General features: G+C 55.5%; 42 protein-coding genes. 19 read left to right on the top strand and 23 right to left on the bottom strand.

The window, feature by feature from the left end:
- Positions 1 to 66 precede the first annotated feature (66 nt).
- Positions 67 to 1,122 (top strand): transaldolase family protein, encoded by a 1,056-nt coding sequence (locus tag FHS27_RS19375; RefSeq protein WP_184306530.1) that lies wholly within the window; start codon positions 67 to 69, stop codon positions 1,120 to 1,122.
- A gap of 90 nt (positions 1,123 to 1,212) precedes the next feature.
- Here the strand turns inward: FHS27_RS19375 and FHS27_RS19370 are convergent, their stop codons facing one another.
- Together FHS27_RS19370 and FHS27_RS19365 are read right to left on the bottom strand one after the other, a co-directional pair.
- On the bottom strand, positions 1,213 to 2,436 hold the full coding sequence (locus FHS27_RS19370; RefSeq protein ID WP_184306529.1) for a trans-sulfuration enzyme family protein: 1,224 nt from the start codon (positions 2,434 to 2,436) through the stop codon (positions 1,213 to 1,215).
- Entirely contained in the window at positions 2,433 to 3,728 is a 1,296-nt protein-coding gene (locus tag FHS27_RS19365; RefSeq protein WP_246420237.1) for a trans-sulfuration enzyme family protein, read from the bottom strand. Before FHS27_RS19365 ends, FHS27_RS19370 begins: the two co-directional genes overlap by 4 nt.
- Positions 3,729 to 4,119: 391 nt before the next feature.
- On the opposite strand from FHS27_RS19365, the gene FHS27_RS19360 reads away from it, so the two are divergent.
- The gene (locus FHS27_RS19360) at positions 4,120 to 5,559 is read left to right on the top strand and encodes a hypothetical protein (protein ID WP_246420235.1); all 1,440 of its coding nucleotides are present in this window, start codon (positions 4,120 to 4,122) and stop codon (positions 5,557 to 5,559) included.
- An 18-nt stretch (positions 5,560 to 5,577) separates the two neighbouring features.
- On the opposite strand, the gene FHS27_RS19355 is transcribed toward FHS27_RS19360, so the two are convergent.
- Together FHS27_RS19355 and FHS27_RS19350 are read right to left on the bottom strand one after the other, a co-directional pair.
- Entirely contained in the window at positions 5,578 to 6,378 is an 801-nt protein-coding gene (locus FHS27_RS19355; protein WP_184306528.1) for a thymidylate synthase, read from the bottom strand.
- Positions 6,379 to 6,449: 71 nt separating this feature from the next.
- On the bottom strand, positions 6,450 to 7,190 hold the full coding sequence (locus FHS27_RS19350; RefSeq protein ID WP_184306527.1) for a class I SAM-dependent methyltransferase: 741 nt from the start codon (positions 7,188 to 7,190) through the stop codon (positions 6,450 to 6,452).
- A gap of 720 nt (positions 7,191 to 7,910) precedes the next feature.
- Between FHS27_RS19350 and FHS27_RS19345 the strand changes: the two genes are divergently transcribed.
- The 5 genes from FHS27_RS19345 (at position 7,911) to FHS27_RS19325 (ending at position 14,512) form a co-directional block, all read left to right on the top strand.
- Entirely contained in the window at positions 7,911 to 9,695 is a 1,785-nt protein-coding gene (locus FHS27_RS19345) for an exopolysaccharide biosynthesis protein (protein WP_184306526.1), read from the top strand.
- Positions 9,696 to 9,797: 102 nt separating this feature from the next.
- Entirely contained in the window at positions 9,798 to 11,204 is a 1,407-nt protein-coding gene (locus FHS27_RS19340) for a sugar transferase (RefSeq protein WP_184306525.1), read from the top strand.
- A gap of 239 nt (positions 11,205 to 11,443) precedes the next feature.
- On the top strand, positions 11,444 to 12,715 hold the full coding sequence (locus tag FHS27_RS19335; RefSeq protein ID WP_184306524.1) for a glycosyltransferase family 4 protein: 1,272 nt from the start codon (positions 11,444 to 11,446) through the stop codon (positions 12,713 to 12,715).
- On the top strand, positions 12,712 to 13,701 hold the full coding sequence (locus tag FHS27_RS19330) for a polysaccharide deacetylase family protein (RefSeq protein ID WP_184306523.1): 990 nt from the start codon (positions 12,712 to 12,714) through the stop codon (positions 13,699 to 13,701). The genes FHS27_RS19335 and FHS27_RS19330 overlap by 4 nt, the downstream gene beginning before the upstream one ends.
- Entirely contained in the window at positions 13,694 to 14,512 is an 819-nt protein-coding gene (locus tag FHS27_RS19325; protein WP_184306522.1) for a WecB/TagA/CpsF family glycosyltransferase, read from the top strand. The genes FHS27_RS19330 and FHS27_RS19325 overlap by 8 nt, the downstream gene beginning before the upstream one ends.
- Here the strand turns inward: FHS27_RS19325 and FHS27_RS19320 are convergent.
- From FHS27_RS19320 to FHS27_RS19300, 5 genes are all read right to left on the bottom strand, one after another.
- Positions 14,509 to 15,507: a hypothetical protein gene (locus tag FHS27_RS19320; protein ID WP_184306521.1), complete on the bottom strand. Its 999-nt coding sequence runs from the start codon at positions 15,505 to 15,507 to the stop codon at positions 14,509 to 14,511. The two genes, FHS27_RS19325 and FHS27_RS19320, sit on opposite strands and share 4 nt — an antisense overlap.
- 68 nt (positions 15,508 to 15,575) lie before the next feature.
- Positions 15,576 to 16,634 carry a lysylphosphatidylglycerol synthase transmembrane domain-containing protein gene (locus FHS27_RS19315; protein WP_184306520.1) on the bottom strand — a complete coding sequence of 353 codons (1,059 nt, stop codon included), beginning with the start codon at positions 16,632 to 16,634 and terminating at the stop codon, positions 15,576 to 15,578.
- A 46-nt stretch (positions 16,635 to 16,680) separates the two neighbouring features.
- On the bottom strand, positions 16,681 to 17,340 hold the full coding sequence (locus FHS27_RS19310) for a hypothetical protein (RefSeq protein ID WP_184306519.1): 660 nt from the start codon (positions 17,338 to 17,340) through the stop codon (positions 16,681 to 16,683).
- Positions 17,333 to 19,204: a cation:proton antiporter gene (locus FHS27_RS19305; protein ID WP_184306518.1), complete on the bottom strand. Its 1,872-nt coding sequence runs from the start codon at positions 19,202 to 19,204 to the stop codon at positions 17,333 to 17,335. Before FHS27_RS19305 ends, FHS27_RS19310 begins: the two co-directional genes overlap by 8 nt.
- Before the next feature lie 170 nt (positions 19,205 to 19,374).
- Positions 19,375 to 19,599, bottom strand: coding sequence for a hypothetical protein (locus FHS27_RS19300; protein ID WP_184306517.1), 225 nt, complete (start codon positions 19,597 to 19,599; stop codon positions 19,375 to 19,377).
- A gap of 13 nt (positions 19,600 to 19,612) precedes the next feature.
- Between FHS27_RS19300 and FHS27_RS19295 the strand changes: the two genes are divergently transcribed.
- The gene (locus FHS27_RS19295) at positions 19,613 to 20,677 is read left to right on the top strand and encodes a DUF1559 domain-containing protein (protein WP_184306516.1); all 1,065 of its coding nucleotides are present in this window, start codon (positions 19,613 to 19,615) and stop codon (positions 20,675 to 20,677) included.
- 213 nt (positions 20,678 to 20,890) lie between these two features.
- Here FHS27_RS19295 and FHS27_RS19290 read toward each other — a convergent pair whose 3' ends face one another.
- From FHS27_RS19290 to FHS27_RS19245, 10 genes are all read right to left on the bottom strand, one after another.
- Positions 20,891 to 22,741 (bottom strand): DNA methyltransferase, encoded by a 1,851-nt coding sequence (locus tag FHS27_RS19290; RefSeq protein WP_246420233.1) that lies wholly within the window; start codon positions 22,739 to 22,741, stop codon positions 20,891 to 20,893.
- Between the two features lie 54 nt (positions 22,742 to 22,795).
- Entirely contained in the window at positions 22,796 to 24,865 is a 2,070-nt protein-coding gene (locus tag FHS27_RS19285; protein ID WP_184306514.1) for a hypothetical protein, read from the bottom strand.
- Positions 24,866 to 24,931: 66 nt separating this feature from the next.
- Entirely contained in the window at positions 24,932 to 25,459 is a 528-nt protein-coding gene (locus tag FHS27_RS19280; protein WP_184306513.1) for an RNA polymerase sigma factor, read from the bottom strand.
- The gene (locus tag FHS27_RS19275; RefSeq protein WP_009094206.1) at positions 25,456 to 26,724 is read right to left on the bottom strand and encodes a DUF1501 domain-containing protein; all 1,269 of its coding nucleotides are present in this window, start codon (positions 26,722 to 26,724) and stop codon (positions 25,456 to 25,458) included. The genes FHS27_RS19280 and FHS27_RS19275 overlap by 4 nt, the downstream gene beginning before the upstream one ends.
- 98 nt (positions 26,725 to 26,822) lie before the next feature.
- A complete protein-coding gene (locus FHS27_RS19270; protein WP_044250999.1) occupies positions 26,823 to 28,460 on the bottom strand; it encodes a DUF1549 domain-containing protein in 1,638 nt (545 codons plus the stop codon).
- 311 nt (positions 28,461 to 28,771) lie between these two features.
- Positions 28,772 to 29,437 (bottom strand): GTP cyclohydrolase I FolE, encoded by a 666-nt coding sequence (gene folE / locus FHS27_RS19265; protein ID WP_184306511.1) that lies wholly within the window; start codon positions 29,435 to 29,437, stop codon positions 28,772 to 28,774.
- 109 nt (positions 29,438 to 29,546) lie between these two features.
- Positions 29,547 to 30,572 (bottom strand): type II secretion system F family protein, encoded by a 1,026-nt coding sequence (locus FHS27_RS19260; protein ID WP_246420231.1) that lies wholly within the window; start codon positions 30,570 to 30,572, stop codon positions 29,547 to 29,549.
- Between the two features lie 11 nt (positions 30,573 to 30,583).
- Positions 30,584 to 31,297 (bottom strand): hypothetical protein, encoded by a 714-nt coding sequence (locus FHS27_RS19255; protein ID WP_184306509.1) that lies wholly within the window; start codon positions 31,295 to 31,297, stop codon positions 30,584 to 30,586.
- Positions 31,298 to 31,498: 201 nt separating this feature from the next.
- Entirely contained in the window at positions 31,499 to 32,971 is a 1,473-nt protein-coding gene (locus tag FHS27_RS19250; RefSeq protein WP_184306508.1) for a DUF1501 domain-containing protein, read from the bottom strand.
- Positions 32,968 to 36,159, bottom strand: coding sequence for a PSD1 and planctomycete cytochrome C domain-containing protein (locus FHS27_RS19245; protein ID WP_246420229.1), 3,192 nt, complete (start codon positions 36,157 to 36,159; stop codon positions 32,968 to 32,970). Before FHS27_RS19245 ends, FHS27_RS19250 begins: the two co-directional genes overlap by 4 nt.
- Positions 36,160 to 36,538: 379 nt before the next feature.
- On the opposite strand from FHS27_RS19245, the gene FHS27_RS19240 reads away from it, so the two are divergent.
- From FHS27_RS19240 to FHS27_RS19225, 4 genes are all read left to right on the top strand, one after another.
- A complete protein-coding gene (locus tag FHS27_RS19240) occupies positions 36,539 to 36,997 on the top strand; it encodes a gamma-glutamylcyclotransferase family protein (protein WP_184306507.1) in 459 nt (152 codons plus the stop codon).
- Positions 36,998 to 37,168: 171 nt separating this feature from the next.
- Complete coding sequence (locus tag FHS27_RS19235) at positions 37,169 to 37,948, top strand: hypothetical protein (protein WP_184306506.1); 780 nt, start codon at positions 37,169 to 37,171, stop codon at positions 37,946 to 37,948.
- A 172-nt stretch (positions 37,949 to 38,120) separates the two neighbouring features.
- Positions 38,121 to 41,654, top strand: coding sequence for a caspase family protein (locus tag FHS27_RS19230; protein ID WP_246420227.1), 3,534 nt, complete (start codon positions 38,121 to 38,123; stop codon positions 41,652 to 41,654).
- 223 nt (positions 41,655 to 41,877) lie between these two features.
- Entirely contained in the window at positions 41,878 to 42,783 is a 906-nt protein-coding gene (locus FHS27_RS19225) for a fumarylacetoacetate hydrolase family protein (RefSeq protein ID WP_184306505.1), read from the top strand.
- Between the two features lie 319 nt (positions 42,784 to 43,102).
- Here FHS27_RS19225 and FHS27_RS19220 read toward each other — a convergent pair whose 3' ends face one another.
- Both FHS27_RS19220 and FHS27_RS19215 read right to left on the bottom strand, forming a co-directional pair.
- The gene (locus FHS27_RS19220; protein WP_009094190.1) at positions 43,103 to 43,279 is read right to left on the bottom strand and encodes a hypothetical protein; all 177 of its coding nucleotides are present in this window, start codon (positions 43,277 to 43,279) and stop codon (positions 43,103 to 43,105) included.
- A 3-nt stretch (positions 43,280 to 43,282) separates the two neighbouring features.
- Complete coding sequence (locus FHS27_RS19215) at positions 43,283 to 44,416, bottom strand: DUF1559 domain-containing protein (protein ID WP_184306616.1); 1,134 nt, start codon at positions 44,414 to 44,416, stop codon at positions 43,283 to 43,285.
- Positions 44,417 to 44,684: 268 nt separating this feature from the next.
- Between FHS27_RS19215 and FHS27_RS19210 the strand changes: the two genes are divergently transcribed.
- The 4 genes from FHS27_RS19210 to FHS27_RS19195 are packed head-to-tail and all read left to right on the top strand — an operon-like array spanning position 44,685 to position 49,537.
- Positions 44,685 to 46,538, top strand: coding sequence for an FAD-dependent oxidoreductase (locus FHS27_RS19210; RefSeq protein WP_184306504.1), 1,854 nt, complete (start codon positions 44,685 to 44,687; stop codon positions 46,536 to 46,538).
- A 23-nt stretch (positions 46,539 to 46,561) separates the two neighbouring features.
- On the top strand, positions 46,562 to 47,596 hold the full coding sequence (locus FHS27_RS19205) for a hypothetical protein (RefSeq protein WP_246420224.1): 1,035 nt from the start codon (positions 46,562 to 46,564) through the stop codon (positions 47,594 to 47,596).
- On the top strand, positions 47,589 to 48,122 hold the full coding sequence (locus tag FHS27_RS19200; RefSeq protein WP_184306502.1) for a sigma-70 family RNA polymerase sigma factor: 534 nt from the start codon (positions 47,589 to 47,591) through the stop codon (positions 48,120 to 48,122). Before FHS27_RS19205 ends, FHS27_RS19200 begins: the two co-directional genes overlap by 8 nt.
- A complete protein-coding gene (locus FHS27_RS19195; RefSeq protein ID WP_184306501.1) occupies positions 48,119 to 49,537 on the top strand; it encodes a FecR domain-containing protein in 1,419 nt (472 codons plus the stop codon). Before FHS27_RS19200 ends, FHS27_RS19195 begins: the two co-directional genes overlap by 4 nt.
- Positions 49,538 to 50,010: 473 nt before the next feature.
- Here the strand turns inward: FHS27_RS19195 and FHS27_RS19190 are convergent, their stop codons facing one another.
- Entirely contained in the window at positions 50,011 to 51,912 is a 1,902-nt protein-coding gene (locus FHS27_RS19190) for a family 43 glycosylhydrolase (protein ID WP_184306500.1), read from the bottom strand.
- A gap of 667 nt (positions 51,913 to 52,579) precedes the next feature.
- Positions 52,580 to 53,911: an IS256 family transposase gene (locus FHS27_RS19185; RefSeq protein WP_184306499.1), complete on the bottom strand. Its 1,332-nt coding sequence runs from the start codon at positions 53,909 to 53,911 to the stop codon at positions 52,580 to 52,582.
- 39 nt (positions 53,912 to 53,950) lie between these two features.
- On the opposite strand from FHS27_RS19185, the gene FHS27_RS19180 reads away from it, so the two are divergent.
- The 3 genes from FHS27_RS19180 (at position 53,951) to FHS27_RS31680 (ending at position 57,626) form a co-directional block, all read left to right on the top strand.
- Positions 53,951 to 55,051 carry a glycoside hydrolase family 43 protein gene (locus tag FHS27_RS19180; RefSeq protein WP_184306498.1) on the top strand — a complete coding sequence of 367 codons (1,101 nt, stop codon included), beginning with the start codon at positions 53,951 to 53,953 and terminating at the stop codon, positions 55,049 to 55,051.
- A gap of 274 nt (positions 55,052 to 55,325) precedes the next feature.
- Positions 55,326 to 56,726 carry a transposase gene (locus FHS27_RS19175; protein WP_246420221.1) on the top strand — a complete coding sequence of 467 codons (1,401 nt, stop codon included), beginning with the start codon at positions 55,326 to 55,328 and terminating at the stop codon, positions 56,724 to 56,726.
- A 351-nt stretch (positions 56,727 to 57,077) separates the two neighbouring features.
- Positions 57,078 to 57,626 carry a glycosyl hydrolase gene (locus tag FHS27_RS31680; RefSeq protein WP_184306615.1) on the top strand — a complete coding sequence of 183 codons (549 nt, stop codon included), beginning with the start codon at positions 57,078 to 57,080 and terminating at the stop codon, positions 57,624 to 57,626.
- The last annotated feature ends 45 nt before the right edge of the window (positions 57,627 to 57,671 follow it).

The raw sequence follows: 57,671 nt of genomic DNA, 5'->3' as shown, positions 1-57,671 counted from the left end.
GTCGCGCCTTGTCTGATACACGCTGTCCGATACATATTTTTTGACTTTGAACTGTAAGGTTGATTCATGTCCACCCCGCTAAAATCTCTAATCGACACTGGCACGAAACTCTATCTCGACTCAGTCGAACCGGCGGAGGTCGACAAAAACCTGGCGTATGGCGCGGTTGGAGCGACGAGTAATCCGGCCATTATTTCCGGCATCATTGCCGCCGGTGGTCGCGATTCGCAGATCGAGTCGATGTTGGCTGAGGGCAAAACAGACGAAGAGATTGCGTGGACGCTGACCGACCAATTGGTCAGTGAAGCGGAAGCGAAATTTGCCGATATTCACCAATCGACCAACGGAAACGCGGGTTGGGTCAGTTTCGAACTCGATCCGCTGTTGGAGGATCCGTCGCTCAACCTGAAGGAAGACGATGTTGTGGCCAAGTATGTCGAACTGGGGCTGAAGTGGTCCGCCGGTCATACCAATCGGATGATCAAGGTGCCAGCTACTCCTGCTGGGTTGCGTGCCCTTGAGCCGCTCGCCGCCGCGGGCGTGACGCTCAACGTGACATTGATTTTCACGGACGACCAATATCGCACTGCTCGGGAAGCGATTTGGCGTGGCGTCAACGGAAAAGTTGACCCGGCGCGCTTTAAATCGGTTTACAGCATCTTCATTTCGCGAATCGATGTTTATACCAGCAAGAACGTTTCGCTCTCAGACAAGACGCAAGGTCTCGTTGGCATTGTCAACGCGAAACGCATTTGGAAAGAAAACCGCGAGTTCTGGGCAGAAAAAGGCTTACCGCTCGAGCAGGAATTAATCTTTGCCAGTACAGGGACGAAGGATCCTAAGGATCCGGCATGGAAGTATGTTGCCGCACTCGCCGGAAGTGACATTCAAACCAACCCGCCGGAAACCAACGCAGCTATTGCTGAAAGCGATGTGACGTTTACGCGAACTGTTGAGGACATGCCCGCCGATGACCTCCTCAGCGAAATTGACGCTGCGGTTGATACGCAGAAACTGCACGAATTTCTGATGGCGGAAGGCGTTGATAAGTTTGTGAAACCGCAGCGGGCTTTGTTGAAGCTGATCTCGGACAAACGTCGCGAGTTGTCACCAACCGCCTAGACCGTTTCAGCATGCGTTCGTGCGTCGGCATGCGTTGATATGCCGGCGTTCGTTCGTGTCACGCATCCGTGAAAGGTGAATGTCTTTCGCCTACGCGCCAAAGGCTTGTTGCAGGTCGTTCTTTAGGTCGTCGATGTTTTCGAGTCCGACCGATAGTCGGATTAATGAATCGGTGATCCCGTGTTTGGCGCGGTCTTCCGGTGCGTACGATGCATGTGACATCGTCGCGGGTTGTTCGATTAGCGATTCCACAGCGCCCAAGCTAACAGCGAGATGGAAGAGGCGAGTGTTTTGGCAGGCGTCTCGAACCGTCTCAAGGGATCCATCTAGTTCGAAGGTGATCATCGCGCCAAAACGTTTGTGATCATTTGGTGTGCCTTGGTCGAATAGACGGTGGGCCAATTCTGATTGTGGATGTGATACCAGGCCTGGGTAGATGACGGTGCGAACCCGCTCGTGTGATTCCAGCCAGGTGGCCAGTTGCATCGCGGTAGCGGATTGTTCACGGACGCGGAGGTCCAATGTTTTGAGGCCTCGTGAGACGAGGAAGCAGCTCATCGGGTCCAGCACCGCGCCGGTTGCATTTTGGATGAAGTACAGTCGATCGAGTAGATCGCGATCGGCGACCGCGAGTGTCCCGCCAAGGCAATCGCTGTGTCCGCCGAGGTACTTCGTCGCCGAGTGCATGACGATATCGATTCCCCATGACAACGGACGCATCAGCGCGGGTGTGCCGAAGGTGTTGTCAACGCCGGTCATGACTCCGTGGCGTTTCGCGATGTTCGCGATTGCGGGTAGATCGGGGACGGTCAGGCGTGGGTTGCCGACAGTTTCGCCCCAAATGAGTTTTGTCTCTGGCTGTATCGCTGCTTCCACCGCATCGAGATCGGTCATGTCGACCAACGTGACACGAATGCCGCTGGCGTCGCAGATTTGATGTAGCAACCGATACGCACCACCGTAGATATCGGTGCCCGCGACGACATGGTCGCCCGACCGCAGTAGCATGGTCACGGCATGGATTGCGGCCATGCCTGTGGAGAATGCCAGGGCTCCGGCGCAGTGCTGGGTACCTTCGCTTTCCAGCGATGCGAGGGTTGATTGCAGTGCTGTGCGCGTCGGGTTGCCGCTCCGCGAGTAATCGTATTGGCCCCACTGCCCTGCCCCAGGCTGGCGAAACGTGCTGGCGAAATGTATCGGTGGAACGACAGCACCCGTTGCCGGGTCGACTTCACCGCCGACATGGATGGCCCTTGTGCGGAATCCTGGAGCAAGCGGCTCGCGGTCGGAGTCGCCCTGCGCTTTCTTGGTCATACGTCGCACGCCGCGAGAGCTTGGTCCAGATCGGCGATCAGATCGGCGGAATCTTCGATTCCACATGAGAATCGGATCATGTTATCGGCGATCCCAAACGACTCGCGTTGTTCGGGTGAGTAGCCGAAGTAGCTCATAACCAGCGGTTGCTCGATCAGCGATTCGACACCACCGAGGCTCGGTGCGATTCGAGCGAGTTTGGCCGCATCGACGACGCGAGACGTCGCACGCCAGTCGGCGTCTTTGACCGTGAAGGTGATCAAGCCGCCAAAGCCTTTCATCTGCTCACGAGCGATCGCGTGTGTCGGATGCGATTCTAAGCCGGGGTAGTAAACGCGGTCAACGCGTGGGTGACTCTCGAGGAATTGTGCGACGGCGAGGCCGTTTTCGTTATGTCGTGCCATACGAAGCGCGAACGTTTTCAGGCCTCGTTCGAGCAGGTAGAGGCTGTGCGGCGAACTCACACTTCCCAGGCAACCACGTAGTGCGCGAACCGGATCGAGGAGTTCACGTCGACCACAAATCACGCCGGCGAGCAAGTCGTTATGCCCTCCGAGATACTTGGTTGCTGAATGCAGTACGTAATCCACACCGTAGTCAATCGGTTTTAGGTTGTACGGTGTCGCGAGCGTTGCATCGATCAACGTTTCAATCTCGTGTGCCTTGCCGATCGCCGCAAACTGTTCCAGGTCCACGCACGTCAAGTGCGGGTTGGTGGGAGATTCCGAGACGAGCATCTTCGTCTTCGGGGAAATTGCAGCTTCCATGGCGGCAAAGTCGCCCGTGGGAACTTGCCGGGTCACGACACCGAATCGAGCGAGGTGTTTCGAGCAAAATTCTCGACTGCGGTGATAGCATTGGTCGAAAAATACAATCTCGTCGCCCGCCGACAATCGGCTCATGAGAAGGCCGACGATGGCTGCCATGCCGCTGGAGTACAGGATCGCGTCCTCGGCGCCCTCGAGGGCAGCGAGTTTGGCTTCGACGACCCGTTCGTTAGGGTTGCCGTAGCGGCCGTACTCTTCGCGTTGTTCGCGTCCTTCGACAAAATCCAGCAGTTGGTCAGTCGATTCGAACGTGAAAGTCGATGCAGAGTAAATCGGGGTCGCGATTGCCCCCTCGGATTTCTGTCGAAGCTCTCCTCCGTGAACACACTGAGTCGAGGTGCCAGTGGATGGAGGACCCGAAAAAGCGGTTTCGGATGCAGAAGTGACCGGTGAAGAACACGGGTCAGTGTTGACGCACGTCAGCAAATCGGTGGTACCCACCGATTCAATCGAATTGGTTTTCATTTCAATGGCTTTTTAGCAGTGAGGCTGCAAGCGGCCGCAAATCCCTACATGTTTGCGAGCCGGGTTTCCAAAGAATCCCGACTAGAGTGTTGGTCAGGTTAGCTACTTGCCAGCGTTTGGGCAAGCGATTTTCTGAGGGAAGTTTTGGAGGGATTCGCGAGAGATTTGTGCGATGTTCACCACCTCTTACGCTTTGCCGAGACTAGCGATGGCCTACAATGACGGCGGTCCGATTGAAACCATTCGGACGTGACTGACGTGCGGGATCCGCGTGGGATTCGCCCGTCGAGATCCCGGCAAACGCCTGCAATCAGCCCCCAGGCCTTTCGCCCATCCGTCGATGCGTCGGCGAAAATAGAACGATCACCGCAAATAGCAACGGTTCGCCTTGATGAATAAACGTGAGACAGATCCGAACGAAGCGTCTCGATGGAACAGCCACCGTTTTCGCGGAATGGTGCGCCGCGTGTTGTGCCTGTTTGTGTTGACTTGGGGCGTCACGGATACGAGATCAAGTGCACAGGATGCGGAGACCGAGCCGACTGCCGAGTCGGCGGAAACCACCGAAGCGGACGCTTCCACGTCTCGCGCGAGTTACTCCCGGCCGTTTCTGACCAGTGACAAAATCGCCGAGGTCTTCCGCGTTTCTGAAAATAGTGAGACTTCGGGCGGTGACACCGAAAAGGATAGCCAAAGTGGTGCACCGGAGAATGGTGCTGCCGCGAGTGGCGGTGATCAGGACGCCGTAGCTCAGGAGGCACGTTCTCAGGTGGCCGAGGAATCCGAGGCGACGCTGGAGGAGATCGAGTTGTGGGTTGATCAACTCGGCTCGGTTGAATTCGCCGCGCGGGAGCAAGCGACTGCCAGGCTGCGCGGCGTTGGAAAACGTGCTCTACCCGTATTGGAACGAACTTCGCAGGATCACCCTGATCTCGAAGTCAGGATGCGGGCGAGCGATGTCGCAAAAGGGATCACCGGTGGTGAAACGGCCGGCCGCATTGATGCCTTTCTTGCGGGCAATGATGTTTCGCTAGATGGTTGGGAAGTCTTTCAAACCATCTTGGGAGACGGGGTCCGGATCCGAGAGCTGTTTGTGGATTTCCTCATGCGGCATGAAAAAGTGGCCGCATCGCTCGAGGGGACGTCAAAGGATCGCGAGTCCGCATTCCAACAAACGATCGTGAGTGTGCAGCGAGGCATGTTTGTCGAACAGCGAACACCAACGGAAGCAGATTTGATCGCATTGATCTTGCTCGCCAACGATCATGATATGCCGATAACACGCGTTGAGGAAAACGCTGTTTTCACGGTTTTGCGTCGCGATGCGACGGCTAAGTTATTGGCGGATGCTCAATTGGCGGGACCGTTTCGAGCGATGTTGGGCGGTTGGATATCACGTGACGACGTGGTCAATCGTCAGGAGATTCTTTGGTTCGCGTTGAGTTGGGATCTTGCCGAAACGTTGCCGCTGGCGATGAACACGCTCGAGAAAGAGACCGACCCGATCACCCTCGGGATGGCTTTGCAGGCGATCGCACGTTTTGGCGAGAAGTCTGATGTGCCCAAGGTCGCGAAGTTTCTCGACGATAGCCGCCCGGCGAGCGAACAGCAGTATGCCGGTGGGAAGTTAGTGCAGGCGTTCGTGTGTGATGCCGCTGCGGCTGCGATCATTTTGTTGAACGACCGCTCACTCGCTGAGTTTGGATTGAATGAAGCCGCAGAGCATCCAAAGTATGGCTTCATTGTTCAAGAAATCGGGTTTCCGATCGAGGATCCAAAGCCTCGCCAGGAGGCGATCGAGAAGCTTAAGAAAGAGTTGCTTCCCGAGTGATCGGGCGATCTGTTTTGCTCAAACCGCAACCGGCGCCTTGATGTGTGGGTGCGGGTCATAGTCCGCGAGTTCGAAATCGTCGAACCGGAAATCGCTCATCGAAGTGACTTCTCGTTTGATAGTCATTTTCGGCAGAGGGCGAGGCGTCCGCGTGAGTTGCTCACGAGCCTGTGCGTAGTGGTTGGAGTACAGGTGCACGTCGCCGAGGGTGTGAACGAATTCGCCCGGTTCGAGCCCGGTTACTTTTGCCATCATCGATGTCAGTAACGCGTAGCTGGCGATGTTGAACGGGACACCGAGGAAGAGGTCGGCGCTACGTTGATATAGTTGGCACGACAGACGGCCGTTGGCGACATAAAACTGAAACAGCAGATGGCAAGGAGGCAAAGCCATGTGCGGTACGTCGGCAACGTTCCACGCCGAGACGATTAGACGCCGTGATTTTGGATTGGTGCGGATTTCGTTTTCCACCCACGAGATTTGGTCGATCACCCCGCCGTCGCTTTCTCGCGCCGGCCAGCTTCGCCATTGTTGACCGTAGACCGGTCCGAGTTCGCCGTCGTCGTCGGCCCACTCGTCCCAAATCGAAACGCCATTCTCCTTTAGCCAACGGATGTTGGTTTCGCCACGAAGGAACCAAAGCAGTTCGTAGATGATCGAGCGAACGTGAAGTTTTTTCGTCGTCAGCAGCGGAAAGCCGTCGGCTAAATCAAACCGCATTTGTCTGCCGAAGAGGCTGCGGGTGCCGACTCCGGTGCGATCGTCGCGGTCGAGTCCTTGATGGAGAACTTCGTCGAGGAGTTCTAGGTATCCGTGCATGTATCGGGTTCTTTGATGGCGTTCGATGCGTTCAGTAGGACGCGTGCAATGAATGAAGTTTGAAGCCGGCGTTAGTTCTCAATCTCAGGCCGAGTGCAATCCAAGGTCCAGTGTCGATCACTGGTCATTTTGACTCGGTCGGTTTCGATGCCGAGCGATTTCAGGATCTCTTGAATTTCGCTCAGCGTCAGTGCCGCATGAAGAGACTGGCGAAGCAACTGCCGCGGGCCGACTGGTGATTCCGCGTCGGTCGAGGGGCCACCGTGAAGATCCACCAACCGCTCGACTTCCTCGTCTGATTCAGGTCGGCAAAGGTCTCGAATGAATAGCCGTCCGCCTGGTCGGAGCGTCTTTACGGCGAGACGCATTGCATTGGTTGGGTTATCGAGATGGTGGAGCACCGTGTTGCTGATCACCGTCTCAGCGAGTTCGCTTTGCAGAGCGTCGAGGTCGTTCAGATCAACTTGTTCGAGTTGAATCTGTCCCACCCGGCCTGAAAACTCCAATTCGACGCGTGCGAGTTCTAGCATTTCGATGCACTGATCCACTCCCATCACTTCCAGGTTGCTCAGATCGGATCCGTGGTCAGCGCAGTCAAGGTTTCCATTGGCAACCTGTTCGGCGAGTTCGCAAAGTGCGATCGGAATCAAAGCGGGGCCGCAACCCAGGTCGATGACGCGTGGGCCAACGGGGCCGGATTCGAGCAAATCCAGGACGAATCGTCGGTTCACCTCCTCGTGATCCATTTCACGGTAGGCGTCGGCTTCGAGTTTGGGGTCGACCGGCGGAGGTTCGCAGACACGGGGCAACATTGAGAGGCGATTCGTTCTCGAGGGAGGTTGAGATTGGTTCGGGGTTTATATCGCCAAGCGGATATGAACGCCAGCGTTTGTGGGGATCGGCGGCGTCGATGAGTAGGCAAGCATCCAGCCCCGATTACCGCCCTGCCCTGCCCCGATTTGGCATAGAGGCGGGATTTCGTCACTTTCCATTCGGTATGGCGATCTCAAAATGAATTGGCGATCAGTGCGATCGCCGAATCGGGGTGAGCGGTCATTATCGCGGGGTGAATGTCGATCGCGAGGTAGCGGTCGTTCGCTCTGGTTGACGGAAATGCTTAAAAATCGCCCCTCTTGTGGGCCGCTTGGTGCTGTCTCTGCTGGCTGAGAGGTTATAACAGTTAGGAGGTGTGGGTATGGGTTGGTTCATTTCCCGCAAAGGCGTTTGCGGGGGAGGTTCTATGCAAAGAAGCTTCCCTTTTGGGGGGGGTGAGATGGAGCGATTATGACGATTCCGTTTGGGACGGATTCTCACCAAAAGCGGAGCGATGGCGATTTTGAGGGTCTTTACCCAATTTTTTCAAAAATCCACCCCACAAAAATCTGTTCACCAACTAAAACGTAGATCTTAAGCCTGCGGACTTTGGCGGTCACAAGAGATAGGGAAGTTTCGCCGCGAAGAAGAAAGGCTTGGGTTTTACGGCCTCAGACGCTCGTTTGACGAATCTGAAACCTTCCATTTAGGCGAGATCCATGACACGACCAAAACCCGGTCCCGGTGCCAAGCGTTCACTATCGAAATCGGAGCAATCGGCGGGCTGGAATGGGGCTTCGACGGCCGAATCGTGGGCGATGGTGACACCCGGTGATGTCTTGCGATCGATCGGTCGACGTCTGCCATCCGTTTTCTTCACGACCGTTTTGGTGACTGCTGCAGTCATCGCCTTGTTGATCGTTTGGCCGAACCAGTATCGCAGCGAGGGGATGATGTACGTCCGCTTGGGGCGTGGCGCGATGGGCGGCGATCCAACGACCAAGACGACGAATTCGGTTTCGATGCAAGAGAGTCGCACTGCCGAGGTCGTCAGCATCGGTGAGATGATCAGCAGTCGCGAAATTGCTGAACGCGCCGTCGAGCGAGTCGGCGTCGACAAGATTAACCAGCCTCGCAATTGGATCGAGCGGGCCGTTGAGCAGACGACGGCGTTTCTGGAGTCGGACAGCAAATGGGTGAGCTGGCTTCCGAATCGTGGCGGCAAAACCGCAGGGGATATGACCCCAGAAGAATATGCTGCTCAGATTGAGCGTGAAAGGGCGATCAAGACGGTCACAAAGGCAATTGATGTCGAGGTGGCCAAGAACGGTTACACGGTCGCGGTTGCGGGCAAAGAAGATGATCCCGTGTTGGTGCAATCGATCGTTCAAGCGGTGATGGATGAGTTCGGCAGCTTCCACGTCGAAGCGCATCAGGTAAAAGGGTCAGAGTCGTTCTTTGATGTTCAGGCCTCTGAGAGTCGAAGGCTCGCCATCGCTGCACGCAAGAAATTGCAAGAGACTCGCAACGAGATGGGATGGATCAGCGCTGAGTCGGCCGAACGCACGCTGAGTGAACGCATCATCGATTTGGAAATGAAGCTGAGTACCGCGGACAGCGAACTGGCCGAAGCAATTAGCCAAGCCGAAGAACTCCGTCGGCAACTCGCCACGACTGACCAATGGGTTCCGGTTGAGGTCACGCTTGGGATTGCCAACGCGGCCGGCGATCAGATGCGCAGTCAGTTATACGATGTGCAGGTTCAAGACGGAGATGAACTCGCACGGCTGAGCCCCTCCCACCCGCGATACAAACGCATCAGGTCCAAAATGGACCAGAGCGAGCGATTGGCCGGTAGCGAGCGTGAAGAACGTCAAGAAACTCGCGAAGCGATCAACCCGGTCTATCAGGAACTCGAGACACAATTCCAAACCGTTCGGGCGAAAGCGGTTGGTTTAGAAAGCCGTCGAGATTCGATTGCGGAACGCTTGGTGGCAACGCAGTCGGACCTTCGACGCCTCAATAGCGATGTGACGACGATGGCCCAATTAACATGGGAAGCGGAACTCGCAGAAGAAACTTTTCGAGACCATGCGCGATCGCTCGAAGAAGCACGCGTAAACACTGAGTTAGACAAAAGTCAGATGTCAGACGTGAGCGTCATTCAAGCCGCAACGTTGAATCTGAAGAAGTCTGGTCCGATGAGAGGTTTATTATCGATCGTCGGTGCAATGCTCGGACTGTCGCTTGGTTTACTGCAAGCGATTCTTCGGGATTCTCCTGTTGACCCAAGATCATCCCGTATCGAGTCTCAAGTTCGAGATGAAATTGATTCTGATTCCGACAATGACCTCAAGGACGAAAGTTCCATTGACCCTGATGGAGATATTGATTCAGTCGACGGTCATGTTATGGAAGAAGACGTGGAGCGAGAACGCACCAGCACTCAGATCGTTTCGTTACCCGGTTCGGGAACGGGCTCGTCTATCTCGATTCCTCGCTGATGTTGCGACGGATCGTTGGCGGTGATGTTCGGGATGCAAAGTTATCCTCCCGGTTCGTCGCACGCCCCGTATTGTAAGTTAGTTATCACCTAGGACGACACCGTGTTTCCATTTCTCAAACGAAGAGCCCGCGATCGCGGCTGGTTGGCATGGCCGACTGCATCCGCTCTAGGGAGCCGCCGCGCCCTGTTGCTGTCGCCACGACAGTTTGATCGTGAGATCGCGAGAGAGCGAGTCCGATCGACCCGTCGCTCGATTCCGTTTTGCGTGCTCACCATTGAGTTGGTTTCTATCGTTGCGATGAACAAGGCGACCAAGGGCAATCCAGACGCGATTTCAGAGAAGAACAAAAAAGGGGCCACTCCGTCACTCGTTAAGAAGCAATCACGCAAGCTCGTCGATTTGATGCATCGAAATTTGCGGATGACGGATGAGAAAGGCGTGCTTTCATCGACGCGTTACGGAGTGTTGCTGGTCGATACGCCGGAAATGGGGGGCCGCGCCGTCCTCGATCGAATGACGCTCTTGTTTGTCGGCGCGGGGCTCGATGTGAAGTTGAGCCTGCAGGTTTATGATCCCGAAGGCTTCGGCGATCAAGAGGACGAAAAGGTAGTATCCGAAGGTCGGCGTCGTGACGACAGCGATCAGGGTGATTGGGTCCGACGTCCGTCGGGGATGATGGACGTGACGACGGCGGTGCTCGAGAAGCCAAGCGTCCAGGTTGACGTGGCGGGCAGCGTTCCTGTTCATGTACCTGGGGAAGCAACCGGATCGGTAAAACAAACCAATCGCCCGTTTACCTCCATGCCCCGCGACGCCGTCTCAGGTGCTGCTGTGTCGCCGGCCGACGTCAGTGCCGAAACCCGCGTGAGCATCGCCAGCGAAGATTCGACGCACCACTGGCCTTGGGCATCGCGTGTTGCCAAACGAGTCGTCGACGTGGTTGGGGCCAGTGTTGGATTGGTCTTAACCGGTCCGTTTATTGTTCTAGCGATGGCCGTGATTAAATGGAGCGACGGCGGGCCGGCCTTGTTCTGTCAAACTCGCGAAGGCCGATACGGTCGACCGTTTACGATCTTCAAACTGCGAACGATGGTCGTTGACGCTGAGAAAGCGCAGGCGGCGCTGCGGGCATCGAGTCATCGAGACGGTCCAGCCTTCAAAATCAGTAGAGACCCTCGCGTCACCAAAGTAGGGCACTTTTTGCGAGCAACTTGCCTGGATGAACTGCCGCAACTGATTAATGTACTTAAGGGTGATATGTCCCTCGTTGGCCCTCGGCCTCTGCCCTGGCATGAGAGTCGAGCGTGTGAACGATGGCATCGACGCCGTTTGGATGTCCGCCCAGGATTGACCTGCATTTGGCAGATCGACAAGTCAAAGGCTGAGAGCTTTGACGATTGGATGCGAATGGACTTGCAATACATCGATCGGTTGGGATTTTTCAGAGATCTGCAACTGATTGCTCGAACGGTGATCGTTCCCGTTACCGGACGGGGCGGTGAATAATATGTACCCCAAATGTGTTGCGAATCGTCGTGTTGAAAAAAAACGCCCTCTCAACTTCAACACCACCGTCGTCTTTTCAGGTTGACGTGCAGCGTTCTGGGTATGTCAAAGACGCAATGCCAGAGTATTGTTCTCAAAACGCTGCTTCGGCGTCCCGTGATCCCTCGTCTCGGCACGCAGACGAGGGTTGTTGCGATTCTCGCGTCGTCGGGCGATTCGCCCCCAGTTATGATAGGGTTGTGAATACGAGTGCAACCAAGATTGAACACCACCCGCCGACCAGTTGTGTCGACGCCCGTGTCGTGTTTTTGACGCACTACATTCCTCTGTATCAGGTTCGGGTGCTCCAGGAAATCACGCGGTCGTTGCGGGAGTTCAAGGTGTTGCTGAGCACGCCGATTGAGCCGAATCGGGATTTTCGTCCCGATTGGACGGGGCTCGATGTCGAGGTGCAGAAAGCGGTAACCATTCGTCGTCGGTGGCGGCATCGCGATGCCGGGTTTGAGGACCCGCTCTACGTCCACGTTCCCTACGACACCCTCGGTCGTTTAAGATCCTTGCGTCCCGATGTCGTGTTTTCTCACGAACTCGGGGCCCGGTCACTCGCCGCCGCCCGCTATTGTCATCGCAGTGGCGCGAAGTTGGTGTTGGCGACATTCATGAGTGAACACACCGAGCAGGGTCGCGGTTGGCTACGGCAACGCGTTCGCAGATATCTTATTTCGAAGGCGGATGCGATTACCTACAACGGTCCTTCCTGTCGACGATACCTGCTTTCGCTCGGTGCCCGTGAGGAGCAGTTGTTTCACCTGCCCTACGCCGCCGACGATCGGAACGTTTTTGACGAAATGCCCGTGCGTGATGAATCGCAGGTGCGTCGGCGTCTGCTCTGTATCGGGCAACTGAGCGATCGAAAAGGCGTTTTGCCGATGATCGATCAATTGAGTGAATTCTGCGCCCGGCACGATGAGAAACTGGAACTCACGCTGGTGGGAGACGGGCCGTTGCGTTCATCGATCGATGTACTCGCGTCGGGGGACTCGATCGCGGATCACCAGGCTCCCGACAGTCGTCTCAAAATTAACGTGCTCGGCAATCGCCCCGCAGCGGAACTTCCATCACTAATGATAGAGCATGGAGCGTTAGTCGCACCGACGCTAGCCGATGAATGGTTGCTAGTCGTCAATGAGGCGATGCATGCGGGATTGCCGGTCATCGGGAGTGTTTATGCGCAGGCGGTGACGTCGATGGTGGAGGATCGTCTCAACGGTTGGCAGTACGATCCTCTGCACCGGAGTTGTGACTCGCCGTCGGGGCAGTCGGTATCGCATCTTAGCGAGGTGTTGCGTAGTTATCTTTCATTGGGTAGCGAGCAGATCGAGGCGATGCGTGATCACGCCGTCCAGACTGCTTCGAAGTACACGCCTGAGCGGAGTGCTTCCGGTGCGATCCAAGCGATTCAGTCGGTCTTGAATTTGAACGATTCGTCACGCCCAGGCACTTCAGTATGAGTGATCGACCTCCCGCGAGTTTGTCGCTCGATCTCGATAACAAATGGGCCTACCTTCGTGCCGCCGGTCGTGAAGATTGGGAGTCCTCGGACAGCTATTTTCCGTTGGCGATTTCCAACATCGTTGACGTTCTCGGTCCTCTTGGGCTGCCGTTGACCGTTTTCCTGGTCGGACGCGATTTACAACGCGACGAGGATGTTGAATCGATCGCTAAGTTTGCATCGCTCCCGAACTGGGAGGCGGCCAATCATTCGCTCAATCATCTGCCGTGGATGCATACGATGAGTGACGAAGAAATCGAGACGGAGATTCGTGTCACGCATGACGCCATTTTCGCTTCGACCAAACAAACGCCAGTGGGATTTCGAGGGCCGGGGTTCAGTTGTCCCGATGAGGTTCTTCGTGTGCTCGGTAGGCTTGGGTATCAGTACGACGCATCGATCTTCCCCACGTCGATGGCGCCGATCGCGCGAGCGGTGTTTCTTGCACGGACGAAGTTGAAAGGCGAGCAGCGAGAGAAAGCCAAGAAACTCTACGGAGGTTTTGCGGCGATGCGGAGTCCGAATTGGCCTCATCGGCGTGCCCTGCCCTGCCCCGATGCCTCCGCAAGCGACGATTCTGGCTTAGGCAGTATTTGGGAGGTTCCCGTCACAGTCTTGCCCGTGTTGCGGACTCCGATTCACTTTAGCTATCTCACTTTTGTTGCGGGGTACAGTGTCACGGTCGCGAAGACCTATTTTCGGGCGGCGTTGACGGCATGTCGTCTTTTCGGCACAACGCCCTCGCTCTTGTTGCATCCGCCTGATTTTCTGGGGAGCGAGGACGACGCTGATATGTCGTATTTTCCAGGCATGAAGATGAAACGTGATGCCAAGCTCGAATTCATGACATGGGCGTTGTCGATGTATAGCCAACAATTCACCGTCAGTACGATGCTCGACCAAGTCCATCAGCTCAGTCCCTATTCTACGACCTGTCATGCTTGATTACGGCAAACACAGTATCCTCGGTATCGGTGTTAACGCGATTGATTACGAGTCCGCGGTCGATAGGATCATTGACTCGGCGAAGCAGAAGCGTTCGATGGCGGTTACCGCTCTCGCCGTGCATGGAGTGATGACGGGCGTGCTCGACCGTGAGCATCAGTATCGGCTGAACCAGTTCGATCTGGTTTGTCCCGATGGCCAACCCGTCCGCTGGGCGCTCAATTCACTACACGGTGGTCGGTTCCCCGGCGAAAAACTATCCGATCGCGTTTACGGTCCCGAGCTAACGCTGCGTCTTTGTGAAGCGGCGTCGAAACAAGACGTGCCGATCTATCTTTTTGGTGCGACCGAGGAAATGCTGTCTCAGTTCGCAGCCAAGTTGGGTGAACGTTTTGCAGGGCTACGCATTGTTGGCAAGCGGGCGTCCGCGTTCCGCCAAATCACTCCGCATGAGCGAGACGAACTGGCTGCAGAAATCATCGCGAGCGGTGCCCAGATGTGTTTTGTCGGGCTTGGTTGCCCTCGACAAGAGATCTTCGCTTACGAGATGAAGGAGCGATTGCCGATGCCGCTGATTGCGGTCGGTGCTGCGTTCGCTTTCCATGCTGGAGCCCTGGAGCAAGCACCACCGTGGATGCAACGTGCCGGGCTCGAGTGGTTGTTCCGTCTGACACGCGAACCGGGGCGTCTTTGGCGTCGCTATCTGTATTTAAATCCGACCTACGTGACTTTACTCGCACTGCAAAAAATCGGTTTGTATCGCAAGAGTACCGGTGGTGATCCGCCACAGGAAGACTTGCTGTTCGGTTAACGCAACGCCGTCGGGCTGAGATCGTGTTTGGGTACCACACGAAGTTTGTATCCGGCCCAAGTCCAAACGCTAAAAGCGACCCACTGCATGACGAGCGTCGTGGAGATGCCGACAGAGATTGATAATAGGTAGTCCGACAACTCCGGACGTGCATAAAACGTCGGCAGCAGCTCAGCAGTGATTTGCGAGATTACCCAGCGAATGATGGCTGACCCGATTATCAGAGCCATCGGGATGGCGGCGTGACGACGAGCAGCGATCGCAGCGGCTGCGTAGACCAATACGAGCGTATTGAGAAGGTCTCCCGTCTCGGAAGCGAGGTTGATCCATATCGAGTAGCCCGCGGTGGAGAACGGATCGGTATCGATGAAGTAGTTGTTGATCCACCGTTTGATCACGATCGTAATAGCGACGAGAGTGGCGGCAAGAAGCATTCCTCCGAGCGTCCATCCGCGGAACGAGCTTGATGTTGGTGGCCCACCGCCGATCGGTGTCAATTCAAACCGGCCCCATGCCGACATCGCACGAAACAGCATCAAGAACCAAGCGATCGTGAGCAGGTAGTTTGCGAACGCCCGTATCCAAAGGTTGTGGTCAATGGTGGTGAGGAGCGGTTGATATTGCATGGTCGAGCAGTAAACGCTTATCAGGATCGAACCGATCAAAAAGTGTTTTAGGGAAGGTTGTGGGGATCGCCACAGATACCACAGGACAATGTGCACCATTCCTACCAAGGTGAAGCCGCGTTGCAGCATGTATGTCAACAGCGAGATCAACATGCTGGTCCTGCCCACCATTAACGTCGAGGGGACCCATCCCGCAGAGTTGGCATAGAACCACAGATAGACGAGCGACGCGAGCAGTAGACCCGTCAGCATCCAACCGAGTATCGCGACCCATAGACGCCGGTTTCGTTGGAATCCGCTGCGTATCAAGATGCCGCGAATTTGCTCGGGGAGTGTCTGAGGTCGGAATTCGTCTTCGGGGGCTGTCATGATTTACCCGGTCGCGGTGCATCGCGGTTGAATTGCTCTCTCGAATGCGGGGATTGTACCGGAGATGCCTACGGAGTGTTTTTGGCGAGTACGTCGTGTTCGAATTCCTCGCCGTGTTCCTCCGCGTATTCCAGACTTTCCTGGACGTCTTTGCCGGCGGTCCAATAGAAAATGGTGCCGATGATTGCGAGTACCAGCTTAACCAATTCAAAGACCAGTGCGACAAGAGTTCCCGACGCGTCAGTCGGTTGCGCCGGAACGAGGTGATACAGCGTTTCAATCGTAGCCTCGAGCACGCCGATCCCGGCAGGCGTCAGTGGGAGTGCCGATGCCAACATCCCGATCGGGACGATCACAAAATGTTCCGCGAGCGTAGGGGGAGCCCCGTACATGGATGTTGCGATCAGGAACATGCTCACGACGAGCAGGCCTTGGACACCCACGCTCATGATTAACGACAATGCGAACGTCCATGGATGATCGTGGAAGGTGCGAAGAGGCGGCCCAATTTTTTCGACGATAGGGCCAATGACGGAAACCTCTGACAGTCGAGTGATGAGCCGGTCCACGATCTTGCCGCCGAAGACGAGCATTACGAGAATCGCAGTTCCGACGCCCAGTAACACACCGACCATCCACTTGATGTCGTCGAGTCCGACGCCGTTGAACTCAAACGGATCGGTCGATTTACGAATTAGCAAACCCATCGAAACGAGCAGCAATAAACCATACAGTCCTGCACCGCGGTCGACCAAAACGGAGGCGACCGCCGCGATTCGTTTTCCGGGGCTCCGTCGGGCTAGAAAGACCGCTTTGAAGACATCGCCTCCGACGCTACCCGCCGAAACGAAGCTTAAGAGGAAGCAGATCGAACTGAGTCGCATCGCCTCCATCAAACTCAGTGGAATGCCCTGACTCCGTACCAGCAACCACCATCGCACGAACGAGAGGATGATCGCCGCAAGGGCGACGCCCAAAGCGGCAAACAACACCGGGTAGGCGATCGAACGTTCCGATAGTTTCGCCCAATCTGAGGCGGGCATCCGCCAAAGAAGGTAACCAATAATGACTACCGGGACGAGAAATTTGATCAGCGTGATCGCGATCGTTTTGGGTTTGTCTGACATGGAGGAACAGAATAGTTCCTTCACGGCGACTCTGTAAGCCTTCCGCTCAGCGGATCACCCACTCTCGAAAGCCCTCGACGAGCAGCGCCGGTTCAGAGGCGACGTAACGAACCAGCATGTACGCCATCGCGAGGGCAACGCCCATCAAGGCCCACCCGCGTCGGGGGCGCGGCGGAGACGTGGCACGCAGTTCGGTGCGCAACTGCGTGCGGAACGACATCCAGAAGTTCGGAGACAAATTGGGCTCAAACGCCAGCACACTCACGCAGTCGTGTCCCGGAGAATTTTCCAGGCGTAGGTGGGCAGCAAACGCGGGGAGATGAACCTGCAATTGTTCGTTGTTTACGGTTGAGCCGGCGTCCAGTGACCGAGCCGCGCGGATCATGGCCGGGTAGACGTCTTCGGCGGTTCGCCCATAGCTGACCAATTTGGTTCGCGCTCCGAGAACCAGCAAACAGGCGAACAAGAAATACAGCAACAGCAGCGGGATCCAAACCCAAACGCCTAGAAACGAGGCGGTCGCGTTCGGGAAGAACAATTCCATCGGTCCCACCACGATCAATCCTGAGACGGCGGCCAGAACCGCGGCGAGGTCTCGCCCACCCGTGGTCACCCAAGCGAAGCCGCCAATGCGAACGATCGCCAGAAAGAACAGGTAAAGGATCAACGGTGTGAACGCGATCAATGCGGGGAAAGGATCAAACATCTGCGGTTTCTTCACCGTTGTCTTGAGAGGCATGTTCATCGGGGACCGGTGTGACGCTGACCAACGCGACGACGGTCTGCCCGGCCGTGGGGACAAGGGGATCGTCGATCGTGTTGACTTTCAACGCACCGTCTTGATCGATCAAACACATCACGACGGTGTGCTCGCCATACTTGTCCAGGAAATCCTGGTAAGAAAATTCCGCGGTCAGCTTGGTGGACTTCATCATCGCCCCGGCGGTGTGAAGTTCGCGAAGACGAGTGTACGTCATGCCTTCGCCAAATAGTTCACGGCCCATTAGGTTTTTAGTCAACCCACGCCGGCCTGCCATGTTCTTTGATTTAAACGTGAGTTGATACAAACGCGAGGAATCAAAAAGGTGTTTGCATTCACGCAGTGCCAACGAGTTGACTTCATCGTTGGGGGTCAGGGCGAGGAAGCGTCCGATTCCGGCGAGATCCAGTTCTTCTCGAACATGCTCGTTGAGAATGTTGACGCATTCGGCGCGGATCCCATCCATGCGGGCCTGGGCTATCTTGTTGTAGTTCGTGTCGACGAGTAACAGCGGGATCTTGGATTCCTTCAGTTCGTGTGCGAAGTCTCGAACCCACGGGTCCGCCCCAGCGATCAAGACACCATGGGACGATTCATCGGCGAGGCGGAGGAAGCGTGCCAGAGGGCCAGCCGAAATGCCGTAGATCGCTACGGTGCCAATGATCACGAGAAATGTGACCGTCGCGAGTTGTTCCGAACCCGGGATCACGAGGTCGCTACGGCTTTCCATGCCGAGTGCGAACACACTGCTGACCGCCGCGGCCACGATCCCGCGTGGTGCGAGGCCGGCGATGAACGTTCGTTCGCGATAGTTCAGCGGGCTGTAAAGGAGCGACAAGTAAACCGACAGAGGACGAACAATCAAGACTAGCGCCAGGACGAGCATCAGCCCAGGAATGCCGATCGCCCCAATGTCTGCAAGGTTCACTCGCGACCCGAGCACAATGAAGAGACAACCGATCAAAAGAGTTCGTAGGTTCTCTTTCAGTTCGACGATGTGTTCGACGTCAAAGTGTTTTTGATTGGTCAGCCAGATGCCCAGGACGGTCACCGTGATGAGGCCCGACTCGTGAGCCAATTTGTTGCTGATCGCAAACAGCAGCAGCGCCAGCGTCAGGGCGCTCACCCCGTGCAAATGATCAGGCACCCAAAAACGCCGTAGCGCCTGAGTCAGCAGCGCTCCGCCCGCACACCCGAGTGCTAGGCCGACGGTCAGCGTCCAAGCTAGTGAAGCGGCGACGCTCGACCATTCCGGGACCGAGTGCTGTAGCAGCACCTCCTCATAGACCAACACCGCGAGTACGGCACCGATCGGGTCGATCACGATGCCTTCCCATTTCAGCGTCGAGGCGACCCGCCGGCTCGGTCGAACCTGCCGCAGCAACGGTCCGATCACCGTCGGGCCGGTCACCACTAAAATCGCCCCCAGCAATGCGCTCAGTTGCCAGCCCCATTGCAGCAGGTAGTGGGCCGCGATCGTGTTTCCGCCAAAGGACAGCAGCGCGCCGATGGTAACCAATCTCAGCGATGCCGAACCGGATTCGCCCAGTTCAGCGAATTTGAGCGTCAGGCCGCCCTCGAACATGATCACGCCGACGGATAACGCGACCAAGGGAAAAAGCAGGTTCGGCCCCGCGGTTTGGTCGCCTTCGGTCAGGTCGGCCAAAAACGCATCCGGTTGGACGAACCAGCCCAGTAGCACCCCAAACACGAGCAGCACCAGAATGCTGGGAAAGCCCGTCCGCCACGCTAGCCACTGGGCGGTCACACCCAATGCAGGCACGAGGGCGAGGTAAAGCAGAAAGTCCATAGCGGGGCATCAGTTCATCAGAGGGAAACGGGCTTTCACTTCGGCGTCAGGATAATCTGCTGACAATGGGTTTCCCATCCCTGAGCTGGTGGGACCAATCGGCGGGCAGAGACCGGGACCGTTACAGCGTTTGTCGTGCCAATGAGTTCCCAACACGATTTCTCCCGGTCTTACTCATTTTTTCCGGACAAATCACTCAATCGTGTCTTGCTGTTGAGACTGATTCGCATTAACGTTTGGACACTACCTGAGCTAGCCAGCCATTTGCGTGGAAACGGCCCGTGCTTTTTACCGAGCACCGGGGGCATTTTCTCGCCGCCAGCCATGCTTGATCCCGTTTCTCTGCGCCCGCTCGGCAACGTCGCCGCGTCGGTCTGAGATTGCATCTTTGCCACTGGACAAGCCCTAATGCGCTGCGCCGTTTCCGCTCCCTGTTTGCCCCTCGCTCACAGCCCATCTCTTAAAAATACTCGCCGTCACGGCCGATCTGCTTTCACGCTCGTCGAACTGCTGGTCGTTATCGCGATCATCGGCATTTTGGTCGGTCTCCTGTTGCCCGCTGTTCAGGCCGCTCGCGAAGCCGCCCGGCGAATGAGTTGCAGCAATAACCTCAAACAGATCAGTTTGGCGATTCACAACTACGAGTCCGCTTACAAGAAATTGCCACCGTCGTGGACCAACACGGTTTCTGGAAAAGGCTGGTCCATGCAGGCACGCATTCTGCCTTTCATTGAGCAAGGTGGGCTCGCCGACGGGGTCGATTTTTCACAGGGGTATGGGGCGTCCATGCTGACGGTCGATGGCGAAGATATCCCCGTGTCTTCCTACCGTGTCCCGACCTATCAGTGCCCCAGCGATCCGTTGGATCAACCACGCTACGGTGATGACGGACCGGAGTACTACAAACTCAACTACGCATCCAACGGTGGCGTTTGGTTCGTTTTCGATCCTGCGAATGATGACATCGGCGAAGGCATGTTTGGCCCTAATCGTTACATGGGGTTCCGGGATTGTCTCGACGGTCTCAGCAACACTTTGGCACTCGCTGAGGTGAAAGGTTGGACACCTTACTACCGCGATTTGGCGACCGCAGGTGACATGGCGATGCCCGACCAAACGGACCTAATCTGCACACTCGGTGGCAGTTTCAAAACTGAGACTGGCCACACCGAATGGGTTGACGGTCGCGTGCACCAGGGCGGCTTCACCACCACCTTCACACCGAACACCAAGGTTTTGTGTCCGGCGTCGGGAGTCGAATATGACGTTGACTGGACGAACATGCGAGAAGGCAAAGACATCACGGACCCTGCTCGAACCTACGCCGCCGTTACCTCACGCAGCTACCACGTCGGTGGAGTGCAGGTGGGCGTTCTCGACGGTTCGGTTCGCTTCGTAACTGACTCGGTCGAACGCAAGTTGTGGCAAAGCCTTTCGACTCGCAACGGTCGTGAAGTCGTTACCTGGCCGTAGTTGATATTCGGTTGGGCGTCGGCAATGGTGATCCATTAACGGCGCCCGGCGGCATCAAGCGTGTCGCCAAGGAAAGTCAATCGTCTGCGAAATGCGACTCGGCGAATCGCGGGAGCAACATCTAAGCAGATGGCGTTGATGTCGCCAGACTTCGTGGGCTGAGCTCTGGCGAATCAAGCTCCTGTGAACGGGCACGTCAACCTTTTGAGTGCTCTATTCGGGTGATTCGCCGGGTATCCACAAATCGACGCAATTGCATGCGGAGTCTTCTCTCTGCAGCAGTTCCCCGTACCACGGTTGTAAACGCTCCTGAACGCTCTGTGAGGGGATCGGGGCGATCTCTTGGAAGCGAACTCGCGGGGTTCCGCCGGCGAGCGTCGACCAAAAGTCGCGAGACTCGGAATGTGCAAAGTGATCACGCATTCGCATGGGAAGGTTGGTCGACTCGCCGACATACAAAACCGATCCCTCGCTCGATTCGATCGTGTAAATGCCGCTGCATGATTCTTCCGGCTCGGGCCATTGGATCTCTTCGGGTGCGACGGCGGGGGTGTCGGCGAGCATGCCTTTCGTTTTTGATTTGGCTTTCTTTTTCTTACCGCCCTGCCCTGCCCCGTTGTCCTTCGCACCGTTTTGACGTTTGCCCGCTTGTGCGATCACTGCGGCAGCGAGTTGTCTCAGTTTTAACGTTCCCCAACGCAGGGTCAGTGGATCGCAATTCGGGGCGACTTGAGCGGCAGCGGTATCGAACTGGCGTAGGATTTCGGGATCGATGAGAAGATCGTCGAGCGTCCAGGTCGGGTATCGGTCCGAGGTGAGCCGCCATGCGATTTCACTCGCGAACCGATAACGTTCGATTGTCGCAGCGGGCACAATCGTCGGTTCGCTCGGTTGCAGGTCTTCGGCGGACAATGTGCCGACGAATCGCAATTGAGCGAGGTGTTTTCGCAGTTCGTGTTCGCTCACCGTGCAACCCGCGTCACGGCACGCGATGACAAAACGTTCGTTCATGACCGGGTCGAGCAAGACGCGATCGACGGAGAAGCCCGCGTGTGTTTGTCGGAAGGCATCAATGACCACCTCCTCGGTTGCCTCGTCGTGCGAGTTTCCAAAACCCAGTGACATTTGCAGACCAAGGCTTTGGGTCGCCTTTCGTTTTTCGGCTGTTTGCTGCTCTGCAGTTTTCTTTTTCTTCCGTTTGCCTTCGGCGGTCGACGGAACGCTTCGCAACGGATCGGCCGAACCGACCAAGGGGTCACCAACGGCGATCTGTTGCAATCGCTCGTTACCGAGTTCAACGTACTCTTCGCTCATGTCGAAGGTGACGTATTTTCGACCTAGTTTCTTGGCGACTGCGGCCGTCGTGCCGCTGCCGCTGAATGGATCGAGAACGATTTCGTCTTGGTGGCTGGACGAGCGGATGATCCGGCCCAGTAAATGTTCGGGCATCTGGCAACCGTGGAAACCGGCACGTTCCTTGAACGTTCCCGCGACGCGAGGGAAGTACCACACGTCTTCGTCGGCGGAGAATCCCGAAGGCAAGTCTTGCGGGCGGAGGATCCAGGTGTCGTCAGGCATGCGGCCTTTTGAGTTGGCCCGTTTGTCGTTGTAGACCAACTGCCTCGCCGACGGGACTCGCAGGTTCGGATCGTCCGCGTTGAAAGTGAAGTTGTCGGGGTCTTTGACGAAATGGAACAGATGAGCGTGAGAGCGTGTGAATTTGTATTTGCAATGCACGCCGAACGTGTAGTACCAAATCACCCAACTGCGGCAGGAGAACCCGACGCGTTGCGACAGGACCTTCAGTTCGGCCGCATATTCATCACCAATCGCCAACCAGAACGCCCCGTCGGGTTTGAGCACACGGTGGACGCCACGAATCCAATTCTCCGACCAACGCAAATAGTCATCGGACTCGAGTGAGTCGTCATAGACGTCGTACTGGTAACCGATATTGAACGGCGGATCTGCAAAAACGAGGTCGACCGTGCCCTCAGGAATTTCTGCCATTCCTGCCACGCAATCCCCCGCGTGGATTTGATTGAGTAAGTCAGTCGATATCATTCGAATCCAAGCGAAGCAGATGTGGCATCGACGCCACAGGGGACTGAGGGTGGTTTAACCTTGCGGCCGAATGATCCACCAAATCCGCTGTAGAATCAACGCCTCTTCCACACGCGCGTCCCGCATTTGCGCCGCTAATTTCGTTGCGGCTTCCGGCGTATTCCCCAATCCCGCCAAATACGAGATGTGCTGCAATCGGCTCTCGAAGTCCGGAAGTTCGCCGATCCAGGCGGGCATCACGACGGTCGGACGCATCGGTAAGCCTGCCAGAACCGCTTGAGACGGCTTGGCTGGCTCGCCTTTGTTCGGTTGGCTTCTATCTGGATCGTTGGTTCCTCGCCTGCGGTCGTTGCCGCCGTTCACGCTTTCGGAGTCTTCGAAGCCGAGCGGTTGAGCGAGCACCGAACCGCCGGAGCCTCCACCGCTGATTTGTGGCAGCGAACTCTGCTGGACCAATCGCATGCGATGGCTCAGCGAGGTGGGCATTAACGCGGGGGGCGACGCGGCGAATGATTCAACCGCCGCGACTGCACCGGTCCAATCAGCGTCACTCGCCGTCAAAACGCCCGCAGGCGTCATCGCCGGTGGTGTGCTGCGGGCGACGATTGAGTCGCTCATCATCAATGCGATCGTTCGCAGCAAATTGAAGTCGCTCGCCAGCAAGTCGTCGGCGAGTTCATCACGAATTCGTTGCAAGTCGGAATCCGCGGCGCTGCCTGACAAGTCATACGGGCTCGACGCCAGCGGACGCCCGTGGACCATCTTCCACATGGCGCCGACTAATCCTTCGGCGAGCGAGCGAGATCCTAAAAGTTGGTCGGGCCAATCCGCGTCGGGGTCAACCTGCGCCAAACGTTGTCGCCCATCAGGCATGTCGTAGAAACGACCTGCCGGCGCGTTCGGGCGAATCGGAATCCACGGTGCGATGGTCGCCGCCAATTGCCAGTAGTCGTGCTGTCCGAGCGTTCGGCTCTCGCCACCGCCGCTTTGCGGAAGATCATGGCAACGTTGGCAGCGGACGTCCGCGTTGAGCGCCACCGCCGCGGTCGTCACCAGCGTTTCGTGTTCGTCGAGTGGTCGCAGCAGTTCGTTAAACGAGGCCGTAGGGGCTCGCTGGTCGTTGCCGTTTGTTTGGGTGCCGGTAGGTTTGCCGCCGCCTCGCGGTTGCCGCCGAGCCGAAGGATCTCGTTTGGTGAACCAAGAGGCGCACAGTTGGTCGAATCCTGATCCCGATCGGAGAGTCTCGTTGACTTGCGTCGCCATCAGTTGATCCGAAGGGGAGGTCATTGACTCGAGCGGACGCGATGCGATCGCAGACAGCACTCGCACCGACAACGCATCAATGTTGTGAGGCTGAGAGAGTGCGGCGAGCATCCGCTCACTGTTGCCAATCGCTTGCCTCGGTACACGAATGCCAAATCGTGTTTGTAGTCGTTCAGAAATCGCGTCCGCGGGCATGACGCCGGTCGGTTGCACGCCAACTCGATCCCAATAACGTTCGAGGCGATCGCTCATCACGTTGGAAACGAGCGTCATTTCACGAGGCGTTGGCGGTGGTGAATCGGTTTGTTCGCCTTGGTTCTTTTGGTCGCGCTCGAACAAACCGATCGATACGGTGTTGAATGAGTTCGAATCCGACGAGGAGTCCGCCAATTCGATCGAACGGGAAGGCAGGTTGCCGCTAGGGGTGTCCGATTTAGGCGATTGCTCCGGTGCATCGGATGGTGAATTGCCTGGCGCCGAATCAGGGATGGACGCAGTCGCGACCGATTTTTCACCAGGGACCGGCAGGGTTGGTTTCTGGGCAACGGTGATCCCGTTTCGGAATCGGATACCTACGACCGTTCCGATCGCCAGGACGACAATGGCAACGGTGGCAACCACGACCGGCCAAGTGGATGTCGAGGTTTTCTTGGGGCGGAGCGTCTTCTGGGTGCCCGAGGGGTTGGCGCTGCCCGATCGAACGAGCCTGTCGTCCAATCGCTCAATGATGATTCGGCTTTGGTCTGGTGGCGATTGACCGCCAACGACTTCTGACAACAACACGTCGAGCATGGCGTCATCGTGATCGACGTCACGAGAATCGGCAGGCGTGTTGGAGTCGAATGATTCGGAGGAATTCATGATTGGCCGCCTCAAGGGACGGGGGGTTTCGATCGGTGGAGACGAGTGTTTCGCTCCGAAATGGATTTATACTTTTGACGTGTCGACGGACGACTGCAATCGCTCGGCAACACATTGACGCAGTTGGGCCTTCGCACGTTGCATCAAATTGCGAGCACCGTGGTCGGAAATTCCGAGAGCCTCGCCGATTTCCACCCGTGGGGTGTTTTCGACGAACCGCATCCGTAACGCTTCACGGGCTCGGTCGGTCAGTTGTTCCATGCATTGACGTAACGCGTCGACAGCCTCGTCGCCGCTGAGGTCCTTCCCCGCCCACCGCTGCCAACTTTCGTCGAGCAGCGAAGGTGAGTCGGTCACCTGCATCCGTCCCAACTTTCGATGGTTGGACACGAGCAGGTTGTAGGCAGTCCGGCGAAGATACTCCGACGTTGCTTCGTCAGAATGCTGAACGAAATTGTCACGACGAAGTACCCGCAGAAACGTCTCCTGCGTCAAATCGTCCGCCGTGGTGGCGTCGCATCCCAGAACGCGAAGATATCGCCAGATTCCGTTCTGGTGGTGCTGAATCAGTTCGGCCGGAGAACGCTCACTCACGCAATCAGTTCACTGATCAGCTTTCCGCCACCGGCGATTTTCATCGGGCGACCGTTCTTGCTTGTGAACGTGGTGTCGGTCGAAATGCCCAACCCTTTGCAGACGGTCGTCATGAGGTCTTCGGCGCTGAAGGGTTCGGTTTCAACCGCACTGCCGTCACTACTGGTCTCTCCAACGGCCAAGCCGCCTTTGATGTCACCGCCGCCGACGACGCAGGACCATGCCCGTGCGAAGTGATCACGGCCACCGCCTTGGTTGATCCGAGGTGTCCGTCCGAACTCACCCATCCACATCACGACGGTGTCGTCGATCAGTTCTCGCTGGGCCAGATCTTCGACCAGCGCACTCATCGCCTTGTCGAGTTGCGGCAATTTTTGGTCTTTCAAAATAGCATGGATGCCCGCGTGATTATCCCATCCGCCGAGGTCGACTTCCACGAACGGCACGCCGGCTTCGACTAAGCGACGAGCGAGCAGGCAACCCTGGCCGAAGCCGTTGGTGCCGTAACGCTCCTTCACGTCATCGGGCTCTTCGTCGACTTTGAAGGCTTTCATTTGGTCGCTAGTCATCAAGTCAAACGTCTTTTGCAGCACCTTCGCGTGCTCGGTCGCGGGTGTGTCACGGGTGCGATTGGCGAAACCGTCTTCGATCAGTTTGAGGGCGGCCATCCGTTGTAGCAGACGTTGGTCGTCCATCTTCATCTCAAGGTTGCGAACGCGACCGTTACTCGAGACCGAGAACGGCGACCATGCCATGCCGAGGAACCCAGGCCCGCTGCCGGCACCGCCGACGGAAACGAACGGAGGGATTTCGAGTTCAGGGCGTTGAGAGATCAGCTCATGTGCGATCACGCTGCCGTAGCCCGGATGTTCAATGTTCGGGTTGGGAACGTATCCGGTGTGCATGTAATAGCGACCACGGGCGTGATCGGCTTCACGTGTCGACATGCTTCGCACGACCGACAGATGTTTCATCTGCTGCGCCGTCATCGGCATGTGTTCGCAGATTTGCATGTCGCCGGTCGTCGAGATCGGTCGGAACGGACCGCCCGTCGGGGCGCCCGGTTTGAGATCCCAGATGTCAATCGTTGCTGGGCCGCCACCCATCCACAACAAGATCGCTGACTTCCGTTTCTTCTTCATCTCGGCGGCGTTGGCTTGAATCGCATTGCCCAGCGAGAAGGCAGCCGCGGCGGCCGCGGATGAGCCAGCCAAGTGACTCATGAAGTGACGGCGGCTCATGCCGGATGGTGTTGAAAGGTCCATGGTTGATCTTCAGGTAACAGGGATACAGATGGCAGATTTCATCGTTCACGCAGAGCGGCCCGCAGCACGTCAGTGCCACCGACCAGTTCCATTGACGATTAGTGCTGCATGATGAATTCGTTGCTGTTGATGATTGCCCACCAAACGTCCTGCAACATTTCTTTCTCATTGCCGCCACGTGCTGCGAGCAGTTTGCCCGCAACATTGGTTTCGGTCTTCGTCGGCCGGCGAGCCAGCCCGGTCAGATACAAACGGGTAAGGCGATCCCGTGGAGATCGTCCCGATTTCGAAAGACGATCGATGAAGGATCCTGCGTCCTGGCTCGTCGCGTTCTTCGTCAATGCTCCGTTGAACAGCATCAGGGCTTGAGGAATCGACCCGTTAAAAGTCGTCGCTTCGTCGCCTTCATCGGTTCCAAACGCCACGACAAATTGCGACAACCATCGGCGTCGCTCAGCTTCCTGTTCGGCGTAGCTGCCCTTGCCTTTCGCGTCCGAAGCCGCGACCAGGGAAGCGTAAAGTTGTTCGGCACTCATCTGCCGCAAATAGAAGCGTGAGAACTTCGGTGACTCTCCGATCGACGGATCATCGACGGCATTTTGTCGGCCCAGCACGGCGGCGAGTTGGTAAGGACGGCTCAGAGTGATCCAGGTAATTAGTTGTTTTAGGTCATAACTCGCCTTGCGGAATTCCGTGCCCAGCGAATCGAGCAGTTCGGGATGCGACGAAGGGTTGTGTGGACCGAGGTCATCAATCGGACGAGTGAATCCGAATCCCAAGAACATCGACCACATTCGGTTCACGATCATCTTGTCGAGATATTCGCTTTGCAGCATCAACCGGCCGAGTTCTTCGCGGCGGTTAACGTCTTCGAGATAGCCGCTTCTACCAATTTCGGTCCCATCGGTGAAAACCGGGTAGGCGACTTTCTGCAAGCCGTTGCGCAGTTCGTAGAACAGTAACGCGTCCTCAGGATTGCCTGATTCGCCACCAAAGTCTTCACTCACCAATTCCGCCGACTCGATGTCACGGGTTCCGTCGACGAACCGACGCAACGCTCGTGTTTGTCGGAAGAACGCGTTGAACTCCCAGAACTTTTGTTGTTTCCATTGATTGAACGGGTGGTTGTGACACTGAGTGCACTGAACCTGTTGTCCCAGGAAAATGCGTGACACGCTGCTCGTTGCGAGTGTTGCTTTTTCTTCGTTGACCTTCCCGATGAGAAAGTTCACGGCACCATTGAAATTCGGATCGCCGGGTTTGCCCGAGCCTTCCGCCGAAACCAATTCATAGACCATGCGGTCGTAAGTCTTGTTACGTGCAAAACTGTCTCGCAGGTACTTCTGCATGCCCGAACGATTGGTCAGGTCACGACGATCGGTTCCGCCACTGCGGCCGATAAGAAGGTTCGTCCATACCGTGCTCCAGTGATTGGCGTACTCTTCGGTGTAACGGTCATCCTCGAGCAGTTTATTAACGAGGACAGCACGTTTGTCGGGTGCCCGATCGCTCATGAATTCCGACAGTTCTTCGAACTTCGGGATGCGTCCGATCACGTCGAGATAAACGCGTCGACACCATTGAGCGTCATCGACTTCACCGGCGGGGCGGATTTCGTAATCACGCCAAACCTGTTCGATCGAATCATTGATTAGCGTGACTTGGGGTGGCACCAGCGTTTCGGCCGCCTGCACCTGTGGAGCCATAGCGAGGCTCAGCAGCCCAGCGGCAAACATGCCGAGGCAACGGCGCACAAAAGCAGATCGGTCCAGTGATTGGTGCATCAAATTCAACTTGGTCGGGGACGCTTTGCGAAAACAAAAAGAAGAGACGCCACGCCGCAAATGAGGGTCGTTTCCCTGCCGGGTGGTGTTTTGTCGCATCTAAGGACCCAAACGCACCATCGGAGACGATGTACTCACGGGCGCGTTGCCGACAAAAGCCGGGCGATCCGGAACGTTTGCGGATTTGGATAGGGTCGGCTGCGCACGCCTCTATTCTAACACAAACGCTCAAAAAAGTAGAATTTTACGTCCGCAATTGCGGCTCAGCCTGCCGATCGGTTGATCAATCCCAGCACTTCCGCACGTGATTTCGGGTCGGTTTTGAAGGTGCCTCGCATGGCGCTGGTCAGGCACAGACTGCCCGGTTTGCGGACCCCTCGCATCGTCATGCAACTGTGGGTGGATTCCACGACCACCGCGACACCTCGGGCCGAGAGGCGTTCCTCGATCAAATTGGCGACCGTGTGCGTCAACCGTTCCTGGACCTGTGGCCGCCGAGCGACCTCTTCGACAACGCGAGCCAGCTTGCTCAGTCCGACAACCTTGCCGCTGGGTAAATACGCGATGTGGGCTTTGCCTGTGAAGGGCAGCAAATGGTGCTCGCACATGCTGCAAAAACTGATGTCACGGACCAACACGATCTCGTCGTAGTCCTCCTCAAAGACTTTGGACAAATGGCGCCCCGGATCCGATTTCAATCCGGCGAACATCTCGGCGTACATCCGGGCAACCCGGGCCGGCGTTTCGATCAGTCCGTCCCGTTTGGGATCTTCGCCGACCGCCTCGAGAATCACCCGCACGGCGGCCTCGATCGCGGGATAGTCGACCGCGTCGTTCTTAGGCTCGTTTTTGTCAACAAAAAAGGGTGTGCGAGCGCGAGAGGCGTTCTCACCGGGCTCAGAGGAGTCGTTATTCGACGAAGCAATCATGCAAACCGGTTCCTGGGAATATCAATCAAAAAGGACGCTTACAGTATAAACGATCGCCTAGTGTTTTGTCCCGGCGGCTGAAATCTGAGCTTCGGTCAGATGTCCCCCCTCAAATCGGTTCGAGGGCTTCCTGATAAACTCCCGCGATCATCATCACGATGCGAATGATGAAGAAAATGATGAATCCTGCCACCATCAGCCAAATCAAACCGGTGGCGAGCCCCGCGATCATCTTCATCGCCGAACGAGCTCGCTCGTCATAATCGCGGGCGACGTGTGAAATCGATTCGGCGTCGGTCCCCGAAAGTTCGGCTACCTCGACCTGGGTTAAAAACTCCTCCGGAAAAACTGCCGTCGCCTTCAACGCCTCCGTCAGCGTCGATCCATCACGAATCGCGAGTTCGGCATCGTCGGCCCCGCTGCGATAAAAATCGCTGTCAGTTGAGTCCAGCGACAAACGGATCGCTTTGATCGGATCGAGTCCCGTTTCTAATGCCAATGACAAGGTCCATGTGAACCGCGACAAGGTGATCGTTTGTAATGAACTGCCGATCGCGGGGATTTTGTACAGCAACGGGATCGCATTCTGTACGCCGCCGACGTTCTTTTGAAATCCAATAATCAGAGCGGCGAGGAAACCAAAGAACGCGAGCAAGATCGCCCAGAACTTCAGGACTCCCGTCGGCCCGCGAAGGCCCAACCCCAACACATCGGCCATCTGACCACCACCGCTCGAGGTCATGATGCCCATGATGTAGATCACCAATGAGATGACACCGACACCGATCACGAACTGAATCGCAGGCCACGCGATTGCACGTTGGAAATTACTACGCAACGTCACTTGTTGTTCGTAATACTCCGCGAGTTTCAACATGGTGCGTTCGAGGCTTCCGCTCGCTTCACCGACCTTGGTCATCGATCGCAACAGCGGTGGGAAAAAGTTGGTTCGTTTGGACATCGCGTCCGCGAGCGTTGAGCCATGGGATGCTTCTTCACGCAGCATCGCCATCGCCTCACGTTGTTTGGGTGGCCCGTTTTTGCTCTCGCTATCGAGCAACCGCAGCATGTCAGCGCCGGCCCGCATTCCGATCCCAAACCGTCGGCAGAAATCCCGTGCGGCTTTGAGTCTCATTCGCTGACCGATCAAGGCGATACCTTCTGAGGTGGATTGTTGGTTGGAGGGAACGCCTTGGCGTACTCCGCACGCGCGTACGCGAGCAAGTAGTCCGGTTGATGGTTCACGCTCACAAAATTACCGCTCGAACGCGACTCATTCGGTGAACCGATCGATCCGGGGGATCGTCGAGTCTGCGTGCTCACGCGGCTTAGTTTCTCGATGGCCAATTGATAGGCGTGACGGGCCGTCGAGGGGTGACCCTCGCTCAACGCTCGACGCGCGTTCCGAACCAATGATTTCGCTTCCGCGATCTCGTCGGCAACGGTTCTTTCGACGCTTCCAGCAACGGATGTGCCGTCGACGCGTCGTCCTCGTTTTTTGTCATGTGGATCGTATCCGAGGATCTGTCGATCCATTTCGTCCAGGTCAATGATCGTTACCGAAGCTGAAACGCTTCCCGCCGAGCCCCGCGAGCTAAGGTTGCTGCCCGGTACATTGGGAAGTCCCGGCAATCCCCTCGATGACGAGGACATTGCTGATGAACGGTTTCCGCCGAGAAACGTCGAACCGCCGTCGGGAACCATAACGCCGCCGCGGTAGGAAAATTGTCGGACCGACGGTAATTGAACGGTCTGGCTCCAGGTGGAGGAAACGTCGAGCGATAACGCTACGCAGGCGATTGCAACGGTTATGGCTAGAAAACGTGGCCGCGATCGCACGGAAACTCGTGACCATTTCATTGTTCTACCTTCCGCGTGGGAGCCCTCAATCGAACGCCAAAATCGGGCGCTGAACTCCCGATGATAGCCAATGTGCCGGGAACTGTCATTCTACCGGCGCCGGCGAATCTCTGCGGTATTTGGCCCGTCGTTCGGGGTGGCATCAGGCAGCACGGGTTGCGACTTGTGCGGCGAATGCCAGGTTGATCGACCGTTCGTTGCTTAAGCGAGAATCCCGTGAACCAGTTCGCCGTGAACGTCTGTCAGGCGGTAGTCACGTCCCTGGAATCGGTACGTTAATCGTTTGTGATCAAACCCGAGCAGGTGCAAGATCGTTGCGTGCAAATCGTGAACATGAACCGGATTTTCGGCAACGTCAAAGCCGAGTTCGTCGGTGCTGCCATAAACCATGCCGGGTTTCAGTCCACCGCCCGCCATCCACATGGTGAACGCATTGGGGTGATGATCGCGTCCGTCGTTTCCACCTTGAACCATCGGCGTGCGTCCGAACTCACCGCCCCAAATGACCAGTGTTTCATCGAGCATGCCTTGTTGCTTCAAATCTTTGACGAGGGCCGCACACGCCTGATCGGTGTCTTTGCAGTTTGATTCCAGTCCCGATTTCAGGCCGCCGTGCTGGTCCCATGATTCATGAAACAGTTGCACGAACCGAACGCCTCGTTGTACCAATCGGCGAGCCAGCAAGCAGTTGTTCGCAAACGACATTTTTCCCGGTTCGGCCCCATAGAGTTCCAGCATCGACGCAGACTCGTCGGCGAGGTTCATGGCCTCCGGTGCACTCGATTGCATCCGGAAAGCCATTTCGTATGAGTTCACACGCGTGGCAATTTCTGGATCGCCGACGACGTCGAGTCGCTTGCGATTAAGTTCGTTCACCGCCCGCAGAGTACTGCGCTGAGTTTGTTCAGTCATGCCAGGCGGGTTGGAAAGATACAGAACAGGATCACCACTGCTGCGGAGTTCGACGCCCGAATGCAGCGTCGGTAGGAATCCTGAATTCCAATTTCCCGCCCCGGCACTGGGTCCCTTCTTTCCACTGTTGAAAACGACATACGCGGGCAGGTCTTGAGTCTCACTTCCGAGGCCGTATGTCAACCACGATCCCATGCTCGGACGTCCGAACTGCTGTGATCCGGTGCTCATCATTAATTGGGCCGGCGCGTGATTGAATGCGTCCGTTTTCATCGAACGGATCATGCAAATGTCATCGATTACACTCGCCGTATGCGGCAGCATCTCGCTGATTTCGGTCCCTGCTTCGCCGTGTTTGTTGAACTTGAATCGAGGGCCGAGCAGTTGGGAGTTCGGATTAATGAACGCCGCCCGGTATCCGTCGAGAAGTTCAGCAGGAGGTAACGTTCCGTCGAGACGTGCGAGTTCAGGTTTGTAATCGAACATCTCGAACTGGCTCGGGCCGCCTCCCATAAACAACAGGATGACGTTCTTGATTTTTGCCGGAAAATGAGGCTTTTTCGGTGCCATCGGGTTCGACGCCGGTTCGGATAACGTTGCTCCGTGATCCGATGCCATTCCCGATTCAGCGAGAAGCGTCGTCAACGCGATGTGTCCCAATCCGATCCCGCACTGCCGCAGCAACCAATCGCGACGGGCCAAACGGGTCGCGTTAGCGGATGTGTTTGAGGATGCCGCTGTTGAGCAAAATGGCGTGTTCATGATTTTGTGATCGTTTCGTCGAGGTTCAAGATCGTACGGCTAACGACGATCCATGCGGCTAACTCCGCGGGCGTTTGCCCAGTCAACTGCAAACAAGAATGAAGGGGGACACCAATCAAATCTTCGAGACGCTCGCTCGCCTTGTCGTCGTTTGCCGAAGAACCCGGTTCGGCGGAGAACGCCACGCGTTGTTCGTTCAGCAAGTTCGTGAGCACGTCGATTTCGTCTGCGTCGGGAGTGCGACTCGTGCACAACCGGAAAGCATGAATGATGCGTTGGCAATCCGTTTCGCCGGGAGCATCCGCCCGATCGGTGGGGTGAACCTCTCGGAGTGTTCGGGATGCGAGGGCGCGAGCGGTGTCGACGAATTGAGGTTCGTTGAGCATCACGAGTGCTTGTAGCGGCGTGTTGCTGCATTCACGTCGAACACAGGACGCGTCTCCCTTTGGTGCGTCGAACACCTGCAGTGGCGGATACGGGATGCTGCGATACTGATGCACATAGAGCGATCGGCGGTATTGCGTTTCGCCGGAGTCCAACGCCCACACCTTGGGCCCATAACTGGTCGGAGGTTCGAACAGGAACCGCGGCGCGGGCGGATAGATGCTCGGACCGCCGATCTTCGTGTTCAACAGACCGCTAGCCGATAACGCGATGTCGCGAACCATTTCCGCTTCCACACGCCGTCGAGGCCCACGCGAGATCCACTCGTTTTCGGGATCCTCTCGCCATGATCCCGCCGAGGCGATCGAACTTTGACGGTACGTTGCCGAATCCACGATGAGTCGATGAATGTGCTGCAAGCTCCAGCCACTGTCGATCAATTCGCGAGCGAGGAAGTCTAACAATTCGGGGTGCGAAGGCGACGCCGATTGAAAGCCAAAGTCTTCCGGTGTGGAGACCAAACCGCGGCCGAAATACGCCTGCCAGATGCGATTGACGATCACCCGCGGAGTCGTCGGAGAATCCTTCGATACGAGCCAACGAGCGAATCGCAAACGGTCGGGGGAGTCGGACGTTTCCATCGGGTGCAGAAACGCGGGCGCGTCGGCGCGAACACGTTCGGTCGGGCTGAGAAAGTCGCCACGGTTGAGAACAAACGTCTCCCGCGGTGTTACTTTTGATACTGCAACTAACTGCGTCGCGGTCTCTGGATAACGACTCCACCACGATTCAATCTCTCGGTTCTGGGGGGCGAATGAATCCTGAGTCAATCGCCACTGTGAAAACAATTGCTTCCACTGCGCCGCCGATCGTTGTGCTGCCGGGATTTTTAGTAGCGGCAAAATGCTCGTGTTGACTGTCGTTTCAGGGATGACGTCCGAATCGGTGATGCTGAATCGGTATCGTCCGATCAGGAAGTTTTGGTTGTCATCGCTGTTCCAGCCGCCGTGCTTTTGCACCATCGTGAAAGTCAAGGTGGCCTCGCCGTCAATCACGATCGGCGACTCCGGGACAAAGATCGCATGCCGCGGTTGATTACGACGCCCGGGTGCGAGATCGGTTGTCCACGCGGTTTTCTCGTCACCATCAATCGCGTATTCGATCGGACCGACGACCCGGTCGTCTTTGGACGCCTCTTTAATACGGTATCGCGGTTTCAGGTCGCGCCGTGGCGGATTGACGTCGGCAACCGCTCGAACGAATTTGATATCGATCGCTTTGGCGTCTTTTGCGGTCGGTTGGATTTTGAGTTTGAACTCTGATAACGCTCCCGTTCCGTCAACGCTGCGCCCTGGTCCGCCGCGAGGGAGTTGCGGATGCATCAATGCATCGAGTCGCACTGCGGTAATCGTTCCGACGTGAGTGGTCAACGAGAAATCGTTGCTCGCCTTGGACGGCGCGTAACTCTCACTGATGATCGAGCCGTCCTCGAGAAGCCCAAACTTTTGTCCCTCAAATGGGACCGTCGTCGGTTTCATCACCGTCCAGGTTGGTTGCTCTGACGCAACCTTAGCCGCCCACGCCGCCACTTTTTCTTTCCAGTCCGGGGTAATCTCACGCAGGCGATTTTCGATGTCCGCGATCGCGTCTGCAATCTCGTCTCGAATGTCGGCTTGTTCCGGTGTGTAGACCGAGATGCAGCCTTCGTGGAAATCATTCAGTGCTGCGAAGATTTGATAGTACTCGGTGTGACTGATCGGATCGTATTTATGCGTATGGCATTGGGCGCACTGAGTCGTGATGCCCAAAATTGCTTTGCCGATCGCGTCAACACGATCAAACATTCCTTCCACGCGGAATTGCTCCGGATCCGCCCCGCCCTCTTCGTTGGTCATTGAGTTCCGCAGAAAACCGGTCGCAACCCGATGGCTCTGTGTTGCACCGGAGAGGAGGTCGCCTGCAATCTGCTCGACAATGAATTGGTCATACGGCATGTCTCGATTCATCGCATCGATCACCCAGTCCCGATAGAACCAAACCGAACGTGGCAGGTCTTTTTCGTAGCCCGCCGAGTCGGAATACCGGGCCACGTCGAGCCACCATCGTGCCCAACGCTCGCCAAAGTGAGGCGACTTCATCAGTTCACCAGCAAAAGCGTCCATTGCTTCGGCTTGCGGTTCTGCATTGACGAGGCGGTCGAGTTGTTCGAGCGTTGGTGGCAGGCCGACGAGATCGAGCGATAGACGGCGTGCGAGCGTTTCGGGATCGGCCTGTGGCGAGGGTGTTAGCGAACGCGATTCCAATTCGGCCAAAACGAAGTGATCAATTTCGTTTCGCACCCATTTACGCGTTTGCACGTCCGGCAATTCAGGTCGCCGCGGCGCGACGAAAGCCCAGTGTTCGTCGTAGGGTGCGTCTTGCGAAATCCACCGCCGGATTGTTTCGGCTTCCTCTGCCGAAACCGTTTTGCCCGTCGACGGTGGTGGCATGACAAAGTCCGGGTCGTCGCTCGTGATCCGCGCGAGGATCTCGCTGTCGTCGGGGCTTCCCGGTACGATCGCCGAAGATTCAATCGCGTCCTCTCGGATGTCCAAACGCAAACCGGCCTCGCGGGTCCCTTCGTCAGGGCCGTGGCAGAGGAAACATTTGTCCGATAACAGCACGCGGACTTCTGCATTGAAGTCGACGCGGTCTGCACCTCGTACCGGGCCGCCGATCAATACTACGCCGAACAAGAACAATACGGACGCGAAAACGACCGCGACGAATTTTGGGACGCAGGCGAGCGGGAATCGGAATCTCATGTGGCGTTCGCAGGCTTGGGGCACAAACGACTCCTTCAATGCGATCAGCGGAGCGGTGCGACGGGGTGGACCGGAAGGCGGGTACGTCGATCCAATTTTAGTTTGTAAAACGGATTCGCATCGCAATTTGATACTCGTTTGTACCACATCCTCGCCCAACGAAGTCGGATAAGAGTGATAAGCCGTTTGTTGGACCTCGTTCCGGATCGCCGTCACCGGTCTCGGTCGATCCACCACGGTGCAATTTTGGAACGTCGCGACCTCCCTCTCGCAGCCTTCCGCCGCCAACCGTCGCTCGGGAACGTCACCCACTCGAGCTTTTCTAGTCTATGTTAGTCCTCCTGTATCGGTACCAGCTCTTTGAGTTGTTCTCACTATCATGCCAACCTCGCCTGACTCGAATTTGATCGACAGTTTCTTCGTCTATGGAACACTCTGCCGAGGGCAGTGTCGCGAGAGGTGCTGGCCGCATCCACCGCTCGCCGTTACCCCGGGTTGGGTTTGCGGAGCTCTTTATGGCCGCTCCGACTACCCTGCCCTGACCGTGGGAGACGACCGTGTACAGGGTGAGCTTTGGCAATTTGAGCGTGCGTACTTGGCCGAGGTGCTGAAGGTGATCGATGCCGTCGAAGGCACGCACCAGCCCGGTACCGCGAACCTCTACGATCGTGTGGTTGTTGAGGTGTATCGGTCTGACTCAATCGATCAATCCGAAATCACCTCGGATGATTGCATCGGCAAAGCGTGGGGATATCACTACGCCACTCCACCTGAACTCGACGGCTTCGTTCGCATTCGTCCGAACGTAACCCAGTGCGTCCGTTGGCCACCGGCTTGATTCGGCACGGATTCCTGGATCGTCGACTGTTTTGACAATGCGACTTTTCAGATCCTTGTCTCTTCCTGATGCGCCACCCATTTTTGATACCCCACTTATTTTTGATACACTGGGGCGTGTCGTCGCTACATGTGTTGCGGGGGACCAAGGAATGAGACTGGGAACTTAAAAATGCGATCCTATCTGTTCTTGGCGATGGTTCTCTGTTTGACAGTCGTCGCAGTCCTTCGCCGCGGAAGAGAATCGGCTGTCGAGCCGTTGCCCAACCCGGCACGGAGTGAAGTCCATGTGCCGGAGCGTTTGGATTCTGTCGTTTCGATCGATGAAGCTGAAATCGATCTGGATCCGCTGCAAATCGAATTGTTCGAAACCACCCCCGATGCACTGCATCGAGCGAACACGGAAGGGTTCCGCGCCGCCGATGGATTGGGGATCTCCCGCGGCGGTCGGCATGTACTCATAGGTGATGACGCAGTGCGATTTATAGAAGACGCCAACGCGTTTTCGGATGAGCGAGCTGATCCGACCGCCAAGAATCCTTATGGAATGTGGGGGGCGCTGGGGACTCGGGCAAAGGACGCCGAGCATCCCACGTTGTCGAAGATGTCAGGTGAATATTTACGCGGACAAGACTCCGACGTGTGGAAGCTCGATCTAGTACAGCTAGTCAGTTTGGATCGGTTTAGTCAGCCCGTTGCTTACGACGAAAGCGAACTGCCGAAAATGCATTGTCTTAAAAGCGACCAAGTTCCTACCCGCCTACTCAATGCGTTCGAGACCCAGGCCGCTGAAAGGCTCCGGGCGGGCGAGAATCTCATTGTTGAACGGACGGCATCTCGAGTTTCGATGCTTGGGGCAATTCGGGCGAGCGACCAATGCGTCGATTGTCATGCCGCCGAGCCCGACGAATTGTTGGGAGCATTCACCTATCATTTGTTTCGCCACGACTGAAGGATTTTGCCTTGGGAATTTGTTTCGCTCTACACGCTGAAACGTTCTCGCGACATCGCGTAAACTAAAACGTTGTCCGGTGCGACGTGGATTTCGGTATGTACTGGATCGGGATAGCGTAGCGATACGCTGCTCTCCGACCTCGGACTGTTGACATATTTTGGGCTCCCTCATGACCTATAAAACATCAACCTGTTTGGCTGACATGGGAATCGGGCGTCGATTGTTGATAGGCAGCGTGCTATTAACCGGATTTTGGGCGAGCGTTGCCGGGATTGCCCGCGCCGCCGAGACGGACTCGGGTTACGCCGCCGAGCGGCAATTAGTGATCGACCCGGAAGGCGTCCGTGGCAATTGGGTCACGGCGTTGGACATCAGTCATGATCGCAAATGGTTGGCGGCCGCCGATGGTAAAACGGTCCGCGTTTGGAAATTGGATTCGAGACAGTTGTGGTCGACACTCCGCGGCTTTCAGGAGCCGCATGGATTGTTAGTTGGCACGATTAACAGTGTTGTGTTCTCTCCCGATGGACGCTTTTTGATCGTCGGCGTAAGCGACAATACGAAATTGGGTTCGACGCGGGTTTACTCACTCAACAGCCCTGACCGTATTCACGGTTTGTTGCCGGGCCACTCCGGATGCACGTCAGGAGTCGCGTTTTCGCCCGACGGGAGATTCCTCGCGACATGGAGCTGCGACGGTACCATGATCGTGTCTCGATGGAATGCCGAGGCGGGAACGACGAGTGACCCGTTCACGGTGAACCTGCGATACGATCCACGGACGGCATCGAACATCGAATTTGCCTATTTCGGATTTCCGAGTGGCAGCGAATTTCTGATTCATTGTGACGGTCGCAGTGTGCAGTTTGTGTCGACGTCGCAGAGGCGTGCGATCGGTAACGCGGATCCATTGCCGCCGAAGATTCGTCGATACTTCTTGGGCACCCGTGACACTGTCGTTGACAACGGAACATCGGAATTGAATTCACCGATTACTGGCAATCTGCTCCGCCAAGAGGTGCTCAATCGGGCCTGTCCGGCGTGCGCCGCCAAAGCGGTCGATCGCAAGTTGAAACAAATTCAAGAAGAGAATCCGCACACGATCGAAAAATTGTTGGACGTAGGAAGCTTGTTCCTCGGCGACAACGATCACATGACGATCGCCGGATCTACCGTGCAGTTAAACGAACGCGTTAGTGAATACTGGATCGGTGTTTGGAAACAGCCTACCGGACCGCCATCGCTCTATTATGATCGGCATCGTTTCTTTCCCACCGCGGTGACGGTAAAGACTGAATTAGGATTGGCCGCCAGCGCCGATGCGCTGGGAGAGATTCACATTTGGAATCTCAATACGATGGAGCGCATCCACCGCATCCGCTCCGGCGCACTGCCGATATACCGAGTCGTTTGGCCCTATGATTCCAAACGGTTGCTGATCTCAACGGCGCCTCTGCCGCAGAATCAATATCGTTATAACGTTGCCGGTGCGATCACTCACCAGTGGAATGTTCAGCCGCGGCGAATCGCTAAGCAGGCGGCGAGCGTGACCGGCGAAGCCAACCCGGTTCACATGGATCGAGCGACCGGTCGACGGTATCACCTTCGCACTTCGCCCGGCAGTGGCACGTTGCAACTGAGAGAATCGGACGCGAACAATCGCACGGTCGGCGAAACGACGTTTGATATCCGCGAGTTCGCTTTTGCGGGTGATGGCGACACGCCGACCGCGTTTGCGTTTTTGCCCAATGCCAACGTGATGTCGGATCCGGCGCCGATTTTGGTCGGGACGCAGCGTGGTCGTTTATTACAGGTCGGCTTTCGCAACGGTCGATTGGCGGTCAAGCGAGTCTTTCTAGGCCACGATTCGGTCGTCTCCTCAATCTCGGTCTCACCAGACGGTCGGAACTTTGTCAGTTCGTCGTTTGACGGAACCGTCCGCTTCTGGGAAATATCCGCCCCGCGAACGCTCGGCGATCTCGATGCGATCTGTTGGGGAAACCAAGTCATGGAGGTGCCGCCGGGCAGTGAAGCGGCGCGGGTGGGGCTGATTCCTGGTGACAAAATTCTCTCATTCGACGGCCTGCCGTTTTACGAACGGATGAAAAGAATGCTCGACCGGGACTATCGTGCCGGCCAAAACGTCGAAATCCGCTGGCTCCGAGATATGAATCATCGCGAACCCGTCTTGGCCGGACAGTCACGTCAAGAACCGGGCCCGACCACCGCACTTCAGAACGCAAACGTCCGTCTCAGCGAAGCACCCGACTATGTCGAACCCAATCTCAGTGTGTTCTTTTCGAGCGGAGGAGAGTGGGTCGTTTGGGATGCCCAAGGGCGATACGACGCCAGCCCGAACGGAGAACGCTTCATTGGATTTCACCTCAACGGGCAACGCCATGAGCCCGCTAATTTCCATCGCGCCCAGCAGTTTCAGTCAGTCCTCTATCAACCCAAGCTGATCGATCAAAAGTTGCGAGCACTTGGGATGCGAGTCGAAACGGTCACCGGCCAACCGACCCTGGCGGTCGCACCTGAATCGGTACCGGCGGCACCCAACCAACTGCCTGACGATTTGGCGGATATCGCACCGCCCTTGGTAAGGCTAACTTCGCCCGATCGTTTATTCAAAACCGATGAAGCTGAGATTGTTGTTGAAGCCGAAATCTCGACCCAGAGTCACCTTCCGGTTGACTCGATCCGCTTCGCAGTCAACGGTCACTCGCCACGCACGTCTTACCGAGTTACGCGTACGTACAGCCGGGGTGATCGGGTTCTGATGAACGTCGCGCAAACCATTGAGTTGGAACCGGGCAGCAATCAGATCGAATTGGTTGCCGCTCACGACCACGCGCACAGCCAAACGGCGAGAATGTTGATCCAGCGTCGTGCACAAAGAGTGGCGACATCGGTCAAGCCAAATTTGTATGTGCTCGCAATCGGAGTAAGCCGGTATGAACGAGAGGATCTGAGCCTACGGTACGCTCACCAGGACGCCACTGACTTCGTTGCAGCCTGTCAAACGATGAACCGCGGAATGTACGGTGAGGTTGAGTGCAAACTGCTTACGAACGAAAACGCGACGTCGAGCAAAATCCGTGGTGCGATGGGATGGATGTCACGCAAAGCAAACGACCCGCGAGACGTCGCGATTTTGTATCTCGCCGGCCATGGTGCGTTTGATCCTTGGGATGAATGGTTCTTCGCACCCTACGACATTGATCCGGAAAATCTTGAGCAAGCCGCCATCTACATGAACGATTTCGAGCCCTGGTTGGAACGTAAAATCGGAACCAGCAAAAAGATCGCATTGCTCGACACGTGTCACGCCGGCGGCATCCAAACGCACCGCAACTTTCAACCGTTTAATAAGCGTGGCGTTGACCCGTGGCGGCAACAGCAACTGATGTACATCGTTTCCTGTGTGGGCGAGGAACAATCGATTGAACATTCTGACTGGAAGAACGGTGCGTTTACGGAAGCCTTGTTAGAAGCTTTGCACACGAAGGCCGCTGACAGTGACAATGATGGCTATCTCAGCTTCCTCGAAGCCGAGTTGTTCCTCACGCGTCGTGTCTCGCAGATGACCGATGAAAGACAACATCCATCGGGAAAGAAGCCACTCAACGTCAGCGACCCGCCATTGTTTTCGGTCCCGGTGGCAGTATCGCCGCACGGCCCCTCGGCACTGGTGACGGATTGATTTTGCATCGCATCACGCTGCCCCCACATCGCTGTTCCTACCGCCCTGCCCTGCCCCGAATCGCCCTACCCTGCCCTGCCCCGTTTCAGCCTGCCCTGCCCCGATTCGACTGCCCTGCTCTGCCTCGCCGCCCTACCCTACCCCGCGGCAACCTGCACGCGGTTCGTTATGATTGGTGTGCCTGAATATTCACTGTCTTCACTCCTCCACCCACGCACGCACCATGACCGCTTTTTGTCGCTACATCGATTCGTCTGGGAAAGTTCGATTTGCCCTTTATCAGTCACACGGATCGGACGCATCGAGCCCCGCGAAGGTTTGTCCGCTTAGTTCGATTACCGACGAGGCGACCGAGGAAGTGTTGGCGACGGACAATCAAATCTTTGCGTGGTCGGCTGAGCAGATCGCCGAATTGCCTGATCCGGCCGCGTCGCAGTGGATCAACGCACCCGCGAAGTTGTTACCGCCGGTCAACAATCCGGAAAAGGTCATCTGCATCGGTTTGAACTATCTCGATCACGCGATTGAAACCGGCTCGGAGCCACCTGAATTGCCCGTCGTCTTTAGTAAGTTCAACAGCAGCCTGATCGGTCACGGAGACGCGATCGTTCTGCCCACCCTCAGTCAGAAGGTCGACTATGAAGCGGAGCTCGTCGTTGTGATCGGACGCACCGCGCGTCACGTCAGCAAGGAGGACGCGATGGATTATGTGTTCGGGTTTACCGCCGGGCACGACGTGTCGGCCCGTGATTGGCAAAAAGGACGCCCCGGTGGCCAGTGGCTGCTCGGTAAAACGTTTGACACTTTTGCACCCGTTGGTCCGGCGATCGTCACCAAAACGCAATTCGGTGACGGTTCCGACGCGAGCGTGAAGATGTATCTCGGCAACGACTTGGCTCAGTCCAGCACGACGGCACAATTGATTTTTGATATCCCGACGTTGATCTCACACCTCAGCGGATTTGTGACGCTGCGTCCGGGAGACTTGATCTTCACCGGTACGCCACCGGGCGTCGGTGCCGCACGCAATCCGCCGCGTTTCCTCGCCGACGGCGACGTCTGCACCGTCGAGATCGAAGGCATCGGTCGCTTGACTAACCCGTGCCGTGATGAAGTTACATCTCGCTAAGTTTCGCCTGGCTAGAACGAAGAGGGGTTTGCCGTCGCCATCGTTGCCCGACGGTGCATCACGTCCTGGCGAACGTCGATTTTTATTCTGGAACCGATGGCTTTTTTAAGCTTGCGTCAACGATTGCTCTCGCAAGATAGCAACGTGTCATTGCGTGATCCGGATCACACTGAATGTGATCGAGGAACTCGTCCTCGGATGGCTGGGTTTCAATCCAACCAAACAATCATACGGATAGTTCTCGTGGTCATGGAACCACCTGTCGACGTCGTCTTCAAACGGCCGTCCGCTTGAAGACTCGACGTCGACTTGTGAACGGCTATTCGCCTTCGTTTTGCGCTTCCGCGATGGCTTCGCCTTGCGCTTCGATCGCTGCCCAGTCCACGTTGTCAGGCGGCGTCAACTTTTGTGCTTCCCCACCGTTCTGCGAACATGCGGGAAGTAACAGTAATCCGAGGGCAACGCACAGGGGCCGAATCATTCGTTTGGTTTTCATCGTTTAAAATCCTTCGATGGTTTCTTTGGAAGCAATGGATCCTAATGCTCCCCACAGACCATAGGGGCTTTTTTGTCCGACATTGCCGTAGTTCTTGGAGATGCTCTTTGCCTTGCGATCGCCCGCTTCGATGGAGTTGGTAACGAATTTCACCGCGCCATCGGCGATCAACACGTGGACGCCGCCTTGGTGGTGGCTCGACGCACTGAAGACGCCCGACTGCCACGACGTTCCCCACTGCATTGCGCATGTGGGCGAGTTTGGTGGCAGCACGGTATTCATGCCGCTGATCATTAAGTGGGCGTTCCACCAGCGACCCCCGCGAGAGGTTCCGCCGCTATTCCACAGCGTCACGCTGTTTTCAATGAACTGTGGTCGATCCGGATCGATTACCGCGGTGCAGACAGTCAAATCAGATCCCATCGCATCGTTGTTAGGGAAGTAAGTTCGATCAACGACCGATCCTCCAACGCCACGGTCGCCTAGGTCTGTCATGATCTCGGTCATCGCGATTGTGTTCGACAAACCATCCAAGACGTCGCGGAACTTGCGTGGCGTGTCACGCATGAACATCCCGCGAAACACGCCGCGATCGGCCCACTGACTCGATGGTGGGTAGCCGACACGCAAACTGGCATCACCGTGACAGAAAGCGTAATTGATCATGCCTGTACCTAACGGCGATATTCCTGGATCCGATGGGCATCGCAACGTTGGTGTTTGCATTTGATAGGGATCGTATTCGTTCAAATCTACCCACGGGCGAGGGCCAAACGGTGGCCATGATCCATTGGCGGTCGTATCCGTTGGCGTTTCACCCGCCTCGGGTGCCAACGGGTTAGACATCATTTCCCACAACCCTTGCTGTTCCATGAAAGGCAGCATCCCGATGTATGGACTGAGTCCTCGTTGAGCGGCATATTCTGGACCAGTGCCATTGGGAGGCAACTGGTTGTAGGCCGCATGGTAATTGTGCAGTGACAATCCAATCTGTTTGAAATTGTTGCCACACGACATTCGACGAGCGGCTTCGCGAGCCGCTTGTACCGCTGGCAGTAAAAGACCAACTAAGACCCCGATGATCGCAATCACGACCAAAAGTTCGACAAGCGTAAATGCTTCTCGTTTCGTGCGCATTCTCACGGTACGTATTCCTTTGTGAATGAGTAGAAAAACAGAGCAGCCAACGGGAATCCATCACCCGGAGATGATCGACAGCGGTTGTTGTGCCCACGTAATCCAGAGGGGGAGGCGATAGATTTTGGACATTGTTTCTTCACAAAATCGAAGAAATGTCCTTTTTGATGTCCAAAAAACAGCGACGTGGACTCTTCATTCATGTTGGTCAACGGATCACATCCATCCAAACAATCTCATGAATGCCTGCTAGCGACACAGAAATACGATGAAGAATTATCAGATTGGACGACGAGGATTTCTCAGAGTGGTCGGTGGTGTGGGCGTCCTCTCCGCAACCGCACCCGGATACTGCATGGGACGCGAAAGTGAATCGACAGCATCGAATCCCGTAGCGGAAGGTGTGTTGGTGGAGGCCAGTCAGTTCAGAGACTTTGGTGGTTGGAAACTGGATACCCAACATTACCAACAAATGGGCGGCTGTTATTTGTTGGCTCACGGAATGGGCAGTCCCGTAGAGGATGCACGTACAGAGGTTAAGCTTCCCGAAGCAGGGACCTGGAACGTTTGGGTAAGAACGCGAGATTGGTGCCAAGGGCAATGGAAATCGCCGGGGCGTTTCCGCGTCACAATCAACAACGAAACTTTGTCTTCCGATTTCGGAACCGAAGACACTCATTGGCATTGGCAAAAAGGTGGCAGCGTTGAGATCACCGATCCGGCTGATGTGCAAATCCAACTCTCCGACCTGACCGGGTTCGACGGTCGTTGCGATGCAATCTATTTCTCAAAGTCGTCGACGCCATCGCTTCCGACGGACGACGCGGGTGAGGTCGTGCGATGGAAAGATCAAACGTCCGGAAGATCATCATGGAAGGTGGAAGAAAAGAAATTCGACCTTGTGATCGTGGGCGGAGGGATCTCGGGATGCGGCGCGGCACTCGCCGCAAGGTCCCAAGGGTTGAAAGTCGCCTTGATACAAGACCGGCCTATCTTTGGCGGTAACGCGTCCGAGGAAATTCGCGTTCACACCTTGGGTATCCATGGACGCGCAGGCGGAATTCTTCAGCAAATCGACACCGAACACTATCCCAACGGAAGCGAACTCGCTCGCAAGGATCAGAAAAAGCGAGAGGCCGCGATGGCTGCCTCAGGCGTTGAACTCTTTTCCGGTCATATCGCCTGTGGGTTATCCAAGAACGACGGCCGAATCGAAAGTGTCGAAGCCAGAGAAGTCGCAACCGGACGTCTTCGCCGTTTCTACGCACCTGTCTTTGTCGATGCGACTGGCGATGGGTGGTTGGGATATTGGGCGGGCGCTGAGTACCGAATCGGGCGAGAATCGCATACCGAATTCGACGAAGCGTGGCCCAAGCATGGTGATCTCTGGAGTCCTGAAACGCCCGATCAACGCGTGATGGGAACATCAGTCCTTTGGAACGCCGAAAAGACCAGTCAACGAAGCGTGTTTCCGGACGTCCCTTGGGCGATGCCGGTCGCCAAGGATCACGAAGCGACGGCTGGCGAATGGTACTGGGAGTATTCCGACAACGACCTCGATCAAGTCAAAGATGCCGAACTCATCCGGGATCACATGTTGCGAGCCATCTATGGTTCGTTCTCTAACGCGAAGCGTCATCCCAAGAACGCTCCCTGGGCACTGAAGTGGGTGTCCTTTGTCGGCGGTAAACGTGAGTCGCGACGACTGATCGGTGACCACATCTACACGATGAAGGATGCTTCCGAACGCCGTTCATTCGAAGATGCGGTGGTGGTGGAAACCCGAGAGATCGATTCGCACTATCAACAGGTTCTCAAGGGGAACCCGGTGGACTTCCTGTCCAAAGCGCTGTTTTACAAGACCGGCGGCGAGTATTTCGTTCCGTTTCGCAGTCTTTACTCGAAGGACATCGACAACCTGATGATGGCCGGTCGGTGTTTCAGTTGCTCACACATTGGACTCGCCGGACCGCGGGTCATGAACACTTGTGGACAAATGGGAGTCGCGACCGGGTATGCCGCCGCGTTGTGCAAATCTCACCAAGCGACGCCTCGCGAAGTAGGGAAAAAGCACATGCAGGAGCTGCGCCGTTTGATCGGATTTGAGGATCAATCCACCTGATGCGGCACTGGGTCAATCTTGCATTGTTGCTTGTCTTTAGCACTCTGGTTTTGACCGGCGTGTTGGTGTTTCTGTTGCCATTCTCGCAGACCAACACGCGTTTGCACGTGGTATCCGGCGTCGTTTGTACGGCATTGATTGTCAAGCATGTGTTGGGGCGGATCCCCTATCTCCGTTCCGCGTTTGCAATCCGGTCGAAAGTAATCGGGCCGATTCTGAGAACCAGCGTTGTGGTGTTTTGGGGGGGCGTGCTGGTCGCGTCCGTTACGGCGTTGCCACCCACCAATTGGTTGATGGACCAAAGTTACGAGGTGCGTGAGCGACTGCAAATTGTCCGTAGCTCGTCGCTCGTGGGATTCGGGCAAACAATGCCCCATCGACGAATCGTTGTCAGGAAGGCCAAACAGGACACGAATGCATCACTGTCGATTCATTTGGGATATTCCACATGGCTCGACGAACTCCCCACGACCGCAGTTTGGGTTGAGTCGACAACCGGCACGATGATCGAAACGCTGTACCTCGATGAATCGATTGCTTACCGCGACGAGGTTTCCGGTCGTGATGCAACGCTGCGTCGTAGTGATGTGCTACCGATTTGGCGACATGCCTACACCGCCGTATCTGGAGTTGATGCCAAGGGTGACGTCGACGGCATGACCGGAGCGACTCAGAACCACCGTTTCGAATTGGATGGATATCTCACGCCTGGAGAGGACAACCGGTTTGTCGTTTGCGTAGAAGTTAACTTGCCCGGCGACGTCAATGAGCAGTGGAGAGACGTCGAATGGGGACAGCCGTCGTTGCTTTACACAGCGTTGATTGATGTCGATAGCGAAACTCCGCATGCGATATTGGAACTGACCGGGCATGGAGGCGGTTTGCAGAGCGATGGGAATATTCGCTACGACTTGGAATCCGTAACGACCGCTCGCGGCATTGTTGATTTGTTTTTGGCTAAATTGGATGTGCCGCGACCCGAATTCATCGAAGTTCGTGAGTCGCATCCGATTGTAACCTACTCTGCCGCCCGAGCGAAAGCAGAAACCCATGAGTGACAGCAACGAAGAAACTGCCGAATTCATTCAACTCTTAACCGAGTCTCAACGTACGTTGTTTCAATACATCCATTCGCTGATTCCCCATCGAAATGATGCCGACGAAGTATTGCAGGAAACAAACCTTGTGCTTTGGAGGGAATATCACCAATTCCAGCACGGCACGAATTTCCGGGCGTGGGCCTGCACTGTCGCCTTGAATCAGGTTCGCGCGTTCACGTCCAAGCGACGGGCGAAACGTCCGTTCTTTGACACCGACACCCTGATGTTGATCTCAGAACGCCAGCAAAAAAAGTCGGCGTACTTTGAAAGCCGACTGGATGCGCTGGAACGGTGTGTCAAAAAGCTGCCACAGCGGAAAAGGATGTTCGTCGATAAACGCTATCGAATCGGCTTCACCATCGAGACGATTGCGAAGGATATGGGCTCCACCGTAGATGCTGCTTACAAAATGTTACGCCGAATTCGCGAGGATCTGCACACCTGTGTCGATCGAACGCTTTCTCAAGAAGGACTTGGCAAATGAATCACCGAGAATCCTACGAACAACTGCGAGACGCTTACCTCGATGGCACGGCGTCGCAATCCGATGTCGATGATTTGCGTCAATATCTCGAATCGTCTAACGAATTGCTCGACGACTACATCGAACACGCCAATCAAGATGCCGCGTTGCTATGGGACGGGCTGCCTGATTATGAACCGCCGGTGACCCAGTCTTCGTCAGCGAGCAACCGCATGAATTTGTTTTGGCGGTATGCTCCCCTCGTTGCCGCGACGCTGTTGTTCACCGCTTCGATCAGTTGGGAATGGATTCGATCCAATCCGAAACCGGTTGCGACGATTCTGTCGTCGACGAACTGCCACTGGGGAACCGGAACGTTGCCAACATCAGTGGGGCAAGAATTGCAATCGGGCCGTTTGCGGCTGATCTCTGGAATCGCCGAATTGCAGTTCTCGAAAGTCACCGTTTCGATGGAAGGTCCCGTCGATATCGAGCTGATTTCCGCTGAACGTTGTCGACTGCATTCGGGAAGTATCGTCGGATCGGTGAGCAAAGGTGGTGAAGGCTTCGTTGTGGAAACACCGGGTGCGGAAATCGTCGATGGCGGAACGAAGTTCGGTGTGTTCGTTGACAAGGTCGGCCACGCACGCCTTGATGTACTGGAAGGCAAGGTCGATGAAAGGCGATTGGGGCGTGGACGTCAATTGACCGTCAATACTTCAAAACAAGCCTCTCCTGGCGAAAACGTTAATCCGGAAATGTTTTGGGAACCTGATGAACGATCGCTAGAGAACGAATCAATCCGCGGGGCTCATGATAAGGTGATTCATGTCAGTTCGGCGTACGGCACTGGGGACGAAGGCGATGTCACGACGGGACCCGATCAAGAAGGCGTGGAGTTTCCGCGTCCAGAACATGCGTTGTTGGTGAAACACTCACGATGCCAGGAATGGAACAGGAAAGCGTTCATTCGTTTTGACCTTACGAGTGTCAGTACGCTGGACCTGTCGCAGGTTGATTTAAGGCTAGAAGGCATCCCAACAGGGATGGGGTACATCTCGCAAGTGCCTGATTCCACCTTTCGTGTTTATGGGATTAAGCCTGAGTTCAACATCGATTGGAGTTCGCAAACTCTTAATCGGTTCAATTTCCCCGCACGACTTCACAAGACGCACGACCTGGATCTGGACAAGGTGCAGTTGCTCGGAGAATTTGTTATCGCACAATCGAAGCCTCAAGGGCAATTCATCGTCACTGACCCTCGGTTGCAAAAGTTCATCCAAGACGGTTTGGGATCAACCGTGACGCTCGCCGTGACTCGCGTGACTCCGGAAGCGGGGTCCAAAAGCTATGTTCATGGGTTTGCAGACCGCACTCATCCAACGGCCAGTCCACCGACGTTGCGTCTGCAAGTGAAACCGCCGGCTGGTGAATAAAGATTTCAACGCCTCGAGTTAAATTAGTGATTTAAACGCCGTGAAATTCTACTCGCCCTCCTCATTCCATTTATAAGCTGCATTTTCGCATCAATCAAAACCTGAATCGCGAGCGAAAGACCACGCCGGAAAAATGGTCTTTTTATAAGCGTGTTGGTAGGTCTGGAAGCATCGAATTACCACCAAGCGATTGTTAGCACACTGTGCATCAGACACGGGCTGATTCGGTCAATGCCATTTTGCTGTCGCTAAAGCAAATTGAATCTCAACCAAATCGTTTGTGAACGAAGGGAAATGAAAGAACGCGTAATAGATACGCGAGAGTTTGAGATGTCCCTATCCTGCTTTGGATTCTTGCCATGTCTGTGGTCATCGGTCGGCTGAGAACACGCACGCTGCAGTCTTGATGCGACGTTTCTTGCGGCTAAAAAGCGACTGGCGAGTATTGAAGAGGGCCATGGAACGATGTCCGTTCATTCCCGCTGGTCTGGTTGCTCTCGGAAATCGTACTCAATTCTCAGCGACTGAAAAGCGAGAATGCTATTGTTCTGCGTTTTTGTCATCAGTCCCGCACGAGGAGAAGAACCCCATTGAATGATGGAGTTCGCATCAATAGGGTTCCCGTTATTGACATTGATTAGCGACCAGTCGGCCCCGTTCTCCGACCAGGAAAACTGGCAATTGCGACCACCAACTGCTTCGTACCTTAGTAGCAGCGACTTCCTGTCCCCAATGATTTGCTTTGATAAAACTTGTGTTGTGCCATCTTTTGTTCGTGCCAGGATCAGCTCGGCGCGGTCGATCATCAGGGCCAAGTAGTTTTGTTGATTACTGTAGAGACCGATTCCACTCATTCCGTCACCTTGAAGAACCTCCGCCTGAACAGAATAGTTGCCAGTGCTTGGCCGCAGTCCTACAAAAGCGATTTCGTTGTCGGAGGGTTTGATGCGAAGTTGGCCATTGGCTACTTCAATGGACGGTTTGGAATGATTGGTGTCCCATTCTAAAAAAGCTAAGTTCTTGTCCGAGGTAAAGTCAGCTTCCCAAACGGTTGCTCGCTTTTGTTCTGTTTTTTTAAAGGGGAGTTCCGCCCTCGCGGAGGGCGTGCTTCCGTTCTTGAAATGTGGCCATCCTGTTTCAGCATCCCACTCAACTTCATCAAGCATCCCTTGGCGACCTATGAATTCGAAATCAGTGGCGTGATAAGCATGATAGAGGTAGAAGTGACGATTGTCGGCCGTTGTTACCAGGGTGCCATGTCCGGGGCATTTCCATTCTTTACCACCGGAAAGAATCGGATCTGGTAATTGCTCCCACCCGAACTTCAGGTTTTTTGATCGCGAAACCTTAACCCGGTAATCGCATCGATTGTCGCAGCAACCACCGATGGAATAGAACAGATAATAATAACCTTCGTGTTTTACCAAACATTGTCCCTCATCTCCCGCCCCCTGCCATCCACGCGAGTGGTCTGTCAAGGTGAACGCATCCCCAAGCAAGCTTAACCCATCTTCGCTTAGTTCTGAGCCAAGTATCTCAATCGGGCGTCCGTCAGTTAAACCATAGGCTTTCCAGGTGATGTATCTTTTTCCATCGTCATCGTCAAAAACGAATGCATCAATTGCTTCTTCGCCCCATTCGATGATGATTCCATGATCGGTAAACCCTTGTCGGATGTCTTTTGTCGTTGCCACTCCAATGCAGGCGATTCGGTTGTCTTTGCGTTTTGTGGTGTAGTAGACATAGAATGTCCCGTCGCGGTAAAAAAGCTCGGGCGCCCAGAAATCGTCCGACGCCCAATTAGGAGTGTCACGGAAGACTGATCCTATTCGTTCCCAATTAATAAGGTCGGATGATTCATACAGAGGATAGTGGGGGGCAAAGTCGCAACTCGTTCCCGCGGCATAGTAGATTTCCCCCACGCGTATGATTGTGGGGTCTGGGATGTCGCCAGCGATTACCGGATTTACGTACGTCTCTTGCATGCGGTCGGTTTCGGTTCCGGAGCCATCCTGCAAACGCCTTTGGTTTTGAATCACTAAACGTGTTTCTAACGTTCCCCGTTCGGTGGTCTGTTGGGGGAGCTGTAACAAAACACTGGATCCGTACAGACGCATTGCTTCGTTAGTGCTCGATTGAGGTTGCTCTGTGTAAGTTCTGGGCAACGCTGCTCGCGAATGAACCATCGGTACTATCAGGCGTCCCGAAAGGTCCGCAGGATCTTGACCCTGACGCTCGTAACCTAAGACGGAAGGCTCGGTGGCGACTGCGGGAATGGAGAAAGCAAAAAAAATGCTCGACACAACGAGACCCCACCAAGGTGTGTTGGAGTCACATTTGGTCAACACGGAGGCGGTCTCAAGTGTACTCATCATCACGGTTCGATTGTCCAAAAAGGTTTCGCGTTACAGACGAGACCCGAACGTCACCACGACAAACCGTTCCCAGAGTCTCTAGAGAAAATGTCATGTCGGTGATTCAGTCAGATGGTGGTCTGAAAACTTGTTGCGGTAAGGGATTCACTGGATCGCCTCGATGCAATTTAAGCCAAAACGATTGGTCGCAAGTCTTTGCACGTGTTACGGAACCAGGTTGAATTGGCATGAAAGCTAACGGGGGACGGTGCATCACCGCTCTGGCGGAACGAACATCGTCCGCAGATTGTCGTTACTCGAAGGATAGACGTTCGCGGCTTTCACGCAAATTGGGTGAAGCAAAGGCGGCAATGAGAAACCTAATGCGATTTTTAAGATAGATGGCAAGTGGGGAGTTGCGAGTCCCCTCTTGCTCCTTCCGCTGTTTGTTTCTGCTACGTGTACTTTTTCGTCTGGGTGTTTGCTCTTAGTATTCAACGATGGTTCGGTCTGCGAGAAACGATGTATTCAAAGATCCCGCAACGCTAGTCGCAGATTTTGGTCTGCGCGCAACACGCTCTACCCATGGGGATGTCCCATTTGTTGTTGAAACTCTCGATGGCCTCTCTGATTAAAACGTAGGGTTTCGGGTTTTTAACTTCAATGACTCGCCTCCCATTTTCATCGCCTAGGCGATGAAAATGGGAGGCGAAGTCGATTCGCCGGATGCCTGTTCGGGGCGTTGCAATGCGGCGATGAGCAATGGCATTTTGCTATGTCCGGAAATTCGTCGGAAGCCCTTCTCGGCTTCGAGCAACGCATACGAAAGCCAACGAGCGGCCTGATCCGTTTCGGCTCGAAAGCGGGTCACGCGGCCAAGCTTGCGGCGTGTGTTCAAAAATGAGTTTTCGATCGCATTGGTGCTCAGCAGAGTTCGGTGCAGCGTGTTGGGGACGTTCAAGCGATGAAGCGCCAGCAGGTCGCCACCGGCTTCGTGCAGGCTCCGGTAAGCTTCCGCATTGATCGGCTCCAAAAGTGATTTCAACTCGCCGAATACTTCCTCGGCGGCCTCGATTCCTTGGACGCTGCGAAGTCGCGTGAACAAACGCGACAGCTCGCCCCAGTGGCGTTTGGAAAGCTTGCCCTTGATATTGCGTTCCTTGTGAACCAAACAACGCTGGATGACGGCATCGGCAAAGAACTCAACGACCGCCCCGCGAAGAGCATCACTGCCATCGAGAACTGCGTACAGGCGATGCTCGCAAGTGAACCCGCGTCGAACGATTCGGCTCATCAGTTCACGCGAAACCTCCAGGCTTTCGCTGCTGCCAAGTGCAAAATCCAAAACCTGTTTGCGGCCTTCGCTGTCGATTCCCAGAGCTACCACGGCTGTCTGATCCTTGCTCAAATGAATGCCGTCGAGCATCAATACGCACCACTTCGTTGCCTTCAGATCCTTGCCTCGAAGCTCTTCCACAAACTTGCTTCCGGCTTCTTGCCAGAGTCGCGAAACATTTGACCTTTTGACACCGGGAGAGTTTGGCTTGATGTCTTCGACACTGCGGGCACTGACGCCCGAGACGATCGCCTGAACGATCTGGGCCTGCAACTGCTGAGGATCTTTGGCGACGCGATAGGTAGTCAGTTCGACTTCGTGGCTCGATCCATCAACGGACTTCTGACGAACTCGAGGGCGGACGACGTCTTCACGCTCGCCTTCGTAGAGCACACGGCCTGAACTTGAACCAGCTCGATAGTGATCGCTCGGCGAAGGATCATGCTTGGGGCCGCACAACTCGGTCACCTCCGCGGCCATGACCTCACAGATCATCTCACGCACGTGACCTCGCAAAAAGTCGCGAAAGACTTGCCCTGTTTCCGAGGCAGAAACTTGCCCCAGTGATTCCAAAAGATTAGCTTCGTTCATGATGGTCTCCCCGTCGGTTGCCGCCGACGAATATTGAAAAGTTGCGAAGGGCAGATTCTGCCCCTCGGGAGACCATCTTTCAACTTTCAACAATTATTGGGACACTTCCCTACCCATCAAGATATGCAAGCAATGAAGATGCAATCTCTCAGCTTTCTTTTGTTCTCTTGTGTCGTGCTGTCGACGACAGTGGTCGCTTTGGCTCAGGAGACGAAGCCGCTAATGAAACAGCAGGGGCAATCCGGGAATCCCATTTTTACAGGTTGGTACGCTGACCCCGAAGGTGCAATCTTCGCTGATCAGTACTGGGTGTATCCCACTTTTTCAGATGATTTCGGCATTGAAGCGAAGCCATCTGAGCTAACCGATCAGCAGGTGAAATTGCAAAAGAACACGATCAATCCACAATATCTCAAGCAGACTTTCCTTGATGCATTCTCTTCGCATGACTTGGTCAACTGGGAAAAGCATTCTCGCATTTTGGATATTACCAATGTGAAGTGGGCTGCCTATTCGATCTGGGCACCAGCAATTTTTCACGCCAACGACAAGTACTACCTTTTCTTCGGTGCAAACGACATTCAGAGTGATCAGGAACTTGGGGGAATTGGTGTTGCAGTCGCTGATCATCCAGGAGGCCCGTTTCAAGATGCATTAGGTAAACCGCTTGTTAGCACGTTTCAGAACGGAGCTCAGCCAATTGATCAATTTGTGTTTCGTGATGATGATGGTGAAATTTACATGTATTACGGTGGCTGGCGGCATTGTAACGTCGTCAGACTAAGCCAGGATTGTCTCAGCCTCGTGCCGTTTGAAGATGGTGAGACATACAAGGAGATTACACCGGAATCGTATGTCGAAGGGGCATTCGTGTTGAAACGCAATGGTGTCTATTACATGATGTGGTCAGAGGGTGGTTGGGGTGGTCCTGATTACAGTGTTGCGTATGCGAAATCTGATTCGCCACTGGGGCCATTTAAGCGGATCGGTAAAGTGCTTCAGCAGGATCCCAATGTTGCACGGGGGGCGGGGCATCACTCTGTTATAAATATTCCCGGTACAGACGAGTGGTACATGATTTACCACCGTCGACCTTTGAATACGCAAAACGGGAATCATCGTGAGACCTGTATTGAATACATGTACTTTGATGAAGATGGCAATATCAAGCCGATTCAGTTAACGATGGAAGGGGTAAAGAAGCGGACCTTGTCCGCGGAATTAAACGACTAAGCAGCTAGGTGGATGCGTCGCCGAGTCGCCGGCTGGAACCTCGACTACTTGGCGTAAGTCCTAGGCACACAAAGAGTTTAGTGTGCGTTTGCTGTAGGGGCGGCCGAGATGGTTAGGCAAATCAAATCAGCAGAACGTCACTGTGCTGATAGTGATTCTGGCTCATTGCGACTCATTGCCGCATCTGCTCTAGATGCCGCTGAGACCCTAGCAGCCTGTTGATTTTCAACACGCTCGCGCTATCTTCTATGCATCACATTTTGGAGAGGTATTGATGGCACTTGGCAAGCGAAGGCGAGAACGCCAGGACACGTTCTGGGTCACTGCCGATAAACTCAGCAACGGACCGCGGAACGTTTTCTACGACCGGCTCAATCAGTTACTCGCCGAGATCGATTTCGACGGCAAACTGGAGTTGGCCGTCGAGCCGTTCTACCAGAAGATGGGACGCAAATGCCTTCCACCGGGCATCTATTTCCGCATGATCTTCATCGGCTACTTCGAAGACATCTCCTCCCAGCGAGGCATTGCGTGGCGGTGCGACGACAGCCGATCGCTGGCTCGCTTCCTTGGCTACGGCCCCGGAGAATCCACGCCCGATCACAGCACGCTGTCGCTCACCCGCGAACGACTGCCGATGGAGATCCACCAGTTTGCCTTTGAGCTGATCCTGCAAGCGACCCGTGACAACGGACTGCTTCGAGGCAAGACGATCGGCGTCGACGCAACGGACCTCGAAGCCAACGCATCACTCAAGAGCATCGTTCGCAAAGATAACGGCGATGATTGGCGGGCCTACCTGAAAAAGCTGTACGAAGAAGAGACAGGCAAAAGCGATCCATCAGACGATGAATTGCGTCGCTTCGACAAGTCACGCAAAGACAAGAAGAAGGTCAGCAACGAGCAGTGGAAGAGCGAAACAGATCCTGATGCTCGGATTGGCAAGATGAAAGACGGGCGTTTTCACTTAAAGTACAAAGCCGAAAACGCCGTCGATCTTGATACCGACGTGATTGTGGCCGCCGAGATCTATCACGGTGACTCGGGTGACACCGCCACGATCGAAGACACCGTTAACACAGCAAAAACCAATGTGGACGCCACGGATTGCGATCACAACATCGAGGAAGTGGTTGCCGACAAGGGGTACCACAGCGAAGACTGTTTAGACCGATTGCAGAACAAGACCGGCATGCGAACCTACATCCCGGAGCCGCACCGATCGAGCAAGCGAAAGTGGAAGAACAAACCTGAGCCAGTCAAAGAGTCGTATCGACGTAATCGCCGCAACACGTTGGGCGCGCGAGGTCGCAAGTTGCAACGCAAACGCAGTGAAAGAGTCGAACGCACGTTCGCTCATCTTTGCGAGACGGGCGGCTCACGACGAACGTGGCTTCGCGGAATAGAGGATGTCAAGAAGCGATACATGAGCGCGGCAATGGCTCATAATCTGGGCCGGATCATGCGTTCGCTGATCGGAGCAGGCAAACCAAGACACGCCGCGTTGCTGGCCGCACGTGCCGTGTCGGCTTTTGGGAGCTTCTTCCGTATCCTAGATCGCCATAACAGCGAAATCATCGAATCAACGACCGATTGCTGGTCCGCTTCAACTCAAACAGGACCAATTTCATCCAAAGCCCAAGTTCGTTGGTCGATGACCGGTGATTGGGCGTAAATCAACAGGCTGCTAAGCTGAAATCAGTTGACTTTTTGCTGATTCTCATGCAGTTTGCGCTAGATGCGCTTTATATGAGAGGCCTGTCGCCGATGGATTGCTGATCCCAGGTGAACAAATGGTTCTCACCACTTGGCGACAATGGAAGCAAGAGGATGCACTCCTGCCTGCTATGCTACAACGTCCAGTACAACAGTTGCCCGTGAAGGTTGCCTAGTAGAAAAGAGGTTGTCTTGCTGCGACTTCATCGTGGCCTAGGCTACGCGATTGCGATCCTTCTACAACGCAAATGAAAAGCATGCACTACATTGTCGTTTGGATACTCATACCACGCTTTTAGTTGGGGAAATCATGTCGCGTTTGATCAGCCTGTTAACTTTCTGCATTTTACTGGCGACGTTGTCTCTTTGCGGGCCGGTGGCCGTTTGTGGGGATCCAGTTGGGTTGTTTGAACGGTTCCAAAATCCACCCGACTCGGCTCGGCCTGGTGTTTACTGGTACGTCATGGATGGACATCTCAATCGGAAGGGAATTACAGCGGACTTGGAGTCGATGAAGGAGGCTGGGATCGGCAACCTCATTTTTCTGGAAGTCAACGTTGGGGTTCCGCGTGGCAGTGTTGATTTTCTAAGTGACCAATGGCAAGAACTCTTTGCACATGCCGTTCACGAATGTGAAAGACTCGGGATTGAATTGACGTTGGGCTCCGGTCCGGGGTGGGCCGGTAGTGGTGGGCCTTGGGTGGATCCAGAGCAGTCTATGCAACATCTCGTTGCCAGTACGACGCAAATGAAAGGGCCAGCCAGATTCAACGCACCATTGGCGAAGCCTGCACCCCGTAATCCTTATTTTAGGAGCTGTTCGGAAATAACTTCGGGATTTCATGCTGGTAGAACATAGTTGAATTTACCGAGGGTTTCATCACGCTCTGTCGGTTCGTTTTGA

The sequence above is a fragment of the Aporhodopirellula rubra genome (genome assembly GCF_014192335.1).
Lineage (GTDB): Bacteria > Planctomycetota > Planctomycetia > Pirellulales > Pirellulaceae > Rhodopirellula > Rhodopirellula rubra.
Note: the sequence above shows the minus strand (reverse complement) of the source record. Positions and strands in the feature narration are given on the sequence as shown.

Bases quoted from the DNA above. Each gene is read 5' to 3' on its own strand.
- FHS27_RS19375 (WP_184306530.1), top strand. From the start codon at position 67: ATGTCCACCCCGCTAAAATCTCTAATCGACACTGGCACGAAACTCTAT.
- FHS27_RS19370 (WP_184306529.1), bottom strand. From the start codon at position 2,436: ATGACCAAGAAAGCGCAGGGCGACTCCGACCGCGAGCCGCTTGCTCCA.
- FHS27_RS19365 (WP_246420237.1), bottom strand. From the start codon at position 3,728: ATGAAAACCAATTCGATTGAATCGGTGGGTACCACCGATTTGCTGACG.
- FHS27_RS19360 (WP_246420235.1), top strand. From the start codon at position 4,120: ATGAATAAACGTGAGACAGATCCGAACGAAGCGTCTCGATGGAACAGC.
- FHS27_RS19355 (WP_184306528.1), bottom strand. From the start codon at position 6,378: ATGCACGGATACCTAGAACTCCTCGACGAAGTTCTCCATCAAGGACTC.
- FHS27_RS19350 (WP_184306527.1), bottom strand. From the start codon at position 7,190: ATGTTGCCCCGTGTCTGCGAACCTCCGCCGGTCGACCCCAAACTCGAA.
- FHS27_RS19345 (WP_184306526.1), top strand. From the start codon at position 7,911: ATGACACGACCAAAACCCGGTCCCGGTGCCAAGCGTTCACTATCGAAA.
- FHS27_RS19330 (WP_184306523.1), top strand. From the start codon at position 12,712: ATGAGTGATCGACCTCCCGCGAGTTTGTCGCTCGATCTCGATAACAAA.
- FHS27_RS19325 (WP_184306522.1), top strand. From the start codon at position 13,694: ATGCTTGATTACGGCAAACACAGTATCCTCGGTATCGGTGTTAACGCG.
- FHS27_RS19320 (WP_184306521.1), bottom strand. From the start codon at position 15,507: ATGACAGCCCCCGAAGACGAATTCCGACCTCAGACACTCCCCGAGCAA.
- FHS27_RS19315 (WP_184306520.1), bottom strand. From the start codon at position 16,634: ATGTCAGACAAACCCAAAACGATCGCGATCACGCTGATCAAATTTCTC.
- FHS27_RS19310 (WP_184306519.1), bottom strand. From the start codon at position 17,340: ATGTTTGATCCTTTCCCCGCATTGATCGCGTTCACACCGTTGATCCTT.
- FHS27_RS19305 (WP_184306518.1), bottom strand. From the start codon at position 19,204: ATGGACTTTCTGCTTTACCTCGCCCTCGTGCCTGCATTGGGTGTGACC.
- FHS27_RS19295 (WP_184306516.1), top strand. From the start codon at position 19,613: ATGCGCTGCGCCGTTTCCGCTCCCTGTTTGCCCCTCGCTCACAGCCCA.
- FHS27_RS19290 (WP_246420233.1), bottom strand. From the start codon at position 22,741: ATGATATCGACTGACTTACTCAATCAAATCCACGCGGGGGATTGCGTG.
- FHS27_RS19285 (WP_184306514.1), bottom strand. From the start codon at position 24,865: ATGAATTCCTCCGAATCATTCGACTCCAACACGCCTGCCGATTCTCGT.
- FHS27_RS19275 (WP_009094206.1), bottom strand. From the start codon at position 26,724: ATGGACCTTTCAACACCATCCGGCATGAGCCGCCGTCACTTCATGAGT.
- FHS27_RS19270 (WP_044250999.1), bottom strand. From the start codon at position 28,460: ATGTTTGCCGCTGGGCTGCTGAGCCTCGCTATGGCTCCACAGGTGCAG.
- folE (WP_184306511.1), bottom strand. From the start codon at position 29,437: ATGATTGCTTCGTCGAATAACGACTCCTCTGAGCCCGGTGAGAACGCC.
- FHS27_RS19260 (WP_246420231.1), bottom strand. From the start codon at position 30,572: ATGAGACTCAAAGCCGCACGGGATTTCTGCCGACGGTTTGGGATCGGA.
- FHS27_RS19255 (WP_184306509.1), bottom strand. From the start codon at position 31,297: ATGAAATGGTCACGAGTTTCCGTGCGATCGCGGCCACGTTTTCTAGCC.
- FHS27_RS19250 (WP_184306508.1), bottom strand. From the start codon at position 32,971: ATGAACACGCCATTTTGCTCAACAGCGGCATCCTCAAACACATCCGCT.
- FHS27_RS19245 (WP_246420229.1), bottom strand. From the start codon at position 36,159: ATGAGATTCCGATTCCCGCTCGCCTGCGTCCCAAAATTCGTCGCGGTC.
- FHS27_RS19240 (WP_184306507.1), top strand. From the start codon at position 36,539: ATGCCAACCTCGCCTGACTCGAATTTGATCGACAGTTTCTTCGTCTAT.
- FHS27_RS19235 (WP_184306506.1), top strand. From the start codon at position 37,169: ATGCGATCCTATCTGTTCTTGGCGATGGTTCTCTGTTTGACAGTCGTC.
- FHS27_RS19230 (WP_246420227.1), top strand. From the start codon at position 38,121: ATGACCTATAAAACATCAACCTGTTTGGCTGACATGGGAATCGGGCGT.
- FHS27_RS19225 (WP_184306505.1), top strand. From the start codon at position 41,878: ATGACCGCTTTTTGTCGCTACATCGATTCGTCTGGGAAAGTTCGATTT.
- FHS27_RS19220 (WP_009094190.1), bottom strand. From the start codon at position 43,279: ATGAAAACCAAACGAATGATTCGGCCCCTGTGCGTTGCCCTCGGATTA.
- FHS27_RS19215 (WP_184306616.1), bottom strand. From the start codon at position 44,416: ATGCGCACGAAACGAGAAGCATTTACGCTTGTCGAACTTTTGGTCGTG.
- FHS27_RS19210 (WP_184306504.1), top strand. From the start codon at position 44,685: ATGAAGAATTATCAGATTGGACGACGAGGATTTCTCAGAGTGGTCGGT.
- FHS27_RS19200 (WP_184306502.1), top strand. From the start codon at position 47,589: ATGAGTGACAGCAACGAAGAAACTGCCGAATTCATTCAACTCTTAACC.
- FHS27_RS19195 (WP_184306501.1), top strand. From the start codon at position 48,119: ATGAATCACCGAGAATCCTACGAACAACTGCGAGACGCTTACCTCGAT.
- FHS27_RS19190 (WP_184306500.1), bottom strand. From the start codon at position 51,912: ATGATGAGTACACTTGAGACCGCCTCCGTGTTGACCAAATGTGACTCC.
- FHS27_RS19180 (WP_184306498.1), top strand. From the start codon at position 53,951: ATGAAGATGCAATCTCTCAGCTTTCTTTTGTTCTCTTGTGTCGTGCTG.
- FHS27_RS19175 (WP_246420221.1), top strand. From the start codon at position 55,326: ATGGCACTTGGCAAGCGAAGGCGAGAACGCCAGGACACGTTCTGGGTC.
- FHS27_RS31680 (WP_184306615.1), top strand. From the start codon at position 57,078: ATGTCGCGTTTGATCAGCCTGTTAACTTTCTGCATTTTACTGGCGACG.